Consider the following 57,671-nt stretch of genomic DNA (forward strand, 5'->3'; position numbering starts at 1 on the left):
TGATAAGGAAATAAAAAAGCCAGAAAATATCAAAAGATCTTGCTCAAGAGATAACTGTGTTGAGGATAGCGGTGCCGTGTTTTTGGTATCATATTCCATCAATAACTGTAGCGGGAAGTTTGGCCAGCACAATGGAACTTTATTGGGGGCTCTCGCTGTTAGGGATATTCGCCCTTTTTTCTAGCTGCGAAGCACACCCTTTTCATGCGTATGTCCTTAGCGTATACTCCAGCTCGAACTTGTCGGAGCGCTGTAGAGCTGAGACTGTCATTAGACAGAATCCGTACCACCTGATCAGGATAATGCCTGCGAAGGGAACAAGAATTACAGATACATATAAACCATTTTTCCTGCCCGCATAGGGCGAAAATCTTAACAGCGTATCTGCAACTCAAACTTTCCTCATTCAGTTTCTATACCTCCCGTTTATTCTTCACCCACATGGGAGGTGTGTAATGTCTCAATTCGAAAAACTATCTATTCCTGGTTCATCACCGTGTCATGTAGGCGATGAACAATGCTCTGCGTTTGTGGCGCAACGGGTCATTCACACTGAAGAGGGCGACCTTCCTGTCTACGATACGGCGGGCGAATTCTTGCGTAAATCCGTTGATATCGAAAAAGGTATCACATCACTTAGAGAGAGCTGGATTGATGCGAGAGGCGATACCGTTGCTGCGAAATTAATTACTTCCGACTCAAGTTTCGGCGAGCGACACCGGGAACGCGCCGTTGATCGTGGCGTAACACAACTCTACTATGCGCGCCGTGGCATTATTACGCGGGAGATGGAATATATTGCTTTGCGCGAAAATCTGGGTGACCCCAAGGGGCCGATTAACGCGGAGTTTGTGCGAAAGGAAGTTGCCGATGGGCGGGCAATTATCCCCGCTAATATCAACCATCCCGAAGCAGAGCCGATGATTATCGGCCGGAATTTTCGCGTTAAGGTAAACGCCAATATCGGTAACTCGGCGCTTAAGTCAGATATTAAAATCGAAGTAGAAAAATTGCTGTGGTCGCTTCGCTGGGGAGCAGATACCGTCATGGATCTCTCCACGGGAAAAGATATTCCGCTCACCAGGGAAACCATTTTACGTAATTCGCCGGTGCCCATTGGTACCGTACCCATTTACGAAGCGCTTGAAAAAGTCGGTGGCGATGTGGCTGATTTAGATTGGGGTGTTTTTCGTAAAACGCTGATTGATCAGGCGCGCCAGGGGGTGGACTATTTCACTATTCATGCGGGGTTGTTATTGGAGCATGTGCCGCTGACCGAGCACCGCGTTACCGGCATTGTTTCGCGCGGTGGATCTCTAATGGCTAAGTGGTGTCTGACCTACCATAGCCAGAATTTTCTCTATACGCACTTCAGAGAAATTTGTGAGATCTGTGCAGACTACGATGTGTCGTTATCACTTGGCGACGGGCTGCGCCCGGGAAGTATTGCCGATGCCAATGACGAAGCGCAGTTCGCAGAATTACGCACCCTGGGTGAACTCACAAAAATCGCCTGGGAATACGACGTACAAGTCATGATAGAAGGGCCGGGTCATGTGCCTCTGAATAAAATTCAGGAAAATATGGACGAGCAATTAAAACATTGCCACGAGGCGCCCTTCTACACGCTCGGCCCGTTGATTACCGATATTGCTCCCGGCTACGACCACTATGCCTCAGGTATTGGCGCGGCATTAATTGCGTCGCAGGGATGCGCAATGTTGTGCTATGTCACGCCTAAAGAGCATTTAGGTCTGCCGGAAAAAGAAGATGTTAAACAGGGCTTGATCGCCTATCGCATTGCTGCCCACGCAGCGGATATTGCAAAAGGATTGCCCAGCGCCCAGATTCGAGACGACGCGCTCAGCCGTGCACGGTTTGAGTTCCGCTGGCAGGACCAATTTAATCTGTCTATCGATCCGGAAACTGCGCAAGCCTATCACGACGAAACTTTACCGCAACCACAGGCAAAAAGTGCTCACTTTTGTTCCATGTGCGGGCCGAAATTCTGTTCAATGAAAATATCACAGGATATTCGCGATGCCGTTCAAAAACATGAAGGATTACGCAATAAAGCGGAGCAGTTTCTGTCTTCTGGTGGCGAGTTATACCAAGCTTTAGGAACCGAAAAAGATGTTGAGTCTGTATGACACCAATTTGGCGATAGACGGTGCCCCACTAATCTGGGCCGTTGGTGGTTCAGACAGCCGCGCGGGCGCGGGCATTCAGGCCGACCTCCTGACAGCGCAGGATCTCGGCGCCTGCTGCTGCACTATTGTTACTGCGGTAACTGCGCAATCGGCTCGACAGGTTGCGATGGTACAGGCGGTTGATCCGCGAGTAGTAGAGCAGCAATTGAATACCTTGCTCGAAGATGGACGTCCACAGCTGATTAAGGTGGGCCTTGTGGCAACGCAGGAACAAGTAGAGGTAATTGCCAAGTGGTTGCAGAAAAACCCGGTAGAGCTGGTGTTAGATCCGGTACAGATCGCGAGTAACCAGGATGGTCTTACCGTGGGTAAAGTAGATCTATCGCCACTATTTTCCTACTGCAAACTGATAACACCCAATAAACACGAAATAGACGCTTTGGGTGGTATTGAAAAGCTCTCCACCACGGGCGCGAGAGCGGTATTAGTGACGGGGAAAAAAATTGCCAAAGGACAGTTGGCCGACTGTCTCTATGAGTTTGGCAATAGCGGTTGCAAGTTATGGCGACATACGAGAATTGACTCGATAAATTCACATGGGACGGGTTGCACATTGGCGACGGCAATTACGGTTTTTTCTGCGCAGGGGTTTCACCTTGCCGACGCGATTACCCAAGCAATCGCCTATGTGCGAAATGGATTGCTGACAGATGAAATTGGAAGTACCAATCACTCGGTAAGCCACAAAGGATGGCCAGGGAATTCGGGTGTATGGCCGATGGCTGTAGAAACAAAAAAACGGGATGGGATTTTCGATAGTGAAGCGGTCAATAGGGATATTACATTTCCGTCGTTAAAACAGCCTTTGGGTTTTTATCCTGTTGTGGACTCTTTCGAGTGGGTAAAGAAATTGATCGATTGCGGCGTGCGAACAATCCAGCTAAGAATAAAAAATGCGGTATCGCAGAAGAATCTTCGGTGCGAGTTGGCGGAGGCAATCGCATACGCAGAAGAGGCAGAGGCGCAATTGTTTATTAATGACCACTGGCAGCTGGCCTGTGACCTCAAAGCTTATGGTGTTCATCTCGGTCAGGAAGATTTGGAAACGGCCAATTTGAAAACTATCGTAAACGCCGGTTTGCGCTTGGGAATAAGCACCCATGGTTTTTTTGAGCTAAGTGTCGCGCTTTCCTGTAAACCCAGTTATTACGCATTGGGGCATATTTTTGCAACCACAACCAAAGAAATGCCCAGTTCTCCTCAAGGGCTATCGCGTTTAAGTAAGTATGCGAGTTTGATGCGGGATTTTCCAATTGTTGCCATTGGTGGAATCAACCTGTTGAACGCCGAAAAAGTTATGTCCTGTGGTGTAAGTAGTATTGCCGTTGTTCGGTCTGTTACGGAAAGCGAAAATCTACCCGATACGATTCGTAAATATAGTGAAATATTTCATTCCATGAAATACACGGCCAATATTGACAAAGAGGCGCTCTATGCAGATATATGTGAATAATGAAGTGTTGCATACGGATTGTAAAAACCTTCAGGAGCTTATCGATCTGCAGGCCGTTGGTACACAGCGGATTGCCGCCGCGCTTAATGGCAGCATTATCGTTAGACGTGATTGGCCGGAAACTCAGCTGAATAACGACGATAACATTGAGTTCTTTCAGGCGGTTTCAGGAGGGTGATCATGAGCTTAACGATAGCAGACAAGCAATTTCAATCGCGGCTGTTTATGGGCAGCGGAAAATTTTCGACTGTTCAGCAAATGTGCGAAGCCGTCAAAGACAGCAACAGCCAAATGGTGACCGTAGCGCTAAAGCGTATTAACTGGCAGCAGGGCGCTGAAGACATTACTCAGCCGCTGCTGCAATCGGGCGTGAATCTACTGCCAAATACCAGCGGTGCTCGCAATGCAGAAGAAGCGATCTATTTAGCGAGACTGGGGCGGGAACTATTGGGAACGCACTGGGTAAAACTTGAAATACATCCAGACCAGCGATATTTGATGCCCGATCCGGTTGAAACGTTGGCGGCCGCAAAAGCTCTGGTTGCAGAAGGTTTTATCGTACTGCCCTATATTCACGCTGATCCTGTTATGTGTAAAAAGTTGGAGGCGGCAGGTTGCGCCGCCGTTATGCCACTGGCTGCTCCTATCGGCAGCAATCAGGGGCTGGTAGCGGAAAAATTTCTCAGTATTATTCTAGAGCAGAGTACGGTGCCCGTGGTGGTGGATGCCGGTTTGGGTGCGCCTTCTGATGCCGCAAAAGCTTTAGAAATGGGGGCTGACGCGGTACTGGTAAACACCGCCATTACAAGCGCAGAAGAGCCGGTGCAAATGGCCAGGGCATTTGCCATGGCAGTCGAAGGTGGCAGGCTGGCCTTTGAGAGTGGTTTGGGCCGGCGAAGCTTTACCGCCCACGCCACCAGCCCGCTATCGACATTTGCGGAAGCACTGCTGTGAGTGTAAGTGTAAGTGAAGCGTTTACTGAAAAGCTGCGGTGGAAATCTAACAATATTGATAGTTCACAGGTCGAGGCTGTTTTGCATCAGCAACATCTGGATATTCACGATCTTCCTATTCTTCTTTCTGCGACAGCAGCGAAATATTTGCCGCAAATGGCCGAGCGTAGCCACCGGCAAACCCTTCAGCGCTTTGGCGCCAACCTGCAGTTATTTTTACCGTTGTACCTGAGTAATTTGTGCACCAATATCTGTACGTATTGCGGCTTTTCTGCCGATGCGCCTATCAAGAGAACTTGGCTTAGGCCGCATCAACTTGAAGACGAAGTGGAATCGTTAAAACAAAAAAATGTAGAGCACCTGTTGCTGGTGACCGGAGAGGCCGAGCATAAAATTGGGCTCGAATATTTCTGTAAAACACTGCAAGAGCTTCGTCCACACTTCGCTAACCTGCTATTGGAATCGCAACCCTTTTCTGAGCAGGAGTATCGGGAGCTGGCACAGGCAGGCCTGGATGGTGTTGTGGTCTATCAGGAGACTTACAATAAAAACGTCTACAGCTCTGTTCACAAGAGAGGAAAGAAGCAAGATTTTTCTTGGCGCTTAAATACGCCAGAGCGGATTGCCAAGGCGGGTATCGATAAAATTGGAATGGGCATTCTGCTTGGTCTAGCCGACTGGCGGGAAGATGCCCTAGCGCTGGCAGAACATCTTCACTCGATGCAAAAAAAATACTGGCAACAGCGCTACAGTATTAGTTTTCCGAGGCTGCGCCCCTGTGCTTCTGCGTTTGATATTCCCTGCCCAGTCACGGATAGGGAATTTATTCAGCTGGTTGTGGCGTTTCGCTTATGCTTTCCCGATGTCGAGTTAGTGCTTTCCACGCGGGAATCTGCAACCATGCGCAATGCACTTCTGCCTCTGGGAATAACCCATTTAAGTGCAGAGGCCAGTACACAGCCCGGCGGTTATTCGGAAAACAGTGCCAAAGCGCTAAAGCAATTCGATATTAGCGACGAGCGCAGTTTAGCTGAAATTCAGTCCGTAATTGAAGGTCTGGGCTACATGCCGGTATTGGCGGATCAAATTCCAGTTCGATCGTTATAGTCGATCAATTAGTCGCGCAGCAGACGCCATAGCGTTGTTTGATCAGGGAAGCCGGTTGATTCAAACTGAATACTTTTTTGATATTCCGAGAGTGCTGCAATCGTCGCTGCGGAAAAATTACTATCGACGATGCCTTTATAGAAACCGTTCTGTTTTAGCTTATTTTGAATTCGGTTGATAGTCACTTTGTAAAGGTGCGTTTTGCGCTTGCCGATGGTAATAATCTCCTGGTCCGACATGGCCTTGATTCTATCTTTATGTAGCTGTGTCAGTACCGAATTAAAGACGGTGAAAATGCGATCACTTGGGTTGTTTTCACAGTGGTTCGCTAGTACTTTTGTTAGTAGCTCGGTGTTTTCGAAGGACGTTATATCGTAAGTATCGGGGGAAAACTGATTGTAGGCAGATACGTAACCTTCCAGCCAGCCGCCGATTAAAAAGTACACCTCCGATTTACTATCCCGCTCTTTACTGTAAAGGGAACAGGTTAGAAGCCCCGCACCTTTAAGAGAAAAATTATTGTTCTTGTCGGCAGAAAATGTTGAGGGGCTGCACAATAATACCATTAGCCCGAAAAATATTAATTTCTTCATAAAAACTCTCTGGCATTAATAATAGTAAGCATAAGCAGCGACCTGAGTGTTGCGCGATTCAGGTCGCTGACAATTGGGGACTAGATCAAGAAAGTACTACGAATACTTTCTGCGAAATAACGTAAGCCCAAATATACCGCTAATGAAAAGTAGCAAGCTTCCGGTTTCTGGTACATCTGCTTCGCTAAGGTCAACAACAAAGGCGTCGCCAATCATTCGTTCAAACCCACCAAGTGAAAAGCTTTTTGCATAGAGATCCGGCGAGTCAAACATATCCAGTGAGTCAGACAGTACATTGCCTATACCAAAACTATTACTGCCCAATACGCCGAAGTCATAAAATATTTGCAGAAGATCAATAGAAAAATCGAAGTCGAAATCCAGTAGCGTTTCGTTGCTGAGCTGCGATATCAGATAGAATGTTGGGGTGACGGTGGTAATGCCTGCAGTAAAAGCAATATCGGGTAAATCATCCCAGGCAGCAGATAGCGATGATATCCATTGACCGCCTACCTGAACCAGTTCATCGAACACCAGTTCAACATACAGGGTTGGCGTTAATTCAAAATCCTGCTGTAAATCGATCGTTGGGCCCATTTCGACATTGATAATATCGTAGCCAATTTCGCCCAGTACCGGAATGTTTTGGGTGTTGCCAAAAAGGCCTGGCACGCCTGCCGCAGTGGCAATGACGTTATCGACATCGACGATTAAATCGACTAAATCATCCTGGCCGCTTGCCTGCAGTGTCTGGCTTGCTGTATTTGCGCCACCACTGGCATTGGGTTGTGGTAAATGCAGCGTAATTTCAGCTAAACCTGCTACGTCTAACGCTAAAGGAAATCCATCGGCAGGAGAGGGTAGACCAAAGGACGAAGGGGGAAGACCAAAGACTTCAACACCACCTGAGCCATCTTCGTTAAACGACAGAATGCTGGCTCTTTCATTGATATTAAAGGAGCTGCCGCCGGTGGTACATCCTGGGCCAATAATACAGCCGGTAGCACTGACACTGCCGGACAACTGCATTACGGCGTCCGCAGAAAGGGACATGGTTGAAAAACTGGTGTCGAGTGTATTGGTGCCAGCGAGAGTGCTGTTGGGGTTGAAATTAAAATATTCGCCAACGGTAGCATTGGTTTTATCGGGAATATCCAATTCCGCGCGATAGGAAACGGTGGCATCGACTGAGCCGCTGTCGATAGATAGACCTAATTCAATTCCAACCTTGCCGCTGGTGTTACCTGAAACAGTTGCACCGGTTCGTGTATCGATATAGGCCGCCGGTATCGGATTGGGTAAATTCTCTGAAGGCCTATCGCCGCAGAAAATATTGATCGTCTCTTTGCAGACGAACCAAAGCCCATACAAAGGGTTTGGGATAGTTCCACCCGTGCCAGGTACCCTTTCGTTGGCACTTCCGGCAATTCCGCCAACCGAAACACTTTTGTTGGACCATTCTGCCCCGAGAAAAGCCGTTTCATTAAGGGAATAGGAATCACCCGAATCCCAAATACTTTGGCCGCTGGTATTAAATGATAAATCGTAGGATGTGGGGACTGCATGGGCGCAGAGAGGTAAGAGTAAAAAAACGGTAAGATAGGTACTAAATCTATTCATGGGAGTCGTCCTTGGTTCTAGATTCTGTTTGCACCGACAAGCCAAAAAATATTGTTAGCTTTTAGTGGAATAAAAAAACAAGCGTTAAAAACAGCTAGACGTTAGTCGCGTAATTCAGTCGCTTGAATTTGAGCGTTTCCTAATGCAATTAAAGTGCTCAAAAAATAAACAGCCGATAAAACAGCACCTTATTTTTCCCTACATTTTTTGCAAGTATAAAAAATGTAAATCCAGTCGACATTGTTTGACGCACATTTCATTTTCAAAATATTAAAATTTTAAAAAGTAACGGAAAACTATTAGAGATGTCGCTGATCTAGTTGATTGGAGTGACAGTCGCATCGCCTAGAAAAATAAGCGGTGCCGTTATTATGCTAAAAAATTATTTTCATTTTAAAACGGAATAGAAAATATGGGACGAGAGAGTTTTGGTGGAAAAATTTTTTCGGAGGTAATGTTTTTTGTGACAGAAGGTTGTGTAGATAATGAGGTTTGATAAGAGGATTGTTGCGAAAGAACGAGTTTATCTGCTTCTTGATATTTCAGTTGGTTTCGCTTAGGTGTTAATGTTTGTCGGCACACTGGGTACAGTATTGCGTCGCGAGACTAATCTCCAAACGCTTTATATTTATCTTTTCTCCACAATCCAAACAACAGCCGTAATCATCGTTTTCAATCCGTACCAGGGCAGACTGTAGCTGTTTAATTTTTAAATCTCTGCGTCGATTTTGTTCAACCTGCATGGCTTGTTGTTGCAGGGCATCCATTCTGGATAGGCGACCGATTTTTGATTGGTCCAGCTCGACGGTTTCTGCGCCTTCGTGGGAAATAGTGTTAAGTGTTTTCAGTTCGTTGAGTTCGTTTTCAATAAGCGAGGTAAAGTGCTTGAGATTGATGGCATGGGGCATGGCTTTTATTTTTTTGTTTGAAGAATGTACCAGCCTACAGGATGTTTTGGCTAGATACAAAAACGCCCGCATATAGCGGGCGTTTTATTCAAGGTCTATCGTTTATTTTGCAGCGTTTTTCGCGCGCTTGCGCTCATTTTCTGCAAGCAGTTTTTTACGTAAACGAATGGAGTGGGGTGTTACTTCTACCAGCTCGTCGTCTTCGATAAACTCCAGCGCCTGCTCCAGGGTGTGCTTAATGGGCGGCGTAAGGATCAATGCCTCATCCGTACCGGCAGCGCGAATATTGTTAAGCTGCTTGGCTTTGGTGGGGTTGACGACCAGATCGTTATCGCGGGAGTGGATACCCACGATCTGCCCTTCGTAAACTTCCGCACCATGGCCCAGAAACAATCGGCCGCGATCCTGCAGGTTGAAGAGGCCGTAAGCCAGAGTCTTGCCTTTCACCATGCTAACCAGTACGCCGTTCTGGCGGCTGGTAACTTCGCCGGCTTTAACTGGGCCATAGTGATCGAAGATGCTGGTCATAATGCCGGAGCCAGAGGTGAGGGTAAGGAACAGGCCTCGGAAACCGATCAGTCCACGCGAGGGAATTAAGAATTCCAGTTTTACGCGGCCCTTGCCGTCGGGCTGCATATTGGTCAGTTCGCCCTTACGCAGGCCCAGTTCTTCCATAATGGAACCCTGGTGCTGATCTTCAACATCGATAACCACTTGCTCGAAAGGCTCGTGAATTTCGCCGTTTACTTCTTTCTGGATGACTTCTGGGCGGGATACGCCCAGTTCGAAACCTTCTCGGCGCATATTTTCGATAAGAACACTCAGGTGTAACTCGCCGCGACCGGAAACTTTGAACTTGTCTGGAGTGTCGCCCTGAACAACCCGCAGGGCTACGTTGTGAATCAGCTCCTGTTCCAGGCGTTCTTTGATATTGCGCGAGGTAACATACTTACCGTCCTGACCGGCGAAAGGCGAGTCATTTACCTGAAAGGTCATGCTCACGGTAGGTTCGTCTACGCTCAGAGGAGGCATGGGGTCAGGGGCGGTGGGGTCGCACAGGGTATCGGAGATACTGAGCTTATCGACACCCGTGATACAAACGATATCACCTGCTGTCGCTTCGTCGGTATCGACACGCTCAAGGCCGTGGTAGCCCATTACTTGCAATACTTTAGCCTTGCGGGACTTGCCGTCTTTGTCGAGCACCACAACCTGCTGGTTGGGTTTGAGGCTGCCGCGACTAATGCGGCCAATACCAATAACGCCCACGTAGCTGTTGTAGTCCAGCGCAGAAATCTGCATTTGGAAGGGCTTGTCGATCTCCACCTTGGGGGGCGCTACCTGATCCACGATCAATTGTAGCAGCGGTGTCATGTCGTCAGCCATATTGTCCAGATCAAGGCCAGCGTAGCCGTTGAGGGCGGAGGCGTAGATCATGGGGAAGTCCAGCTGCTCTTCGTCGCCGTCGAGTCGGTCGAACAGGTCGAATACCTGATCGTGCACCCAGTCGGGGCGCGCGCCGGGACGGTCAACTTTGTTGATAACAACAATAGGTTTCAGTCCCTTTTCGAAGGCCTTACTGGTCACAAAACGGGTTTGTGGCATAGGGCCGTCAACGGCATCTACCAGTAGTAGTACCGAGTCAACCATCGATAGAACGCGCTCTACCTCACCGCCGAAGTCGGCGTGCCCTGGGGTGTCTACGATATTAATACGGTAGCCGTTCCAGTTGATGGCGGTATTCTTCGCCAGAATGGTAATACCTCGCTCACGCTCCTGGTCATTGGAGTCCATGATGCGCTCAGCGCCTTCGTCTTTGCGGTCCAGGGTGCCGGACTGCTTTAGCAGTTTGTCCACGAGGGTGGTTTTGCCATGGTCTACGTGGGCAATAATGGCGATATTGCGCAGATTATCTATCACAGGGGGGGCCTCTAAAAATCAACGGAAGGCAGCCTCTTTTGGAGGCGACTGGTTAAAAGGCGCGCATTATAGCGGTGAAGAGTAACCTTAGATAGTGCTTTTACTGCCTAATCAGCCATATTGGCTACCGAGTTGCGCCAGGGGCTGGTGACATCATCAGGTCGGATTGGGCTACAATGTTTTATCCGTTTGGAGAATTACCAATATACAGGCCATAAATAACAAATAGATGTACAGCGGTAATGGGCGGGCATTGTGAATAGAGGCTCGTCAACGCCTGCTGACATCGATCCGGTCGTGAATTTTTCTGTTAAGGAGCACATTATGGGTAAGCGCCATGAAAATGTCTTATCGCTTATCGGCAATACGCCGGTTATCCGCATCAACAAGTTAGCGCCAGCTAATGTCAATATCTATGTAAAAGCCGAAAATTTTAACCCTATGAGTTCGGTTAAAGATCGTCTGGCGCTGGGTATTATTGAAGCCGCTGAGAAATCCGGTGATTTGAAACCGGGCCAAACGATTGTGGAAGCGACTAGTGGCAATACGGGTATAGGCCTGGCGATGGTCTGTGCGCAAAAAGGATACCCGCTGGTGATTATCATGGCGGAAACTTTTAGTGTTGAGCGACGCAAGCTAATGCGCTTTCTTGGTGCCAAAGTGATATTGACCCCTGCTGCGGATAAGGGAACAGGCATGGTCAACAAGGCCAAGGAGCTGGCAGAGAAAAATGGCTGGTTCCTGGCGCGACAATTTGAAAACGAAGCCAACCCCAACATGCACTCAAATACAACGGCGCGCGAAATACTGGCGGCGTTTGACGATACGTCCCTGGATTATTGGGTGTCCGGCACCGGAACCGGCGGTACCTTAAAAGGTGTCGCCCGTGTTCTGCGCAAGGAAAGCCCCAGCACAAAAATTGTAGTAACAGAACCGGCCAATGCGGCGCAGATTGCCAGTGGCATTAAGCAGGAACGCCACCCGGACGGTTCGCCCGCAGCATCGCATCCAGGTTTTGCGCCACACCCCATTCAGGGCTGGTCGCCAGATTTTATTCCGAAGTTGGTGGAAGATGCCGTTAGTGAAAACTACTTCGATGTAAACATTCCGGTAACCGGCGAGCAGGCGATGACGTGCTCCAAGCAGCTGGCTCGGCAGGAGGGAATATTTGTCGGGATTTCTGCTGGTGCTACCCTGGCCGCCGCGTTGGAAGTTGCGAAGGATGCGCCAGATGGCAGCAATATCCTCTGTATGTTGCCCGATACTGGCGAGCGCTACTTGTCTACGCCTTTATTTGCCGATATTGATGTGGATATGAATGCAGATGAAGTGGAAATATCCCAGTCGACAGCAGGCTTTCAGTTGAAATAGTCATATGGCCGCACATCGAGTGCGGCCATTTTTTTAGCTCAATATCGGATCTCGATTTTAACGCTAGTGAATGAAAGCTCTTAACATAATAATTATATGCCTGTCGCTTTCGCTTGTTCATTCGGCCATTGCCGCGAGTGTTAATGTTAAAAAATTAGTCGCTCAAGAATGGATCGTTATAGAAAACGATCGCTTTTCTATAATCTCCAATGCTACAGAAAAACAAGCTTCTGCGATGCTGCAAGAGCTGGAAAACTTCCACTACCTTGTATCTAATGTTTTCGGCTTCGGTGAAATTGAACTGGCGGAAAAAATCCCCATCGTTTTAGTCAACAATGAAAGCGTATTTCGCGCACTGGGAATGCCGCGGGATTACGTGGGAATTTTTTTAAGCAGTAAAAGGGGCGGCGCGATTTTTGCGCGTGCCGATAAATTCCGTTCGGCAGATAAGGGTCAGAACTGGGGACGCTTGGTGGTGCTGCACGAACTGGCTCACCTGCTGATGAGCCATTCTCATCGAAAGCTCATTTCGTCGCCCTGGTTTAATGAAGGCATTGCCGAATATCTGGGCTCTTACACGCTAAATAACAATCAAATTATTTTGGGCAACCTGTCAACCTTGCGCAGTGGTTTTTTCAGCCCTGCGGCACGTAGTGGCAGGCGCTATGATAGTGTCGATACCGAATCGCTCTTTAAGGTTACACAGGAAGACCTCAAAGTTGGTCTACGGAGCAGTAGGGAGCACAATATGTTTGTCGATAAATTCTATGCGCGATCGGCAGCTGTTGTGCATTATTTTGATGCGAATGAACAGCGTCGGAATCTTATGTACCAATATCTGGCGTTGATTCAGAAAGGCGCGGAAGTGGACAATGCCTTTGAACAGGTTTTTGATATGGATTTTGACGATCTGGATAGAAAAGTAAATGCGTATGTCCGAGGGCGAGCCATGACCCCAAGAGTATTTTCCCTTGATCGCTCAGATTTGGAATTCGCTCCGGCCGATAATACCTTAGTCGACATCACACCTTTACAGATCATGCAAAAACTATATGGCAAGATCTCTCTATTTTCGGATGAATTTTTGGGCAAGGGAACGCGCGCGAAGATGAACGAAGAATTTGAAACGGTGTTCCCGGAATTTTTCCAGTAAAAAGAAGCTCTGATCAAATCACAAATATGTTCTACGCGATACCAGGACATATTTGGATTTGATCAGAGCTTCTCTAAAGCTGCCGTACGAAAAAATCGATCTTGGGGATTATAGAGGCTTTTATCCGTGGCTTTCTGTTGCTTATTGAGTCGACGTTTTAGTGGTTAACGTCCTATTCCGTTTCAATATTCGTCTTCATCGTCATAGTTATCGGTGTAACTCTCGATCGGTGCTATGTCGTCGTAGTTTTCATCTTCATCTTCATCAAGTTCGTCTTCGCTTACGGCTTCTGGTTCTGGCTCATATTGGTTGTTATCCGCTCCAGATACTTCGGTGTCGAAATAGTGCTCGATAGTAAATTCACACTGTATGTCGCTTACACCCTCTACTGAATAATAGGAATAATTAGCTACCGCTGCAGGGTGCTCCCATACATCCAGTTTAAAAAGTATTTTATTGCTGCACGATGCGCAGGGCGTATTAAAGTGCGAGATATAGCGTATGTATTCATCATCTTCTGATTCTGGGCTCGTATCTTCGTTAAACGAAAAAATATTACCCTCGACGGTATATGATTGACTACAGCTGTTGCAGATATAGTTTACATATCCGTTAATCGTGACATTCATGTACTGATTCTCTATGGTCGTATAGTGTAGTTTGGTTTTCGATAAAACCTAAGGCGCAAGTAGGCGCTCGCGTGCTCTAGGGAAAGCCATCTTAAGCATAGCCAGTACAGCGACCGACGCCCAAAGGTTTACCCTTTTAAGCAGGAAGACTAGCTCAATCTGATTGGCCTGACCGGCAGAGCAATTAGGGGATGGTAAGCGAGGCTATATCGAAAACAATCTTCCTGGCATTCTGGTTTGGCTCGAGATTTCAGCCTGGCAATCTATTAGCTCTCCACCGGTTTTGAAACCCCGTTTTACCGATAGCTTTCAACCGCTTGCAAGGAAACCTCTGATTCATTCCAGGCCGAGCCCAAAACGTTCATGGTAACGCTAGTGGTGTAGCCCTTAGCAATTCCCCTGGCCTTCGGTATCGGCTGAGCAGTGTGTTGCGACCGCGACAGCACCATTTTACACTCAATATGGGTACGAAAGTGGCTTGCCTTCACGATGCGAAGCCTGCCCGCAAAACTAATGCCAGCACAGCTCCCCCAGCTATACGGGTGGGTCAGCACCCTACACGGCTGGGTCAGTAGCTTACACGGGTGAGTCATCTGCCTACAGGAAGGGTCATCCATCGGCCCACGCTGGAGCTAAAATAAAATATAACAGCATGAGGCCAGCATTCGCATCGCAAATGAATGAACGGGGTAGAGCGCTTAAGGGTGCGTGAGCAAAAGCGTCTCTTTGGAGTGCCTGGGTTTTTCTATGCATGACTTTTCGCAAGTTAATTTTTCTTCGCCAGCATTATAGATAGTGTTCACCGCTACATAGGCGCCGGAAATAATCGCGCTTGCCGGGTATAAACGATGTGTTTGGCCGGGTGATTATGGTGTGCTATTGCCCATATAGTTCCAGAGGAAGGCCGTCTGGATCACTGAAGAAAGTATATGTTTTACCGGTATACTCATCGACGCGTATGGGCTCAAAAGAGACTCCATTTGATGTTAAATGTTCCACCGCGTCTTCAACGGAGTTTACGACAAAGGCCAAATGGCGAAGGCCTAGTGCTTCTGGGTAGCTTGGTCTTGATGGGCTGTTTGGAAAAGAAAACAGTTCAATTTGGGTTCCATCGGGTAGTTTCAGGTCTAGTTTATAGGAGTCCCGCTCAGCTCTGTAGTTTTCAGCCACAATTTCCAAGCCCAGAACGGCGGTATAAAAGTTCTTTGAAACTTTGTAGTCAGAGCAAATTATTGCCGCGTGATGAATTCCATTTAACATTCGGTAACCTGATGATAGGTGAGCTTTGTTAGCTAGCTTGAGCGCTAAAAAGATCGATCTAAAAATTGTAGGAAATATTTCCAGTTTGGCCCTGGAGTATGTCCGCCGTTGTGCTGTCGCCAGGCGATATCGCCCTCGAGTAAGCCTTTACCCACTTTCGGATAATCGGTTCCACTCAGTGGCTTTTTCCCCAGTAGCTGGTAGAGGGGGCGGGTTAATTCTGCGGCCAGGTACATGCCTTTTGGATCTACCCACTGATCTCCCTCTGTACCGGAGCTGATAAATACGGGCCTGGGCGCGCACAGGGCGATTAAGTGGTGCGCATCCACGGGTAGGTCAGTTACCGTTAGCGGCCCTGCGTAGCGAATAAAATTTCCCGCTACCCAATGGTATTCACCGCTGCCTGCAATATTGCCGATTTGCTCACCAAAATTGCGTCGCCATAACTTTGCGCCGCCTTCGCCGGAGGAGCTTATAAACGCTGCGGCAAAGCGTTGGTCGTAGGCCATTGTGACCAGGGCTGTTTTACCAAAGCGAGAGTGGCCGGCAATTGCGACTTTGTTTGCATCGATCGATTTTCGCGTCTCGATATAATTCAGCGCTTCGCCAGCCGCCCAGCTCCAGGCCTTAATGGTTCCCCAGTCGCCGCGCTTACGGGCTTGCCCTTTGTTTTTAAGTCCGATAATACCCTGTCTTAAGCCTGCACCGTTGTCGGCCTGCACACTGGTGGAGATAAGCTCTGCGTAAGCCCAACCTTTGCGAATTATTTGCTCTTGCCAAGTGGGGTCGCCGCCGCGAAATTCCTTTAGTTGTTGCTCGCTAAAGTTTTTCGTAAACCTGGCCATTAGCGCTGGGTCGAAGCTGTGTTGCAGGATCAGTGGTACTGCTTGTTTTGTTTGTTTTGGCCGTGTAATGCTGAGCTTGATGGCGACCTCTAAGGCGGGGTAATCACTGTTGTCTACACGGCCGCTAATGTTTTCTGTGATGGTCTTGATACCGGCAATTTCGGATTCCTCGGTATGGGTTATTTGCCATTCAACAGAGGGGAGTTGCTTCGGTGTGAGACCATAGATTTCTTTGTCGAATAATTCGAGCAGCTCGGGACGTCGTTGTTGCCACCATTGCTGTGCGCTTGCAACCGGATCGCCGTTGGCCATGCTCAGTAGCGGCGGCAGCGAGAGCATATTGCCATTGGCTTTGCTCTCGTCGTAATTCGCCGCGTGAGGTGAGCTGGGGTTGCCGTCGGCACCGCGGCGGATGCTGGTTATGCCCAGTTGCTTGAGCATTTGCTGGTGGTCTTGCTCTGCGCTAATAGCGGGTTTTTCCGCTGCCAGTGTTAGCTGGCTGGCGAGCGCGATAAAGGCGGTAATAACAAGCAGTGGGGTTTTCATGGTGCGGCCTTTTTTATGGAGTGGGCAGATCGAAGCCTTATGCCGCGTCGCCGTGATTATTCCTGGTATTCAAATTCCTGTATGACCTCAATAAAGGCCTCGCCAAACTGCTCCAGTTTACGATCACCTATACCGGAAAGACATAGCATTTCGTAATCGTTTAATGGCCGTTTTTCCAGCATTTCTTTTAGTGTGGCATCGTGAAAAATTACGTAGGGAGGCACGCCGTGTTCTTCCGCCAGCTCTTTTCGACATTGGCGTAAGGCATTCCACAGCCCCATATCTTCCTCTGCGATATCCAGTACGCGTTTGCGCGCGGGTGCGGCCTTCTGTGTGGCTTTTTCGCGGCGTAGAAAAATAGTGTCTTGGCCGCGTAGGATCGGGCGGCAGGCTTCGGTTAGTTGCAGGGTGCCATAGCCTTCGCTGTCGACACCCAGCAACCCGAGAGCAATAAGCTGGCGAAAAATAGTGCGCCACTCGCTGATGGATAGCTTGCTGCCGATGCCGTAGGTGCTTAGCTGGTTGTGACGGAACTGTCGGATTTTTTCGGTATCGGCTCCGCGTAAAATATCGATTAGCTGCCCGGCTCCAAAGCGTTGGCCGCTGCGATACACGCAGCTTAGGGCCATTTGTACGGCTTCGCTGGCATTCCAGGTGTCGGGTGCGTCGATACAGTTATCGCAGTTGCCGCAGGGTTCTGCCAGTTCATCACCAAAATAACGCAATAACACCTGGCGGCGGCAGGTTGTGATTTCACACAGGCCGAGCATGGCGTTTAAGCGCTGTTGCTCGTGGCGCTTAAACGTTTCGTTGCCTTCCGAGCCGGCCATCATTTGTCGTAGTTTGACGATATCTTCCAGGCCGTAAAGTAGAAGCGCTGTTGCCGGTTCTCGATCGCGCCCGGCGCGGCCTGTTTCCTGGTAGTAGGCTTCCACGCTTTTCGGTAAATCCAGGTGCACTACGAAGCGTACATCGGGTTTGTCGATGCCCATTCCGAAGGCGATGGTGGCAACGATAATAATGTTGTCTTCGCGTAAAAAACGGGTTTGATTGTGCTGGCGATTGGAACCGCTCATTCCCGCGTGGTAGGGCAGGGCGTTAAAACCCTGTTGTGTCAGCCATTCGGCAGTGTCGTCTACTTTTTTTCGAGACAGGCAATAGACAATGCCGACGTTGCCCTGTTGCTCGCTGCGCAAAAACTGTAGCAGTTGTGTTCGCGGTTTGTTTTTTTGTTGTATGCGATATTGAATATTGGGGCGGTCAAAGCCGCTGATAAATTGTTGTGCTTCACTCAGCTGAAGGCGTTCGATAATGTCGGCGCGTGTGCGTTCGTCGGCGGTTGCCGTTAGGGCGGCGCGGGGAATCTGTGGGAAAAGTTCGTGCAGAATATTCAGTTTTAAATAGTCTGCGCGAAAATCGTGGCCCCATTGGGCGACGCAGTGGGCTTCGTCGATGGCGAACAGTGCGATGGGAGATTGCTGCAATAGCGCTATTGTGCGCTCCTGAATTAAACGCTCTGGGGCGATATAGACCAGGTCGATTTCACCATTGCGAATGGCATTTTCTGTTTCTCGGGTGGTTTCCCAATCCTGCGTGGAATTTAAATAACCCGCGTTTACCCCCAGCTCGCGCAGGGCGCTTACCTGGTCTTCCATCAGTGCAATTAACGGTGAGATAACGACACCGACACCGGGGCGGGCCAACGCGGGAATTTGATAGCAGAGAGATTTACCGCCGCCGGTCGGCATAATGACCAGTGCGTCACCATCGTTGCATAAGCAGTCGATAATGCTTTCCTGTGGCTCGCGAAAACTGTCGTAGCCAAAGGTATGTTGCAGTATTTGCAGCGGAGTCTCTTGCATTGTTAAAGGTAGCCGCCCCTAGGGTACTGCGTGACCTTTGGAGGCTTCCCAAATGCGGTACCACTGCTCGCGGTTGAGCTCAATACTTTGCGCTTGCAGGGCAATTTTATAGCGCTCGATTTTGCTGGTGCCAAGTAACGGGAGTGTGGGGCAGGGTAGCCCAAGTACCCAGGCGTAAATCACCGGTTCCAGCTCGTTCAAGCCGAGTTCGTCTGCCACGATCTGCAAGGCTTGCTGGATACGCTTGCCCTTTTCGTCTTCGGGCTGCATTAGTTGGCCACCGGCCAAGCAGCTCCACAGCATGGGAGTGATCTGATTCAGCGATGCCTGCTCGAAAAACCCTTCATCCAGCGCATCTAGATTGTACGGGGAAAACTCTACTTGATTGGTAACCAAGCCCTCTGGCGTAAAACTTTTAACGTGGGCATTGAGCAGTTCGAATTGGTGGAGGGAAAAATTGGAAACGCCAAAATACTTTACCTTGCCCGCTTGCTTAAGGGTTTGAAAGGCATCGGCGACTTCTTCTGCGTTCATCAGGTAATCGGGGCGGTGGATAAGCAGTACGTCGAGGTAGTCGGTGCCCAGATGCTGCAAGGAGGTCTCTGTGGAGGCAATAATGTGTTTTTTGCTGCTGTCGTAATGGTTGACGGCCTTGGCACCCATAGGGCCGAAGCCCGCAGGACGAATGCCGCATTTACTGACGATTTCCATCGACTGACGCAGTTCTGGCTTGATCTTAAGTGCGCGCCCAAAAGGCTCCTCGCTGCGGTATACCATTGCATGATCAACGGTTGTGATGCCCATCTCCAGATGCTGTTCGATAAAACTGACTAATTCCTGATCGCTAATACCCCAGTATTTTAATCGCCAGTACCCGGCAATAAAGCGGGAAACTTCGGGACCTTGGGTCGACATGCGCGTGCGGGAAAGAGTCATAGTCGTATCTCGTATGAAAATGGGCCGCCATTGTAACAGCTACGGCGTGATGTTCCTGGCCGATCTCGCGCTTGGGGTGTAAGTCGTAGGGGAGGGGGTAATGTGCCGAATGTTCGCATAGCGGCGCTTCAATAGAAGAAATGCCAGCAAGGCGCTGGCATTTCGGGCTGCGTAAAGTATTTGTGGACTATTTTTACGCTTTTCTGCGGCGGCTCAGGCCCAGAGATGCCAGACCAAGGCCAAGCAGAGCGAGTGTAGAAGGCTCTGGAACATCAACGGGAATATCGACATTTTCTAAACTATCGCCCATAACATAGCTATAGGTGAACGTGATGACTTCATTTGCGAGCAGATCGCCGATATCAAACGCGAGGCCGATGGTGTGATCACCATTGCCTTCGTCGGTACCGTTCAAGTAAAACTGAGGGTCAATGCTCCAATCGTCGGATACGCCAGTGTTATGAGCAACCGCGGAATCTGAGTACAGGCCGATGGTTAAACCGGTTCCCGTTCCTTCCGAGTGTACCCAGTCTTCTGCAGCCAGGCCATTGCTTGCGTCACCGGGACCATGAACCATGAGTAATTCGATCGGGATCGGGGTCTAAAACGCGCAGAAAGCTTACAGCGGTCAAATCTGCCAACGCGGTTAGCGTTGTTGTCATCGTGATGCGCTCATCTCCATCGTTGTAGTAAGTGTCTGTTTCCAACGCGAAGAGGGCGTTGAATGCACCCTGCCAATTAACAGATTGGTCGTAAGCGCTAATACCGGAAGTGTCGGTTATTGAGGTCATGCCGATGCTGGAAAGGTCATCGTTGTTGTTACCTAGGATGCCCGTTTCATTTGATGATACATAAAAACCTTCAAATGGGGTTCCTGGCGTTAGGTAATCATCAATAGGCCAGGATCCTGTACCGCTTGCATCGTGCACGATGCCTGGAGAAGTTGTACCACCGTAACCGAGGGTGCCGTTGTCACTCACTGCGGTGTATACATAGTCTCCTTCCATTACGACTGGAGTGGCATGCGCCGTTGCGGTAAAGGTCGCTACGACTAAAGCCGCGGCTATTTTGCATTTCAACATGTTGTATTCCTTATACTGTTTGTTGTAGCTAAAAAAGAGGTGGTGAGTTGAAGGCAAGTAGTAAACCATTTCCCTGAACTGCTTGATACATAAGGCTTGGCGGCCGGTAGTTGTCAATTTTTACGACGTTATGGACCTTGTTTTTGTGCCGTGGGTTTGGGAGAGGTAATTCTAATGTTAAAGCAAAATGAGGAGGTCTTTCATTACCCTAATAAAGCCCAAGCAACGTCGAGTGGTCTCTGACAATATCTCGTGAGTCGCCCTCGCCTTGTCAGCGTGAATGTCTAACGTTCAGAGACGGTTGGCCTCGCTAGTTTGTTGACGTGGCGACAGCGGGTAGCGTTTAACGCAAGCGAATGTATGCTATGGCGAAGAAGAAAAATACACTTTTCAGGTTTTTACCGTTATTTAAGTTGCGAAAAACGTTGGCAAAAATATTGCTCGTAAATGAATGTCGTAAATCGAGACGACATCTTTATTGTTTTGTGGTCCATATTTTTGATTTTTAGCGCATACTGCTCAACACTCAGTAGTGTGATTAATTGGTGCTAGAGTTTAGCCATTCTTTTCGATCAAGGAGCTTTTGGTATGAGTTTGAACAAGCGTTATTTAAAGTCTAAGCCCGTGTGTAAAGTAAAATTTATCGCGCCAGATCCACTTGTCGTAGACGCCAAAAAGGTCTATCTGGCAGGGGAATTTAACGGTTGGGACTATTCAACCACGCCTCTACGTAAACAAAAAGATGGTTCCTATGCGACGACTTTAGATTTGGAGACAGGGCAGGAATACGAGTATCGCTACGTCCTTGATGGCGAGCAATGGGAAAATGATTACGATGCGGATAAATACGTGCCCAACAGCTGTGGTGCGGATAATTCGGTTGTTGTGGTTTAAAGCCTATTGTTTGCATTAACGCCCTGAATTAAGTCGCGCGTTTCAAATTAGCACTCGATAAGTGCAATCAAATTATAAATTGAATTTTCTCAACGCGTGTCATGAGCTGTTGAAGTAACCTGCCTGCTTTGAGGGGGAGGTTACTTAAGAAAACCCTGATTAAGTTTAATGTTATTTTGGCCTCTGGGCCTTCCTTGTCTCCGCACTGTCTCTTTTTGAACAATTGGGCGAGGAAGCCCCGAAGGGCGAGCCCAAAACACCCTTTTTTACGTTGCACGTCTTTGCTAAGGGCTAAGGTGTGCGCCTTGCCAATAAACGTTTTGGTTCAGGCAGAGCAGACCTGGATTTGATTGGGTTTGCCTGATCGCTAGTGATGATGCCCGCCCTCACCATGGGCATGTTTGTGGGTTATTTCTTCGTCTGTTGCCGGGCGGATACTGATAATTTCGACATCGAAAGCTAAGGTTTTACCGGCAAATGGATGGTTTGTATCGATCGTTACCATCTTTAAGCCGGTTTTAATTACGCTCGCATTAATAACACCTTTTTCGGTATTAACCTTCACGATCATACCTGGTAGCAGGCGTTTGTACTTTCCCGCTAAATGCTTAATGGGTACCTTTTGCGAGGCGTTTTCGCGGCGCGGGCCGTAGGCCTGCTCGGGCGGCAGGGTGATGGACTTCTTCTCGCCGACTGCGAGCCCGGCCATGCCTTCTTCCAGCCCTGCGAGTATATTGCCATGCCCGTGGAGATAGGCCATGGGGACAGAATCGCGGTTGTTTTCCAGCTCTTCTCCACCGGCTTCGCTGAGGCTGTAGTGAAAGCTGACAACCGTATTTTCGGTAACGTGCATATGAATAACTCTCGATCAAAAAAGGCGATTATACCGTTAATAAATATTACTGCGGGGCTGAGTTTTCGAATGTTGATATATACAAGCGCTCAACCTTGTCTCTAGCCCATTGCGTTTTACGTAAAAACTTTAGAGACGACTTAATAGAGGGCTCACTCTTGAAACAATTGATATTGATTCGCTCAGCCAGACCTTCCCAGCCATAGCGATCCACCAATAGGGTTAAAACCTTCTCAAGTGTAACGCCGTGCAAGGGATTGTTTTTCTGCTTATCGCTCATAGAATTTAGGTCTCACGCGTACTTTAATTTTTAGCTTGCACAACAACACCCCGATAACTGGAGCGTGTTGGCCTGATGTTTATTGCGGCACAATCTTTAATGTAGTGTCCATAAATTCAATAGTGTCACCGGCAACAATTTTCTTTCGTTTTTGGGTTTCTACAACACCATTCACCAACACTTGCCCATCGTGAATTACGGTTTTTGCCTCGCCGCCGCTGGAAGCAAGCCCCTCAAATTTTAATATTTTGTAGAGTTCAACAAATTCTTTTGAAATTTTGACTTCTTTCATTGGTTGGTCATCTCGTTAACGTTAATAAACGTACAGTGCTGAAGAACTAGGGTTTTTTGCCGTAGGGTGGCTTGGTTACTGTAAAAAAACGCCTATAAAAAATGCGTAATTATGGCTTCGATGCTTTTTGAGTTACTTGCCCTCTGCCCTAGGGGCGGGCATAAAAACACCATTGATAATAGACCATCTAGCGATTGGATAAGTGATCCCGAAGTGGCAGAAAAGAAGCCAGGCGAGATTTTACACCAATGGCCACGGATATTAAGAAATTTAAAAATGCCGAAATTAGGCCTGTGCGTAGGTAGGCGTTTTTTCTGCTAGGGCTGTTTTGCCTCGCTATGTTGGTTTTTAACCCGTTGCTGCCGATACCCGGAGGGGGATATACCTGCTACCTTTTTAAAACGATTTGAAAAATTGAAAACGTCTTGATAGCCAACGGTATTGGCGATTTGTACCAGCGGCCAGTTGGTATCGGTGAGTAGTTGTCGGGCGCGCTCGATGCGCAGGCTGATTAGCCGTTGCATTGGGCTTTGTCCGTAAACCTGCTGGCAGAGCCGGTGCAGGTGCGGCGCAGAGTAGTGTATGCGGCTGGCCATATCGGCAACGGTCCAGTCTACGTGTAGCTGCTGTTGAAGCTCGTTAAACATACCTTCCAGGCGGCGGGTTTGGTCCATTTCGCTGCGGCTTTGACTGGGGCGTTTTCCCAGCGCCTGGTTTAAATACTGCTTTAGTTGTCGGATGGGAGATTTACGCATGCTGCTGCTGGGCTCGTAGTAGAGCTGGCAGAGCAGGTAGTAAATGGGGGCGGCGACAGCGCAATAGCGGATATCGCTCGGCTCGCGATTCAGGTGCTGCCATTGGTCGGCATCGTCCAGGCAAAACCAGGCGGTTGCCCAGCGATCGGAATCGAGAGAAAAGTGAAAGGGTTTGTTTTTGGGGAGAAGGGTAAGGGTGTTGGCTTCTATGGCTTGTTCGCCCGCAGGCGTAAGCAATTTACCTCTGCCTTCGGTGGTAAATAGTAAGGTGTGGTGCTCGGGTGCCTTGCGGGCAACCCAGTAGCGACCTCGCAGCTGGGATACCCCGGCAAATTCTACCGCCAGTGAGCGCAGCTCTGGGACATTATCGGTATTTAGAAAGCGTTCGTGGCACTCGGGGCCCAGTTCTAACAGGTCTTCCCACTCTTGCACGGTAACTCCCTAATGATAGTTTTGAACATGTTGTTGATAGGTTAAAACATAGCCAGGTAGACCATTGTTCATTATAGTGTCCGCCATCTGGCAGGTGCCAGGATAGTTTTACACATTTCACATTATTTCCTACGCCGGTAGTTGTCATGGCCGCAAAATCGTTTAAAAATTCTGTTCTTTCATTGCTGGGCTTCAAAAGCTCATCTGTTTTAAGCCCCAAATTCCTGTGGGGCGCTGTTGGTGCTATGGCGTTGCCCGTTGCCGCACAGATGATGCTGCAGTCCTTTCTGGGGATGGCCGATGTGCTGATGGTCGGCAGCCTCGGCCCCACGGCGTTGGCGGCGGTCGGCTTGGCTGCGAAGTTGCATTTTTTGTTGCTGGTGTTGATGGCGGGTATTGGTGCTGGCTGTAGTATTTTGGTGGCGCAATACACCGGAGCTAAAGATTTCCCCTCATGCCAGCGAACCGTTGCTCTTACCCTGATGGTGGGCACGGGGGTGATGATTCCGTTTACGCTGGCTTTTGGGTTTTTGAGTGAGGTTTGGGTTCCTCTGATTAATCCAGACCCGGAAGTAACCGCCCTAACAGCGCGTTACTTGATGATTACGGCCCCGGTGTTGCTTCTGGCGCAGATGATTGTGATCTATGAGGCGGGGTTGCGAGCATTGGGTAATACCGGTGTGCCGCTGGTGATGGGTGCGCTGGCTGCTGGCTTGAATGTGCTGTTGAACTATCTGTTGATTTTCGGCCACTGGGGCCTTCCTGCCATGGGCGTGGAGGGCGCTGCCTGGGGTACATTAATTTCCCGTACGATTCAGTTGCTGGCAACGCTGGTTTGGCTGTACAGCTCTCGACACGGCTTTGCGCTGAGAAAGCAGCATTTTGTTGCCGCTTTTGATACGAGGGAGCTGAATAAATTCGTCGCTTTTTCTACCCCGCTGGTGATCAATCATATTATCTGGGGCGTGGGCAACGCCACCTATCATGTGCTGACGGGCTATGCGGGTACCGATGCGCTGGCGGTTATGGGTATTATTGTTCCGATCGAAAGCCTGTTTTTTTCGCTATTTGTGGGTTTGTCCAATGCCTCTACGGTGCTGATAGGTCGAGCGCTGGGTGGTTCGAGAAATGATGAAGCCTGGGCCTTGCACCGTTTTTTCGACAAGTTGACGATGGTTCTTGTGGTGACGCTCAGCGCAGTGCTGTGGTTTTCTCGCCCCTGGGTGGTGAGTATTTTTGGCGAGCTGGATGCTCGCACGGCGGCGCTGCTTTTCGATACCCTGGCGATTTTTTGTCTGCTGATTTGGGTGAAAGTATTAAATATGATCCGCATTCTCGGTGTATTGCGTGCGGGGGGGGATAATCGCTTTGTGCTTCTGACCGATTCGATTGTTATGTGGGTAATCGGCGTTCCGATATATTTTCTTGCCATTTTCTGGGTGGGCGTACCGTTTCTAACGATTTATGCACTCACTTATGTGGAAGACATTGCCAAGTTTGTTCCTGTGCGCATACGTGTTGGCCTTCGATACTGGATGAAGAACCTGACGGTGACTTAAGGTTATTTTAGGTTGCTCTTAAAGCGTGTAATCACGGCCTGGTTTTGCTCCCGTGAGATCAAGGGGTTATCTAATATGAATATTCTGGACGATGCTTGATTGAGAGCGTTGTCGCTGTATTTAAAGTGGCGGTCGAACAATGTATTCAAGCTGCCATCGGCCAATATTCGCTCTGAGCCTGCAGTGAGCCGTTTAGCGAGCAGTGGCTGGTTTTTAGATACGCTTGGATAGAGTGGGATAGGATAAAAAATATAGAGGTCTGGAACAATGACCAGGTTTGGGTATTTTCCCAGTTGCTCTTCCATAGCTTTCTCAATTTCCAGCACGCTTAGCGGAAAGCAATCGTAACGATCGTGCTCGAGCATATCGAACAAGCTGCTGTAGTCCACCGATTCAATTACCGTGGTATTGTGGTGGCTGTAAACTTTACTGTCACTCCAGCCGCGCTGTTGTCCTATGCGCAGTTTTTTAAAGTCGTCTATATGGCGTACTTTACCAAAGCGCGGTAAAAACTCCTTTAAGGTTATGCATTTTCTCAGCCCCAGACGCTCTTTCAGGTAGGGGTAGTCCAGAAGAAAAACATTCTCTTGATTTACAAAGCTTCCTACCCACCCGGTAGAGAAATGCGCGTGAATGTTGGTGCCTCGCTCTGTCTCCAGTTTTGATCTTTGTGCACTCATAATGCGGCGATTGAAGTTGATGCTATAAGGTGGGTAATCGCTTAGCGTTTTATCCAAAACAGAAATAATTAAATCCGATTGATACTCTCTCAGCGCCGGGCTCATGCCACCAATCCAGAATTTGATATCGGTTCGATCTGAAAGGTTTGAGCTTTGTGCGAAAAGGCTTGAGCTTAGCGTAATGGTCATGAACACTAGCCATCGTAACGCTAAAGCTGCTCTATAGTGTTGTTTAGCGTGAGTGGGGCTGTTTTTGAGCATGAATGACCTGTGTTGAAAACGGTACCAATGCTGTTTCAGAGCAATGTTATTGTAAGTTTGGCACGTAAATGAATCTAGGCATGTATACATTATGAGTTTAGACGGTCTCCATCAAAAACTTCGAATTCTTGTCGTTTCTTTGCTGTTATTGTTATGTACGTCCAACAGTTATGGCCTGGTCGTTTTGCAGTACCACCACATATCGACGCTTAGCCCAGCGGCTACCAGTATCTCTCCAGCCCTGTTTGAATCGCATCTGCGTTTTCTGGAGGAGCAAGGTTTCACGGTGCTTCCCATCGAGCGACTGTCTAGTATGCAACAAAAGACTGGTAAAGGCTGGTCTAACTTACCGGATAAAAGCATCATCATTACCTTTGATGATGGCTATCGCTCCATCTATCAGCATGCCTGGCCGCTGCTAAAGCGCAGAGGCTGGCCATTTACGGTGTTTATTAACAGCAAGCCTCACGATGAAAGCAATCCGCTTTACATGTCGTGGGAGCAGTTGCGGGAATTGGCTAAGGCGGGGGCAACGGTTGCCAACCACAGTGACAGCCACCCACATTTTATTCGTCAGCGCGAAGGTGAGTCGTCAAAACAGTGGCAGCAGCGGCGCCTGCAGGAAATAACTTTTGCCGAACAGCGTATTAAAAAGGAAATAGGCAAGAGCGTGAAAATGTTTGCCCATCCCTTTGGTGAGTACGATTCTGCCATGTTGGAAATGCTTGCTGCAGAGGGGTATCTGGGCTTTGGCCAGCAGTCCGGGCCGATGGCGGTCTCCAGCCATCCACAGGCTATTCCACGCTTTCCTTTTGGTGGTGCTTATGGCAATGCTGAAGACTTTGCTACAAAGGTTTACAGCTTGCCGTTTCCTCAGGTTAAGGCGCTAGCAAAGGATTCGTTTGGGCGTAGCCTGCCTCAACCGGAGCTGCCCAGTGGTGAGGTGCGTCCAGAGTTAACGCTCAATTCGCCTTTCTTCCGGTTTGCCGGGGTGGTTCAGTGCTTTGCTTCGGGGCAGGGGAGCATTCCTGTGGAGAAGAGGGGCTCCAGCATTATTACGCGGGCCGAACGACCATTAGCGGTTGGACGAAGCCGTTACAACTGTACTGCCCATGCGGGCCAAAGCCGCTACTACTGGTATTCGCAGCTGTTTATTCGCCGTAACACGGATGGCAGCTGGTACGCCGAATAAGGGCCTCAGTCGCCGTTCTTTAACGCTTTTGCTGCGTGTTTGGCAAAGTAGGTCAGTATGCCATCTGCGCCAGCGCGTTTTATGCACAGCAGAGATTCCATAATCACGGCTTCGGACAGCACGCCGGCCTGAATGGCCAGTTTGTGCATGCTGTACTCGCCGCTTACCTGATAAGCAAAGGTGGGTACGTGAAACTCATCTTTTACCCTGCGAACAATATCCAGGTAGGGCATACCCGGCTTTACCATCACCATATCTGCGCCCTCGGCTAAATCGAGGGCGATTTCTTGCAGTGCTTCATCGCTGTTGGCCGGATCCATTTGGTAGGTAAATTTATTGCCTTTGCCCAAGTTTGCTGCCGAGCCGACGGCTTCGCGAAAGGGGCCGTAGTAACCGGAGGCATATTTTGCGGAGTAGGCCATGATCTGAGTGTTGATGAAATTTTGCTTATCGAGGGCTGAGCGAATAGCGCCTACGCGACCATCCATCATATCGGACGGCGCAATGATATCGGCTCCGGCTTGGGCGCAAACCTGGGCTTGCCGCTGCAGTGCAATAATTGTTTCGTCGTTCAGTACGTAGCCTTCTTCGTTAATAATCCCGTCTTGGCCGTGGGTGGTATAGGGATCCAGCGCGCCATCACAGATAATCCCCATTTCGGGAAAGCGGCTTTTTATCTGGCGCACAGTTCGCGCAACCAGCCCGTTTTCATCGAAAGCGGCTTCGCCTTTGGGGGTTTTCAGCGAGCTGTCGATATTGGGGAAGAGGGCAATGGCAGGAACGCCAAGTTCGAGTAGTTCTTCTACCTCTCGTTCCAACTCATCGATGGACAAGCGAAACTGACCTGGCATAGAGGCTATTTCCTGGCGTTGCTTGTTGCCGTCGAGCACAAAAACCGGATAAATCAGATCATTAACACTAAGTTCGTTTTCGCGTACCAGTCGGCGGGAAAATTCGGAGTAGCGGTTTCGGCGCATGCGCGTATGGGGAAACTGTCGAGACATTATCGGTTCTCTATGCAGGGTGGACAGGGCAAGACTATAGATAAAGCCCGTGGCTTGAGCAAGGGATGGTATTTTATGATTTAGCGCAAGCTTATGCAGCAAAAGGTTGAATGGAAGCGCTGCAATAAACATTCATTCTTAGTGTTGAGGTTAATAAGGACTATAATTTAATCAGAAAGGCCGCACAGTTGCTGGTAAAAGTTTTATCACACACGGCGGCAACCGCTGAGGTAAATCAGCTCCAACATATAGCTTGCAGCTATGTGGTATTGCAAATAATCCACTCACAGGATTTAGCAAGTAAAAATGCCCTCGCCTAGTAATAGGTGGGGGTTTTTTATTTTCTAGGGCAATAGAATTTGCTTTGGCAATAAAAGTTTTGTGGAAATGTGGTGTAATGTGCCCATAAAAATTCAATTCCTCTAACGAGCTTTCATCGTGACGATTAATATTATGGCCCGCAAGCTTTTCTATAGACTTATCTCTGCATATCTTCTTATTCAATCGCCCCTGTTGTGGGCCGACTGGTTAGATCAATACCCGGATAGCGCTCAGTTATGGTACCAACCCGCCGCTGATAAGGTGGCCGCAAGGGCGGCAGATCACGAGAACTTGGGCAGGGCTAAAGCTAAAAATATTATTTTATTTGTCGGCGATGGTATGGGCGTTAGTACAATCACCGCCGCACGTATTTTCGCAGGGCAGCAAAAGGGCCTGCAGGGAGAGGAGTACGAGCTATCGTTTGATCGCTTTCCCTATACCGGCCTGTCGAGAACCTACAATACCAATATGCAAACGCCCGACTCTGCGGGCACCATGACAGCGCTGGTGACCGGTGTGAAAAGTAAAGCTGGTGTCTTAAGCGTTAATGACAAAACGCTTCGCCAGAATTGTGCAAGTCAAAAAGGCAATGAGTTGCTGTCGGCGCTGGCGCTTGCCGAGATAGCGGGCAAGTCAACGGGTATTGTTTCCACTGCCCGTGTTACCCACGCAACGCCGGCTGCAACTTATGCCCATTCGGTAGAGCGGAATTGGGAAAATGATAGTGAGATGCCGGCGGAGGCAAGTGCGCAGGGGTGTGAGGATATCGCCAGTCAGCTTATTGGTTTTGATTTAAGGTTAAATCAGTATGTGAGTGCTCACGCGCAAAATCGAAAAATTAAGAAAGGCACCTTAAAATCGATTGATGGGCCCGACGTTGTGCTGGGGGGAGGCTTGAGAAATTTTTTACCGGGCGATAAAACCGTATCGTTTGGGGATGTGCAAGTAAAAGGTAAGCGTAAAGATGGCCGCAATTTAATCGCGGAGTGGCAACAAAAATATCCCAATGGCAAGTTTGTTAGTTCCTCAGCAGGATTAAAACAGGCGGTAGCTGCCAGGCCGGAAAAACTTTTTGGTCTGTTTAGCGAATCACATATGGCTTACGATGCACGGCGCAAGCAAATGAGTGAGGATAGCGCCGTCCAGGCAAAACAGCCCTCTCTTGTCGAAATGACAGAGGCGGCAATAGAGATGCTTGCGCAAAATAATAAAGGGTTTTTTCTGATGGTGGAGGCGGGCCGAATTGATCATGCGCACCACGCCGGTAATGCCTTTAATGCCCTTTCGGATACGGTTGCACTTTCCGACGCCGTCGCTGCCGCAGTGCGTAAGACCAGTAAGCAGGATACGCTCATCATTGTTACCGCTGATCACAGCCATGTGTTTACGATAGCGGGTTACCCACAGCGCGGAAATCCCATTTTGGGAAAAGTGATTAGTCCTGACGATTCTGGTTTACCGCAAACTAAGTTTTCTCTGGATGCTAATGGCAACCCTTACACTACGCTTGGGTATATGAACGGTCGTGGCATGGCCTTTAACCCCGGCAATGCGGATGCCGATAAACGCTACAATCAGCCAATCAATACCGGTCGCCAGAATATTCTCTCCATTGCCACCGAGGATATGGGTTACCACCAGGAAGCGCTGGTGGGTATGGGGTCTGAAACTCACGGAGGAGAAGATGTGGCTATTTACGGTGTGGGGCCTGGCGCCTATTTATTATCGGGAAGCCATGAACAAAATGTCATTTTTCATGTAATGAATTATGCCGGGGCTCTTGTGTCGGGAGCGGAGCAAGCTTTGGAAAAATAAAGCTAATTAATTAGCGCTGCTATCGTTGCTGAAGAGAAGCACGTTGTCGAGTTGTAGTATTTCATCTGTCGGCAGGGGCTTGGAAAAATAAAAACCCTGTAGGTGATCACATTTTTGATCCCTTAAGAATTGCCACTGCTCTTTTGTTTCTACACCTTCAGCAACGACGGTCAGGCCCATATTGTGGGCCATTGAGATAATGGTACAGGCAATTTCGATATCGTTTTTATCTTCAGGGATATCTTTTATAAAAGATCGATCGATTTTTAAGGTGTTAATTGGAAACTGTTTCAAATAAGACAGTGAAGAGTAGCCCGTGCCGAAATCATCGATGGATAGCTTGCAGCCCAACTGGCGAATTGCACGCATAATACCGATGGCCTGATTAACATCATCCATTACCATGGATTCGGTCAGCTCAAATTCGACTGTGGCAGGATCGATATTGTACTGAATAAACATATTGCGAATAGACGAGAGTAACTGAGAGGAGAAGAACTGTCGGGCAGACAGGTTAACAGCAATGCTGTACATGCCGAGCGACTGTAATTTTTCGCGGTTATTACTGATAAAAGCACAGGTTTTTTCCAACACAATGCGGCCGAGATCGTAAATAAGGCCAGACTCTTCTGCCAGCGCCACGAAAATATCCGGGCGCATATAACCATCTTCTTTATCGAACCAGCGTACCAACGCTTCGCCTTTGTACATTTCCCGTGTTTGTGCGTCGTAAATGGGTTGCACGAAGACCTCGAGTTCTCCTGCATCCAGCGCTTTTCGCAACTTCTGCTCCATACGCATTTTGTCTTTTATTTGTTTGTCGAGGTCGCTTGAATAGTAGGAAACTCTATTGCCTCCGCGGGATTTGGCGTTGTAGAGGGCTATATCGGCATAGCGAATCAGTTCTTCGTAGGTAATTGCGTCATTCGGGTAGACAGCAACACCCACCGAACCGCCTACTTCAACCAACTGGCCATTGATCTCAATTTTTTCATTGAGCGCGTTCAGGACACTTTGCGCTTTGTGTTCGAGGTGGGAAGAATTTTCTACATTTTTAATTAACACCATAAATTCATCGCCGCCCATGCGAGAGACTACGTCAATGTTGGTCATCGCGGATTTCAATCGAGAGCCAATTAGCGTAAGCAGGCGATCGCCCGCATCGTGGCCGAAGGTGTCGTTAATTTTTTTGAAATCGTCCAGGTCTGTCATCATCACCGCAAGTTTTTTGTTGGATTTTTTCGCGGAGGCAATGGTCAGCTCGAGGTGTCCGCGGAAAAAACGACGGTTAGGTAAATCCGTAAGCGGATCGTAGAACGCGAGCTTTTCCAGCTCCATTTGTGCGGTTTTTAATTCGGTGACATCCAGCAGTGAGCCAACAAAGCCCCGGAACCCTTCATTGTCGTCCGCCATGGGCGCTATGTGTTCCATCAGGATGCGGCGCGACCCCAGGGGGGTGGTATAGCCGTATTCCACCACTTGCGGGGTCATCTGGCTGCGTGCGCGTTCCTGTACATTTTCGTATAGGTTGGCGTCTTTGGGGTCGATATTATGTAAAAAGGCATCGGCCTGGCTTTTGGTCAAGCCACTGATATCGCACCATCGGTCGTTTATATATTCCAGCTCCATTCGGTGATTCTTTAAGAAGATCCCTATGGGGGCATGTTCGGCAAGCACACGAAAGCGGGATTCGGATGCCATCAGCGCGGCATTGTCATTTTGCAGGTTATCGAGAATGGTATTGACGACCTCCACCAGATCGCCAATCTCATCGTTGCTTTGTTTCGTTGCGCGAATATTGGAATAGGGACTGGCGGCAATTTTCTGTGAGGTATTAAACAATTGGGTGAGCGGACCCAAGCGTCGTGTAACCAGACGGCCACCGATAAAGTAGGCAACAAAAAGTGCGACAGCCAAGGTGAAACCGAGAACAAGTGCAAAGCGTAAAAAGGCCAGATTGGCGGCTTGGTTATTGGCGTAAATTTCGACGATCCCGTAATGCTCTTCGGTGTGTAGGATCGGCACGCGTACGCGGATAATCTTGCCATCGTCGATCACGTTCATGGCGTCGATATAGTTTTGGCTTTGCGCGCAGCGGCTGGTAGATGGACGGTTGGTATAGTAGTGGTAGAGCTCGCCCTGACGGTCAAAAACGCAGATTAGGATGATGTCGGGATGAAAGTTGGCCGATTCAAGGTTCTTCTGAATGGCTTCCTTATCGGAAAACTCGGCAAAAAACATGGCTGTTGATGATCGGTTGGCAATGATTTGTCCGATCACGCTCAAATCGCCAATCATATTTTTCTTCGATTCTTTACTGGCTAGCCAGGATAGAACGGTGGCTACCAAGAAAATTGCCACAATCAGTGTGGAGCCAATGCTGTGCATGAGCCCGCGTTTGATGGTCGAACGTTTTTTTAGGGCAGTGTCGTCAGTGTCCATGGTGCCCCCTAATATTCTTGGCCAGTTCCATAAGGGGGATCTTGAAACGAATATTTTTCTTCTTGGCTTCCGCCAAGTCGAGGTTAAATCCTATGCGGCTTTTTTCTCTGATTAATTCTACCGAAGCGCCAGAACGGTTGTTTTTACAGTTATCGCATATAACGAGCAGCGGCATGTTGGTTAAGGCCGATTCCGATGCTCCTGCCCCTACTATTTGAACGTGGCATTGTTCGTTTCCACCGGAGGTCTCTGTTAAAAAGTGAAGTTTAGCGCCGTGTTGGGTAATTTTCTTGCCCTCAAGTTGACGCAGTCGATCAATAGAGGGGCTGACACCATCGGTACAGAAGTTGATGTTTTTCTCCAATTTTTGTGGCCAGTTAACCTGATGAAGTATTTTTAGGATGATTGCAGCGCGCAGAGTCGCTTCCTCTGCCGCGATGGCTTCTGCCGTTAGGGGGATTGTGGTGAGGCATTTAATTAAAAGGCATACGACGACAGCCAAACGGGTACGTTTGGTTTGCGAGATGCTGAATGAACCAACCTTGTTCTTCATACACGATTATCCGCACGACACTCAATTGCCGTTCGTCGTTTTTTATTTGGCCTGGTGCTTAATTTGAAACAGAGCCATTTCGTCCCTTAAACAGCAGACAACAGCCAAAGTATAACTGCATCCTCTGGTTCTACCACTTAGGTGCCGCCTGAATTCGCCACTTTTGTTGCCAAAGTAATAATTTTCGCGCCCGAATATCGTCTTTTTTTTCTGTTTCAATCAGGGCTATAGCCACCCCGCATCGAGGGTAAGGTTTGGACTGAGAAGTGATATGAAATCGAATACGCGCGTTAAAGAGAACGGCAGCCGGGGGGGAAAGTCGCTTGGACTTTGTTGGATGTTGCTGGCCACGATGCTTCTTCTGGCTCAGATTATTTTACCTTACTATTTTGCCAGGTTATTAGTGTTCGCTTTTTGATGTTGTTTAAAGGCGGCTAACCTGCGGTCCTTGAGGTTGTAGTTGTTCCAGCCAGTTGGTAATAGACTGCTCGATTCCGGTGCTGTCCAAACCAGCCATCGTGAGCAGTTCCGAACGTTTACCGTGATCGTAGTAGAGATCGGGTAGCGCTAGAGGTAGTAGTGGTTTGGTGATACCTGAGGTCGCGAGCAGTTCCATCACGCCAGCACCAGCACCACCGGCCAGGGCATTTTCTTCCAGTGTCACCAGATAATCGTGACGGGCGGCCTGCTCAAAGAGCAATTTGTCATCGAGAGGTTTAACCCAGCGCATATCGCAAACGGTGAGGTTCAGCTTTTCTGCAACGGTCATTGCCTCGGGTAAGAGTACGCCAAAATTAAGGATGCAGATATTCTTACCCTTACGCACCAGACGGCCTTCGCCGACAGGCATTTTCTGGTCTTGCTGCTGTATTTCGACTCCCGTGCCGCTGCCCCTTGGGTAGCGCACCGCTGCCGGTCCGGGGTAGTGATAGGCGCTGAACAGCAGCTGGCGACATTCGTTTTCGTCGCTGGGCGCTGCGAGAACTAATCGGGGGATACAGCGCAGGAAAGAAATATCGAAACTCCCCGCATGGGTTGGGCCGTCTTCGCCGACCAGTCCGGCGCGGTCGATGGCAAACGTAACATCTAGGTTCTGCAGGGCAATATCGTGTACGAGCTGGTCGTAGGCGCGTTGGAGGAATGTGGAGTAGATAGCGACAACGGGTTTGAGTTCCTCGCAGGCCAAGCCCCCTGCCAGAGTAACGGCATGTTGCTCGGCAATTGCGACATCGTGAAATTGATCGGGAAAGCGATTGGCAAACGCGACCATACCCGAGCCCTCGCACATGGCGGGTGTGATGCCGATAAGCGTTGGGTCTTCTGCGGCCATATCGCATAACCATTGACCAAATACATCCTGATATTTGGGTTTAGGTTTGACGCTTACCGAGGGTATGGGTTCGGGTTTGTTGGGTTCGATTTTATTCAGTGCGTGATAGCCGACAGGGTCTTCTTCTGCGGGGGTATAGCCCTTGCCCTTGCAGGTGATGATATGTAGCAGTTTAGGGCCTTTGATCTCGAGCATATTGCGGATATCGTGAACTAGGCGGTCGGTGTCATGACCGTCGATGGGGCCGACGTAATAAAACCCCAGCTCTTCAAATAGGGTGCCGGGGGATAACATGCCTTTCACATGTTCTTCGGTTTTTCGTGCCAGCTCCCAGGCTTGGGGGATTTTAGTAAGTACGCGCTTACTACCTTCGCGAAGTGCGGTATAGGTCTTGCTCGCCCAAACCTTGGAAAAATAATTTGCCAATCCTCCCACGTTTTTGGAGATGGACATGTTGTTGTCATTGAGAATTACCAGCATATCGGAGCCGGTATGGGCCGCATGATTGAGGGCTTCGAAGGCCATGCCCGCGGTCATCGCACCATCGCCGATGACCGCGACGGATTTGCGTTGGGCATCGGTCAGTTCACTGGCTAGCGCCATACCTAAGGCGGCGCCAATAGAGGTGCTGGAGTGACCCACGCCGAAGGTATCGTATTCGCTTTCGCTGCGTTTGGGGAAGCCGGAAAGGCCGTTCAATTGGCGAATGCTATGCAGGGCTTCGCGGCGCCCGGTAAGAATTTTGTGCGGGTAGGTTTGATGCCCAACATCCCATACCAAACGATCTTCGGGAGTGTTCATCACGTAGTGCAGAGCAATGGTCAGTTCGACGACTCCCAGACCCGCGCCGAAGTGACCACCGGTACGTCCAACGCTGTACAACAGAAACGCGCGCAACTCTTCAGCGAGCTGCGGTAATTGCTTCTCGTCCAGTTCGCGCAAGTCTGCCGGTTCGTCAATGGCATCGAGTAGCGGTGTCGCTGGTCGTTCTATGGGTATTTCGTCAAACATCTATTCTTATTGCTGCAGCCGTGAGGGGCATGGGGTCTGCTGTTTAGTAGCCGCTCACCTTTAGGCGAGCGGCACGAAGCAGGCCATTGTATTGCCTATGTTTTGGGTTGGCTAGCCCGTATTACGCATACCCGCTGCAATTCCGGTCATCGTGACTTTAAGTGCTTGCTCCAGTTCGGGGCTGATCTCGCCGGCTTTGCGTTCTCGTTTGATCAGTTCGGCCTGCAGATAGTTGAGCGGATCGAGATAGGGTTTGCGGATATCGATAGATTGTTGCAGCAATGGCGTGGTGTCCAACAGCTCGGTTTGCTGTTTGAGTTTGTTGATCTGTATGGCCAGAGCCTCCAGATCTTCACGCAGCTGCTGACCCAGGCTGTGTAGATCGGGATCTACCAACTGTTCTTCGTAGTGTGCGCAGATGGCGGTGTCTGCTTTGCCCAGCACCATTTCCAGAAGATCGATAAAGCTGGAGAAAAATAGCCAGTTGCTGTGCATGTCCTGCAGTACATCGGGCGATTTCTCCATGGCATATTCCAGTGCCTGGCGGGTGCCAAGCCAGCCAGGGAGGTTGAGACGCACCTGTGTCCAGGCAAAGACCCAAGGAATGGCGCGTAGGCTTTCTACTCCGCCGCCGGGTTTGCGCTTAGCTGGGCGGGAACCCAGGGCGAGCTTGTTTAGCTCTTGCTCGGGGGTCAGACTGCGGAAGTAAGGAACGAATTTTTCGTGGCCGCGTACAATGCCTCGATAGGCTTTGAGACTGGCACCGGCCATACCTTCCAGAAGCTCGCGCCACTCTGGCGTGGGAGCCGGAGCTGGGGTAACGGTGGCTTTTAGGGTTGCCAGAATATAATTGCTTAAGCTGGCAAAGGCGACGCGGGGCATACCGAATTTATAGCGAATCATTTCGCCCTGTTCGGTCACGCGTACACCACCGTTAACGGATCCGGGGGGTTGGGATGCCATCGCTTTTTCTACTGGGCCACCGCCACGACCAACGGTTCCGCCGCGGCCATGGAACAGGTTGAGCTGCACGCCGTGTTGCTCGGCCAGGTTTACAAGCTGCTCCTGGGTTTTGTATTGCGCCCATGTGGCGGCGAACTTTCCGGCGTCTTTGGCTGAGTCGGAGTAGCCGATCATCACGGTTTGCTTGCCATCAATATAGCGCTGGTACCAGTGCATCTGCCACAGGCTGTTCATTACGCCGGGTGCTCGATCCAGGTCGTCCAGAGTTTCGAACAGAGGGTCGATGGGCATTTTCCAGGTTACGCCACACTCTTTCAGAATAAGTGCGACCGCCAGTACATCCGACGGTTGTTTGGCCATGGAGATGACGTAATGGGCGAGAGTTTCTTGCGGTTGTGCTGCAACAACCTTACAGGTGGCAATTACCTCGGCAGAATCGTCACTAACAGGCCATTCGTGGGGTAGCAGCGGGCGTTTGCTGCTGAGTTGTTCCAGCAGAAATTGCTGACGCTTTTGTTCGTCCCATTCGCGGTAGCTGCCTAGCTCCAGATAAACTGTGAGTTCGTCGAGTAATTCCACATGGCGGTCGCCGTCCTGGCGGATGTCCAGCGGGGCGAGATTGATACCGAAGGTGTGAATGCGGCGAATCATATCCACAATACGGCCATCGGCGGTATGCATCAGCCCCTGTTCCACCAATGAGCGGTAGCAGATCATCAGTGGTAGCAGTAGTTCTTCACGGGAGCGAATAATATTGTCTGGCTCTGCGGTATGCGGGTTGCGCATACGCTCTTCGGTCCAGGTCATTGTCGATTGCAGGCGGCTGCGCAGGTTGTGCAGTAAGTCGCGGTAGGGCGTTTTACTCTTAAAGCCCAGCGCGGAATACAGCTCTTTGCTGCCGGTGTGCATACTGAGATCGCCGGCCAGCTGGTTGATATCCTGCAGGTATAGATCGGCCGCTTTCCAGCGGCCGAGCAGAATCACTTCCTCGGTTACTTTGCTGGTGACATTGGGGTTGCCATCGCGGTCGCCCCCCATCCAAGAGTAAAAGCGGAACGGCGAGATATTCATTGGCAGCGGCTGGCCCAGGCGCTTGCGGCTCAGCTCGTCGAGGTGGCGTATACAGTCGGGCACGGCGTGCCACAAGCTGTTTTCGATAACAGCAAATCCCCACTTGGCCTCGTCTACGGCGGTAGGGCGGGCGGTTCGAATTTCATTGGTGTGCCAGATTTCTTCAATCACTCGGTACAAGCGGTCCTTCAGACCGGTCGTTTCATGGTGCAGTAAATCGTTGCGTTTCAGATCGTTGAGCGAGTCAGCAATTTTTTCGTATTTGCGAATCAATGTCCGGCGTGTGACTTCTGTCGGGTGGGCGGTGAGTACCAGCTCGATCTTCAAGTCGCGAACTAAGGTGAAGAGTGCATCTTTGCCCTGATCCTGCGCTAAATCTTCGAGGGTTTGTTCCAGTGCGTGGGCGTTGACGGCCTCTGGCCCGTAAAAATAGTGCTGGTCGGCAATATTGGCGAGGTTCAAAAACTGGTTAAAGGCGCGCACGATAGGCAGGATATCGGCGTCTTCCAATTGACTGAGTGCATCAACCAAGGGTGCAAATTTTTGCGGGTCTGCTGGCGCGTCGGATGTGGCCAGTTTTTTCGACAGCGCGCGAATTTCTTCTACTTTGCGAAACAGTTTGGGGCTTTCGTGTTCGAGCAGGTTTTCACCTAGCAGTTCTCCAAGCAGTCTTACGTTGTCGCGAAGTGTTGCGGGTAGTTGTTGCATAACGTTTAAAAACCTTGTGAAAATTCGAGTTAATGCTGTGGCTGGAAAGCGTTGGCGCGCTATTGTATGGGGCGCTATTTATAAGGTAAACAGCAAAAAGTAATCCATTTAGTGTTGGCTATGGAAGAATTAGTTTTTTCGATCTATTGAAAAATGTGCTGGTCTTCCGGGAATTCTCCCTTGCGTACGTCCGCTACAAATTGTTGTAGCGCCGAGGGAATGTCACCTGCTTCGACCAGAAAGTTCTTCGAAAATTTCGGCGGTATTTCCGTAAGCCCCAGAATATCGTTAATGACCAAAACCTGGGCATCGGTATCGCGACCAGCACCAATACCGATCGTGGGTATGTCGATAATCTGGGTGATTTTGGCGGCGAGTTGGGCGGGCACACACTCCAGGACTAGCAGGTCTGCACCGGCATTGCTCAATATTTTTGCGTCTTCGGCAATTGTATCGGCTTGCTGCTGCCCGCGCCCCTGCACGCGGAAGCCGCCGAATTTATTGACTGACTGCGGGGTTAATCCTAGATGGGCGCACACGGGGATGCCGCGCTCGCTCAGCATGCGAATGGTTTCTTCCAGCCAGCGTCCACCTTCCAATTTTACCATATTGGCTCCGGCCTGCATGATACGGGTGGCGTTGTTCATGGCCTGTTCTGGTGCCGCATAGGTCATGAATGGCAGGTCGCCCAAAATCAGTGATTTTTTGTTGCCCCGCGCTACGGCCTCTACGTGGTAGATCATTTGCTCCATGGTGACAGGAATCGTGCTGTCGTAGCCGAGCACCGTCATGCCGAGGCTGTCTCCCACCAGTACTGCTTGTACACCACAACGCTCCGCCATGGCAGCCATGGGCGCATCGTAAAGCGCGACGGTAACAAATTTCTCGCCCAGTTCCTTCATGGATTGCAGGGTTCTGATCGTGACTGATTTATCGAGTTTGCCGGTGTAAGCCATAGGGTGTGCTTCGTGCTAGTGGAAGTCGAGTAGTTTACCGCAGTATGGTGGGTTGCGGGTTGTAGTAGTGTCGGCCGCGGGTGATGTCGAGCATATAGTTCACAAGTTCGCGATAGTCGTCGGGATTGTTCACCCAGTCGATTTCGGAGGCGTTCACGATTAGCAGTGGCGCTGAGTCGTAGTAATGGAAAAAGTGGGTGTAAGCGTCGTTCAGGCGCTGAAGGTAGTGGTGGTCGATGGTCTGTTCGGAGCGAATACCTCGGGAGTGGATACGATCCAGCAACACGTCGGTGGATGCCTGTAAGTAAATGACCAAATCGGGTGTTGGTGCGTCTATGGCCATATGGTCAAATACCTGCTGGTAGAGTTTCAGTTCGTCTTCGTTGAGCGTGACTTGCGCGAACAGCGGGTCCTTTTCAATTAAAAAATCGGCTACGCGCACCGGCTGGAACATATCGCCCTGGCGCAGTTCGTTGAGCTGTTGTATGCGCTGGAATAAAAAGAATAGCTGAGTTGGTAGTGCAGAGTTTTTTTCGTGGGCGTAGAAGCGATCGAGAAAAGGGTTGTCTTCGGCTCTTTCCAGCAGTGTGTCGTAGTTAAAGGTACTAGCCAGGTTTTTCGTCAGCGTGGTTTTACCTACGCCAATGGGGCCTTCCACGGCAATATAGCGTGGGATGCTTTTGTCGCTCAGATCTAGCTGCCAGAAATGGTCGTTAGCGTTGCTCAATGTCTTCTCCCGGTTGCAGTTTGCTGAGCCCCTTATTGCCTAAGGTTTGCAATAATGACGCAATTGAAGTGCCATTGGGTAGTACTAATTGCGGCGCGATATCCAGCAGGGGCTGTAGCACAAAATTGCGTTTGGTCATCCAAGGGTGGGGGACGGTGAGCCTTTCTGTCGCAATGATATCGCACCCATAGAGAAGAATATCTAGGTCTAGAGTGCGTGGCCCCCAGTGTTGGATACGCTCCCGCTGTTGCTGCTGTTCTATGGCTTGCAGTTCATCCAGCAGGGCTTCGGGTGTTAGTGATGTGTCCAACTCGGCAGCGCCGTTGATATAGTCTGGTTGTGGAGGGCCAACCGCCTGGCTTCGATACCAGTGGGAGCAGCGGCGTAATTGAATATCGCGATGCTGGCGGAGGGTGTTGCAGGCCTGGGTGACCTGCCGCAGGGGGGTTTGCAGATTGCTGCCGAGGCTGATGAAAACTTGCATTCAGTCGGACCCGTTACTCTTGGGGGGCCTTGGTCTTAGGCGCTGTTTTGCGGCGAGGTGGGCGTCTGCGCTTCTGGGGTTGCTCACTTTCGAGGCCGTCCACCAGCGCCGCCTTACCGGCATCATCTGTTTGTTGGTACTGGGTCCACCAATTGCCTAGGCCTTGGGCGTCTTCACCCGCTTGTTCTCGCAGCAATAAAAAATCGTAGGCAGCGCGAAAGCGCGGGTGTTCCATCAGTACTGCCGCCCGCTTGCCGCTGCGACGTGGTAGGCGTAATTGAAGGGCCCAGATTTCGCGCATGGGGACCAGAAATCGCTTGGGGATTGCTGTATAGGAGAGCTGCTGGGTAATAATTCCCTGAGCAGCCTGCTGCATGGCTTCCTGGGTAGACAGCTTCTGATCGTTGACAAGGTGACGCATGCTGGCGCGCAGGGCGGGCCAGAGAAAGGCGGCGTAGATAAACGCTGGGGTTATTTTTTTACCCTGGCGAATGCGCTTGTCGGTGTTGGCTGTGGCGCTGGTGATCATGTTGCTGTCCACTTCGCTGCCTTTTTCCATACAGTAGTCGGTACTGGGAAACAGGTATTGCAGGCAGTGGTATTCGCGCAGCAGATTTAAGGTGGCCGTTGCCGAGCCCGCCATAAAGAGTTTGAGCACTTCTTCAAATAGTCGGGCTGACGGAATATGGCTGAGGTAATCGGCATGCTCGCGAATAGGGGCTTCGGAAGACTGCTCGATGGAGAATCCCAACTTGGCGGCAAAGCGAACGGCTCTTAGCAGGCGAACGGGGTCTTCTTTGTAGCGGGCGCCCGGGTTGCCAATAATACGTAGGGTGCGAGCGTTTAGGTCTTCCAGGCCGGTACTGAATTCAAGCAGTTCGCCATTTTCGGGGTTGTAGTAAAGGGCGTTGATTGTAAAGTCGCGACGTTCGGCGTCGGTGCGCAGATCGCCGTAGACATTGTCTCTCAGTAAAACTCCGTGCTCGGATTGCTGGGCCTCGTGCTTGCCGTCTGCTTCTTCATGGCTGTCACGAAAGGTTGTGACTTCAATAATTTCTCGGCCAAAGCGCACATGAACAATACGGAATCGCTTGCCTATAATTCGAGAGCTGCGAAACACCGCTCGGATCTGTTCGGGGGTAGCGCTGGTGGCGACATCAAAATCTTTGGGTTTAGCTCCCAGTAACAGATCCCGTACTCCGCCGCCCACGAGAAAGGCTTCGTAACCTGCGCGGTGGAGCTGCTCAATCACACGGACGCCGCCTCTACTGATATCGCTGTTGCGGATACCGTGGTGTTTGGCGCGAATAACCCTAGAGCCTAGAGGGCCTTCGGAGGCGTCGAATATTTGTAATAGCCGTTTTAACATGGTGGTGTGATAGTGGTTGGGTTCAGTAGGGCGTCTGGTGTTCAGTCGAGCGCAGTCTATCACAACTATGGAGTGGAGATCGGGATGCTTTCTGGGCGTGTTCGGGAGGTTTTGGCTCTGATGGGTGAGAGGTGAGAGGTTTAGTCATTTTCAAAGTCCGGAAACCAAAACGGGAAAGCCTTGGCTTTCCCGCTTAATCTGGATGTGCTTTTTATAGTTCTTGTTTCAATTGGACACATCCCTGTCCATTATATTTGCTCTTCAGCAACACCTCTCCAAAGGCTCACAAGTCAGTTTATACGCTTTCGTTCTTATTATTTCTTGTTGTTATTATCTGTTTTTACGTTTGTTTTTATTATTTATTGTTGTTATTCGCTATTTATCTTTTTCTTATTATTCTTTATTGTTGTTATTGTGACGCTAGTAAGAGCATTTGTCGTGCCACTTTTAATAATTCGTTATAAAACAATGATTTGTGAGTTTTTGGCGAGTATTTATGATGTTTCGTTATTTGCATTCGTTACTTTCTGTCTCGGGGTTGTTACGAGTCTTCTTCACCTGGTAACACCCGAGGTTTTGGTAACAGTTCTGTTTAGTTTAGTTACTGGCGGCCGTAGTGGGGGGTGACAGTTGAGAATTCGTTCACGCCCGACCGCTGCCGAGCAGCACCGGGTAGGGGGAAAAGCGAAGAGCGCTAAAAAAGTGGTGGAACTGCCTACTTTCCAGAAACGTTCTGCGTGGGTTTGCTGCGCGGTATTCCTAAGCGTTGACGTCTTTCCCACAGGCATTTACGGCTGACCCCTAGTTTGCGGGCCAGTTCAGTTTCGCTCATGGTGTCTTGATGTTCCAGCACGAAGCGCTGGAAATAGTCTTCCAGCGACAGGTCTTCGGTGGGTTCTGGAGCTGTGCGCACACTGCCTCCTTGACGACCTCTGCCTGGTGCATCTCCATGACGATCGTCATCGACTTTAACAAGGTCGAGGTCGATGGCTAGTTGGTTGTGGTCGATCTCGGTTTCGTTGTCGCAGAGGATAACAGCCCTCTGAATGGCATTTTCCAGCTCGCGAATGTTGCCTGGCCAAGTGTAGGTTGTAATGGCCTGAATTGCTTCGGGAGTAAGCGTAAGGGTCGGTTTCATCATTTCGGCGCAAAAGCGCTTAACAAAGGTTTCGGCCAGAGCGAGGATGTCTTTGCCCCGCTCTCGCAGGGGGGGGAGCTTTAGCTGTACCACATTGATACGGAAGTAGAGATCTTCGCGGAATTGGCTTTCGCGTGCGAGCTTGCCGAGATCCCTGTGGGTCGCGGCCACCAGGCGTACATCCACCTTGTGAGACTCTACCGAGCCAATGGGGCGAACTTCGCCTTCCTGAAGTACGCGCAGTAAGCGGGCCTGGGCTTCCAGTGGTAGCTCGCCGATTTCATCGAGAAACAGGGTGCCGCCATCGGCCGCTGCAACGAGACCTTCGCGGTTGGTTGCGGCGCCGGTAAATGCTCCTTTTTCGTGACCGAACAGCTCGGCTTCGATAAGCGTTTCAGGGATGGCGGCGCAGTTTACGGAGATCAGGGGTTTGTTTTTACGGGGGCTTTCGTTGTGGATGGCATTGGCGACAAGCTCTTTACCGGTGCCGGTTTCCCCTTGTACCAGTACAGTAGCAGAGGTGGGGGCAACCTTGTGGATTTTGGCGTAGAGCTCACGCATTACGATGCTGCTGCCAATCATGCCCGAGATGGCCGTGTGGTTTTCGGCGGTGCGGTTGGTCGCTGAGGCTTTTCGGGTATCGGATTTTCCGATAACGCGTTTTACGGCGGCGAGCATTTCATCGTGATCAAAAGGCTTTGCAATATAGTCCACCGCGCCCATACGCATGGAGTCCACCGCTGAGCGCAGGCTGGCGTAGCTGGTCATTATTAATACGGGAACATCGCCAGCCATTTGCACCAGGTCGGTTCCTGGGGCGCCGGGCAGGCGTAAGTCGCTGATAATTAGGTCAAAACTGTCGAGTTTGTGTTTGCCAGTTGCTTCCGAGACCGAGCCCGCTTCTTCCACGTCATACTTGTTGCGAGTGAGTAGCTTCCGCAATGCTGTGCGGATAATATCTTCGTCTTCAACAATCAGTATTTTACTCATAGGAATTCTACGGTACTCAATGATCTAAAACGTTTGCCGGGTAACCCGGGAACAGCCGTTGTTCAGGACTTGCTCAACGGTCGACTAGTGTTACCTGTCGTGGCGTCAGATTCAAGGGCTGTGGGGAGCTTTATCACAAATTTTGTGCCCTTTTGTAACACTTTATCAACGGGACTAATAATATCCAGTAAGCCTTTATGTTCTTCCACGATACTGTAGACCATGGCCAGTCCAAGCCCCGTGCCCTCTCCAGGTTCTTTGGTGGTAAAGAAAGGCTCGAAAACTTGGTCCAATAAGTCTGTTGGTATCCCGGGGCCGTCGTCGGTGACGGTGATTTCCGCCCATTTCTGCAGCTGTGTGCCTGCAACGCGAATATTGCCACCATTTTCACATGCGTCGCGGGCATTGGATAGCAGGTTTACGAAGATCTGTATCAAGCGCTGGCTGTCGCCCCATACCTGCAGAGACTCATCAACCTCGTTGTGGAATATAACCTGGCCTCTCTTTTCTCGCTGCAGGCGAATAAGGTCGATGGCCTCCTGCGCACACACGTACAGATCTACCTGCTGAAAGCCGGATTCTTGCTGTTCACCTGAGTGTGAAAAACTGACCAATGAGTGGACGATGCGGCTGACACGGTCTGTTTGCGAGAGGATGTGAGCGACAGATTCAAGCAGCTCTTCATTGTCGGTTTCGTATTTCATGTTTTGAGCAAGGCAGGCAATGCCGGTAACCGGGTTGCCGATCTCGTGGGCCACTCCGGCGGCCAGTCGCCCGACAGATGCCAGTCGTTCGCTGTGCATCAGTTCTTTTTCGAGGAGCTGCATTTCCGTTACGTCTTCAATCAATATGACTTGTCCTTCAGCTTGGTAACTGACAGAGGAGGGGATCGAGGCCTGATGCAGGCTGATCCAGTGGGTGCGACCCGCCAGATCAACTTCCTGCTTGTAAAAATGGGCTGAGCTGGAGTTTGCGAATCGGTCCAGAAGTTCGCCCCAGGGCTCCAGAATTTCTGCCAGGTGTGAGCCGGTCACCGTTTCACTGGGAATGCCGGTGAGGCGCTCCATGGCGCTGTTCCACATTAGGACTTCCATATCTTTGCCCACCGAGCACACCGCCATTGGCAGCTCTTCCAGGGTGCGGCGATGGTAGAGGCGCAGGTTGTTGAGTTCTCCCGCGAGCCCGGTGAGGTGGTCGCGGTATTCATTGATGCGGCTTTCCATCAGGTTGATGTCGGCCACGCCTTCAATTTCCGGCACTTTGTAGGGGATGCTTCGGTCCATAATTTCCGTGGCCATGCTGATACCCATCAGGCCGGAGAGGTTGGCTTCAACTTCATCTCGAATTCGGCGCAGTGCGTAGGGGCGTCGCTCGCTGGCGCTCAAGCCCAGTTGTTCCAACGCGCGATCAACTTCCACGCGGGCGGTGGATTCGCCGATGCGATCGGTGAGTCGTTCTACTAGCTCCTCGGGCGCACGAATATCCAGTGCCATGCGAATGGGGTGGCTAAGCTCGTCCTCGGCGCACAGCTCGGCGCTATATTTTTCATCGTTGGATTGGTGGGTTGCCAGTGAGACGGTGACAAATATCAGGGTATTCAGGCCCAGTGACCAGAGGGTGAGTTGCCCCCAGTGGTCGATGCCAATGTTGAAGCTAATCTGGGCGAAGGACATAAGGACTTCCCGCTGATCTTGCAACATGGGAATTAGCAATCCGATTATCCAGATCACAATGCCGGTGAGAAGCCCGGCAACCAGACCATTGCGGTTGCCCCTCGACCAGTGGGCGACGGCAATAACGCCTGGTAAAAACTGCAGAGTGGCGATAAACGACGTGAGGGCGAGATCGGTCAGGTTGAAGCGGTTGGCGAGAATTTGGTAGAAACCGTAGCCGCATAGGATAACAACAGCGATAAGAACGCGGCGCATCCAGATCAATTGGCCGTAAATCTCCTGATGCGTGCGCAGAGGGGTAGCGGGCAGTATCCAGTGGTTGAGGATCATGGTGGCTATCGCTAGAGATATGGCGACGATGGCGCCCGTTGCGGCCGAGAGGCCAGCAACAAACGAAATAACAGTGAAGGTCGGGCTGCCGGAGGCGATGGGTATCGCCAGGGGGAAATATTCTGTTGGGAACCCGTCGCCCAGCTTTAATCCTGCCCACAGTATGGGGAAAATAGGTAGTGCCATAATCAGCAGGAATAGAGGGAATGCCCAGCTGAGGGTGTTGGTGACATTTTTGACCGGGTTTTCCACTACAGTCATATGGAAAATGTGCGGCATGGAAACCGCCGTGGCGATAAAAACCAGTAATAGCGTGTGTGCAGACTGGTTGCTGGTAGGGGTGTTTAGGTCTCGTAGGTGCTCGGGGTTGTTCATCAACCATTCGTCTAAACCGTCAAAACCGGAAAATACCTTGTAAATGGCGAACAGGCCTATGGCGCATAGGCCAAATACCTTCACCAGGGATTCAAAGGCCATGGAGGTTATCAGCCCTTTGTGGTGTTCTCGATTCGATCCGAACACCATGGCAAATCCCGCTACAAATACGCAGTAAACCAGCGCCATTAACTGTCGCGAATCAAAGTGCTGGCTGGACATGGCTATACTGCTGCCGTTGTTGTGGGTAAGAATATGGATGGTGTCGGCTACGGCCTGAATTTGAAGGGCAATCAAGGGAGCCATAGCAAGCGCCATACACAGGGTTGCTAGGCCGCCAACTCCGTGGCTGTGGTAGCGGAAGGTCAGTAGGTCGGCGGTGGAGTTGATCTGAAATCGCCTTGCTAGCTCCATAAAGGGTTTAAGGGCAACGGGTGCAAATAGAAAGAGCGCGCCGGTGCCAATGTAATAGACCAGGGCGCCATAACCGAAATTCCGTGCCAGGTCGATCACGCCATAGAATGCCCAGGCGCTGGCAAAGATTCCCAGGGAGAAGATATAAGTTACGGGGTGGCGAACAATACGCTGGCTGATTAACCCCTTTTCGGTGCAATAAGCGATGGCAAAGAGAACGCTAAGGTAGCTTAGGCAAATTAATCCGACTTGAAAAAAACTGAAGGTCATGGAGTGTCAACTTTGTCTTGTTGTGGCTTTCTGTCCTGGATGAAGTAGGCGATAACTATGATTAATAGCCAGATCAGGTAGGGGCGATACCAGCCACCATCCGGGTGAATAACCCAGCTCAATAGGGTGGGTGAAAAAATATAGACCATTAGCAGTAGCAGTAGCAGGGGGCGTTGTCGTTTCATTCTTAATCCTCGCTGGCGGGGAATTGTAACTCAATAATTATCCCCGCTAGGGCGTTATTGTGGGCTCGCCATCACTGGGTGCCTGGAAATCTTGTTCAGTTGCCACTGATTTTGCGCCCAGTGAAGCGTTTCGGTGAGGCTCGCTCGAGCCAACTGTTGTTCGTCCTTATGGTTGGCGAGGCCAAGTAACCGGCAGGCGGTGGCGAGATTCTGCGAGGCCTGTACTGGATCTACAGGGTGGGCGTGATTCTGCTTGCTTAATTTGTTGCCGCTGGTATCGGTAATAATGGGGATATGACCGTATTGGGGCGGCGTTGCGTCGAGAATATAAAATAGCAGTCGTTGTTTTACCGTGGTGTTGAGTAGATCTGCGCCGCGCACAATATGGGTAACCCCTTGAGCTATATCGTCTGCTACGACGGCGAGCTGATAGGCAAACAGGCCGTCTTTTCGGTGAATAACAAAGTCATCATTCTCGTGAAGTGGGTCGTTGTGCTGACCTAGAACATTATCGATAAAGCTATCCAGGGTTTCTCGCTGGTATTCTTTGAGGTGGTGCAGGGCGCGCTGGAGGTTGATACGCATGGCCGCGGGCTGCTCCCGACTAGGTGCATGTTGCAAACAGTGGCCATCGTAGTAGCCGCCAAGTACCTTTAATCGCGCGCGAGTACAGTTGCAGGGGTAGCAGAGTCCGCGTTTAGCGAGTGTGTCCAGGATGTCGTGGTAGGCTTGGCTGCGCTGGCTTTGGTAAAGAACCGGTTTATCCGAGTGCAGGCCGTGTGCTTCAAGGCAGTCGAGAATAAGTTTATCCGCACCCGGTTGTTCGCGCGGGGGGTCGATATCCTCCATACGCACCAGCCATGTGCCGTTGTTGGCGCGAGCGTCGAGATAGCTTGCCAGGGCGCAGACCAGAGACCCTTGGTGTAAAGGGCCGGATGGCGAGGGCGCAAACCGGCCAACATAGTTGTTGGCCTGAGGAGCGTTGGGTGTAAGCAAAGCGGTGTTGCTGAGCCTTGTGTCAAAGGGTTACAGGGTTGTTTGCTTTTCTTTAATTTCGTCGATGGTTTTACAGTCGACACACTGTGTTGCCGTTGGTCGTGCTTCTAGGCGGCGAACGCCAATATCCACACCGCAGGCTTCGCAGTAACCGTAGTCGTCTGTTTCCAGTAGCTCGAGGGTGCTGTCGATTTTCTTGATCAGCTTGCGTTCCCTGTCGCGTGTACGTAGCTCCAGGCTGAACTCTTCTTCCTGGCTGGCTCGGTCTGCGGGATCTGGAAAGTTGGCAGCTTCGTCTTTCATGTGACTAACGGTGCGATCCACTTCTTCCATCAGCTCGTGTTTCCAAGCGAGTAACAATTCGCGGAAATGGGCTTTCTGGTTGTCGTTCATGTACTCTTCGTCTTTCTTCTCCTGGTAAGCAGGGATATCGCGAAAGGCAAAGTTTGTTTTAGCTTGAGATTCCGGCATAGCTTATTTGCGCCTCATTGCTGAATAATCGCAGTCAAATGGGGGTTGGTTCTTTTTTTTCAAGGCCACGTAACAGGGTTTTCCCATATTTGGGCTGCCCAGGATTTCGATCACCAGACTGATAAGCGCCGAAATCAAGCGGAGAAAATTACCAGATTCGGTTTTTAGGCGCTAGCTTTTTCGTCTCGCTGGACGCTAATTGAAGGTGTTGGGGGGGTGAGGGGCTGCTAAACTGCCGCCCCTTTGTCGTTCAAACCTTTGCCTCGCAGGTACTTTCATGCACTTCGAACCGCCTTTAATCAAAGCCAGGCTACTAAAGCGTTACAAGCGATTTCTCGCCGATGTGGTATTGGATAACGGTGAGGAACTGACCGTTCACTGTCCTAACACGGGCAGTATGAAGAATTGTATTGTTGAAAATTCAACCTGTTATCTGTCGGATTCCAATAACCCAAAACGCAAATATCGTTATACCTGGGAGTTGGCGACAACACCCGATGGCAATCTGGCGCGGATCAATAGCGCCACGGCCAATGCTTTGGTGGCAGAGGCAATAGAGGGGGGCGTGATTGCGGAGCTGAGCGGCTACCCAAGCCTTCAGCGCGAGCAAAAATACGGGCAGGAGGGCAGTCGGATAGACCTGTTGTTATTGTCTGAGGCGCAGCGTTGCTATGTGGAAGTGAAAAGTGTCACTCTTGCGGTAGATGATCGTCAGGGGCTTTTTCCCGATGCCGTCAGTAGTCGAGCGAGCAAGCATTTACGTGAGCTGATGGCTATGCGCCGTCAGGGGTATCGAGCGGTGCTGTTTTACTGCGTGCAACATACGGGGATTGACCGGGTTTCGCCAGCCGATGAAATAGACCCTGAATATGGGCGTTTGCTTCGAGATGCCGTGAGCGCGGGAGTGGAGGTGTTGGCCTATCGCGCGGATATCTCTCCCGAAAGTATCCAATTACAGTGTTCGCTGCCAGTGGTTCTTGAGTTGAATACTTAATCTGCCGAATAGACGCTGGTCTGGTCGCAGTGTATTGCTATGGGTTTTAGGGCGTCCCCGCTGCAGGGGCCGGATATGCACTCGCCGGTTTCAATCAGAAACAGTGCGCCATGAGTTGAGCATTCAATCAGTTCGCCTTCGGTATCCAGGAACTGGTTTGGTTGCCAGTCAAGGGGAATGCCTAAGTGTGGGCATGAATTTCTATAGGCGTAAATTTCACCGTCTTTACGAATGGCGAACCCCGATGTCTCACCGGCCCCGAATACCATGGCTTCTCCTTCGTGCAGCTCTGCCAAGTCAAACAGCTTAGTTGCCACAAAGAATACCTGTTGGCTCAGGTGCTGGTAGCACTTTCGGATTGACGCGCCTCTTCGACCAGCTGTGCTTTAAGGTCGGGAGACAAATCATTCCAATGGACATCCATTAGTGCGCCCTGCAATGCATAAAGCATGACTTTAGATACATGGATACCGCGTGCTTTAATACGGCAGTAAGCCTCGACGGCACCCATTTGGGATAAGTCATCGTAGTTGTTAATGCCAATAGCTTGAAGGATATTTACCGAGGCCATTCCCAGGTTTTTAAGCCCGAGTAACTCTCCTTGCATGCCTTGGTTACCGTTGATGGAAGTCATCAGGTCCGATCTCCCAGAGTATTATTATTAGAATGTGTGGGGTTTTGGCGAAAAAAAAGATCCGTATATAAGCGGCAGGTACATTTACTTATTATTGTGCTAGCGGTACCTTCTGCCACCGTAAGTGCCTCCTTCTAGCAGTAAAAACTTGCTTGAATACCGGTAAAACATAGGGCCGGTTGGTAAGAGGTTTAGTTGCCAATTGCGACCAATAATACAGACTTATGACATTATGGCAATTGGTTTGAGGGGAAATAATGAGCAAAATGAAAGGATTTTGCATGGTTTCGGCCAGTTTTGAGCAGGTGATTGGGCGTGATAGCAGCTATATCGATTTTGAATCTCTAGAGCGGCCGGTTCACCGCGAGCTGGTTCCCGAGTTTCTGTCGCTAAAATCAGCCGCGCGAGGAGCGGGCTTTGATCTGCGTATCGCAAGCGGCTTTCGTGATTTTGAGCGGCAGCTAACAATCTGGAATCAAAAGGCAGAAGGGAAGCGACCCTTGCTGGATGCGCAGGGGAGGGAGCTTGAATATACTGCTCTGCCGCCGGATCAGGTGTTAAGTAGCATATTGCGTTGGTCGGCATTGCCGGGAGCGTCGCGTCACCATTGGGGCAGTGATATTGATATTTACGACGCAGCAGCAGTTGATGACGGTTACGTTGTGCAGCTAACAGGCGCAGAATGTGAAAGCGGCGGTCCTTTCGCGCCCTTCCACTGTTGGTTAACCGAGTATTTGGCTGGACAATCAGCATTTTTCCGTCCATATGATAGTGACATGGGCGGTGTTTCACCTGAACCATGGCATTTAAGCTATCGCCCGTTGGCGCAAAAATACGGTTTGGCTATGGATGCACGTGCGCTATACGCCGTGCTGGAAAGTGTGAATTTGGGTTTGCGCGACCTTGTGCTAGCCCGGTTTGATGAAATATTTCAACGCTATGTTCTGAATTTGGGGAGCCTTAAGAGATAAGCTATGTTAGTGATTTTTGATTGTGATGGTGTGTTAGTTGATAGTGAGAGCTTGGCTTCAGTTGTGTTTTCTGAGATGTTGGCAACGAAGGGTATAGTGTTCTCACCGACAGATTGTTACCGCCAGTTCCATGGCCACTCCATGGCCTACTGTTATGCTTGGCTGGAAGAAAACTTTAATGTCCTTTTGCCTGAGGATTTTGGCGAACAGCTGGCGTTAGCAACACAGAAGCGTTTTGCTATGGATCTTAAATCTGTGCAGGGGGTAGGCGATGTGCTGGTATGGCTGCAGGAGCGTAATATTGCTTTCTGCGTTGCCTCCAACGGAGCGCATAAGAAAATAAACCACTCGCTGTCTGTTACCGGGCTCGACCATTTTTTTAGCGACTTTCCGGCGAACACCGTTCGCCGCTTTAGCGTTGAGGATGTCGAACACGGTAAGCCTGCGCCCGATTTGTTTCTGCACGCGGCCGATGCTGTCGGCGTACCACCGTCTTTTTGCGTGGTTGTTGAAGATTCTGCCTCTGGCTTTGCGGCGGCGGAGGCTGCAGGCATGAGGTTGATAAAGTATCTCCCGGATGCGTCTCCTCAGGCGCAAGAAGAGGATTCACGGATTTGTCTGTCGATGCTGGAAGTGTTGGATACGTTACAGAAGGGAATCTAGAGGCGGTTAACAGACTCTAATTTGAGCGGGACTTACCCCGTTGCTTGGTGGTGGTCATATTGTGCTCTTTTAACCACTTGAGCACCGATTGTCGGCTCGCGAGCATGGCACGATAGGTGTTGAGTACTGTTTCGTTGGGGGCTTTCATGGCCTCCATGCGTTGTATGCGATCCCTGAGAAATGCAATGTCATCGCTGATTTTGGTTGTTACCGCATTAACATGAATACGTTGCTGTCCAACGGCAAGTAGTTTGTCAGGAGTATTGGAATCTACCGCGTCGGATGCGGTATTGTTTTGGGGGGCGTTGGTTTTCATAGTGCTCACATCTCTACAAGCGAGGGAAATAACGCTTCCTCGATGTTCATCCTTGAATTCGATTGCTAAGATTAAGAGTATGGATAGATTTACGAGATTCGCTAGCGGCCATCCACGCCAATATGTGTGAGATATTACCCATAGTGTAGGGAAATGAAGTTTTTGGTGGTGGCAGTAGCGACTATTTATATTTTATTGCTCTTATAGAGTAATCTTTCGGCTAGAGAGTGTTCTATGTCCTCTGAAGTAGAAAAGTACGATCTGGTTTTTCGTGGAGACTTGGCAAAGGGTGTTGAGCAGGCTGTTGCCAAGCGAAACCTTGCTCAGCTTTTTAAGATTGATGCGGTTAAAGTAGATGCCCTGTTCAGTGGCAAAGCGGTTGTGCTTAAGCGAAATTTGTCGCTGGACGCGGCAAGCAAGTATCGGGTCGCGATTAAAAAGGCCGGTGCTCTGGTTGAGCTAAGCCAGCAGCAGGCGAGAAAAGTTAAGCCGCAAGGGCGAGCGACTTTTGCTGTGCCGGAATCTCCGGCCGGCTCGGCTGAGATGGGTGCTATTCCCGGAACGGAGTCTGTGGCGGCCGATGCTGATGCAGTGGCGGCCAAAGCAGACGCTCAGGGTTTTGAGTTGGCTCCCCCAGGTGTCTATCTACTGGCGGTGGGCGAGCAAAAAATCGTTGAAGCGGTTGATATTGATATTTCAGGGCTTTCGCTGAGAGAAAACGACGGTAACCTGCTGAGCGACGACGAGTACGTTCGTGATGTTGCTGCGGATTTCGATTTGCCGGAAATCGATTTGGCTGAGGCGGGTGCAGACGTTTTGAGACCGGAAGAAAGGAAAATTGTTGAGGCAGTTGCGGTCGATCTCAGCGGGATGTCGCTTGCCAGCCCTGGCGAAAAACTTGCTCCCGAAAAACCAGCCCCACCGCCGCCGCCGGATATCAGCGGAATCACACTTAAAGAATAAATGCTTCCGCCGGCTGGTGATTCATAGCAATTAGAATCGTGGCGCTTTTGGAAGCTTTTTGTAGCTTTCGATAGATGTAAGAATTTCTTGCTTGGCGGCATCTGCGTCGGCCCATCCATCCAGCTTCACCCACTTGCCGTCTTCCAGGTCTTTGTAATGTTCAAAGAAGTGTGCGATACGGTCCACCTTGATTTTCGGTAATTGCTCGATACTGGAAATATCATCGTAATATCGGGTAACCGAACTTATGGGTACCGCGAGGATTTTGGCATCTTCACCGGATTCATCGGTCATTTTCAGCATACCCAGCGGGCGGCAGGTAACCACGGAGCCGGGTAACAAGGGGCGGTTCATAAAGACCAGCACGTCGCAAGGATCTCCGTCATCACTTAAGGTGTGAGGGATATAGCCGTAGTTCACGGGGTAATGCATAGCTGTCCCCAGAATTCGATCCACAAACATAGCGCCGGATGCTTTGTCTACTTCGTATTTAACAGGGTCTCCGCCCATGGGTATTTCGATTACAACGTTGACTTCTTCCGGTGCTCTATCGCCTGTTGGGACTAAGTGAAGGCTCATACTGACTCTTCCTATATGTAATTCGTGTGTATTCTTTAGCAGTTGTACTGCCGTTTTTAGCCATTATTCGTTTCGGTTGGAAACATAGCTTTTCAGTTGGGGCGCGATTGTAACACAAGGATCTGGCCGAACAATCCTTGATCAGGCGCAAATAATAGGGATAAAGTTGCTGAGCTGTGTCTTGGGTTTACGCCCTCGGTTGGCTGCTGTGGATGAAAGATCAATTCGGTCGTTGTTGCCCATCGAACACGCGCGATTTTGGGTCTATATTTAAGAGTGCTGAACCCTTTGCTCTGGTGCGGCAGGTTTGCTTTGAATCACGATGATTCTGGTACTGTTGGTCCGGACTATACTGCCGTAGGGTGCGTTGGAGCTAAGCCTGTAGTGAATTCTTTGTTGAATAGTGTGACGGGAACGGCGGCTAAGGCTTCTTTATAGTTAATGTCTGGGTAGTATATCCAGATCAGTTAACACTGAAGATTAAAGCAAAAAAATAAGGATTATTTTGAACAAAGGAAAAGAACTTCCGGCTCCCCTTTATTTGCTGCCCAGCATTCCAGCATCCGTCGTAGCCGTTGTCGTTGGGCTAAGTCTTTTGCCGTTTGCCCTCATTCTCCTCGGCTTTGATTTTGGGGTAAATACTCCGGTGCATGTCGTTGAGCAGTTGGCATTGCTGCCGGAGGAAGATCTGCTCAATAATTTGAAATTAATGATGGTTGGCCCGCAGTTGCATACGCTACTGGAATGGAGTGCCATCATGACGGCGGTGCTTACCGCACTATTGGCGTTCAGTCATTTTTCTATGACAGCGAACATTACAACGCCTGTGATAGGTATTTCATTGCTGTGCGCCGGGGCAATGGATGCCTTTCACTCGCTGGTAGCGTCAAGAATGTTGGATACTGTTGCCGATACAGCGGCATTAATTCCCTTCAGTTGGGTCGTGGCTCGCAGCTTTAACGCGTTGCTTGTATTGTTGGGCGTTGGGACCTTACTTCTGCTTAGTAGCAAAACGCGCAATACGAATCCAATACGTTTTTTATTGGCGGTAACAGCTGTATTTGTCTTGCTGGGTTACTTGATTACTCAGTGGTGTATTAGTGCCAGTAATATTCCCGTCACTATTTTCCCACACGATTTAATCAAGCGTCCGTTCGATGTTATTCCGCTGGTGGCGTATATCTTTGCCGGTGCATTTGTTTTTCCAGCGTTTAAGGAAAAATACCCCAGTGTGTTCAGCGATTCTCTTGTGATCAGCACCATTCCAGCTATCGCTGTGGAATTGCACATGGTATTCGGCTCTGCAGCGCTGTATGACAGCCATTACTATGCGGCCCACGGATTAAAAGTACTGGCTTATTTGGTCCCATTTTTCGGGCTGCTATTTGATTATTACGCCACTTACCAAAAGGATAAGTTGAAAACAGCGCAATTACACCAAACGTATCGCGAACTAGAAGAGCGTACTCTGCAGCTGTCGAGTAGCAATAAACGGCTAGAGAAAGCCAATCACTACAAATCGGAATTTATGGCGAGCATGTCCCATGAGTTGCGCACACCGCTTAATTCCGTTATCGGATTTACCCGTATTTTATTAAAAGATGTTGGAGAGGGGGAGCTTCGCCGAGAGAATCTGGCACTGGAATCAATCTATCGTAACAGTACGCACTTACTGGGGCTGATAAACGATATTCTCGACCTGTCTAAAATTGATGCCGGGCGAATGGTTCTGAGCGAAGAAAGTATTGTTGTTGGCGAACTCGTCAACGATATTAAAATGGAGCTTACGCCACTGGCAGAAAGGAAAAAACTTGCGTTCACTGTCGAAAATTACGCACGTAATATTTCTGTTGTGAGTGATAAAGCTAAGCTTCGGCAAATGCTTCTGAATCTAGGGTCCAACGCGCTTAAATATACCACCCAGGGCTCGGTTGTGATTCGTATCGAGACGGAAAAATACGGCCCACTGGGAGACTCGTTAACCATAGCATTTAAGGATACGGGGATCGGAATTGCTGACGAGGACAAAAAAAAGTTGTTCACAGAGTTCGGTCGGGCAGAGGAGGTACGCCTGCGTTCAATTGAAGGGTCTGGCCTTGGCTTGATGATAACAGCTAGGTTGGCGTCCTTGCTTGGAGGTTATGTCGACTTCGATAGTGTGTATGGAGTGGGTAGTGAGTTTCGCTTACATTTGGCGTTGCCTCAGTCGGTTGATACGGCTGGAGGACGCGATACTAAATGGGGACAAAAAGGCCTCGCTATTGTATTGCTCGGGGTCGATGCCGAATTAACTGAGGCGATTGAGGTCGCGTTTAAGCGTGAGTTGGTTTCTGTCTTCTTGGAAGAGAATCCCGATGCATTTATAGGTCTTTGTGAAAAGGTTTTGCCTGATGTCATTTGCTTTAATGCTGATATCGTTATGACTTTCGGTCACGATGTGTTGCCGCAGCTTTGTGAGCACAGCGTGTTGCTCGGTATCCCCAAAATTGCACTGAGCATTAACGAAGACAATAAGAATCGTCTGCTAGGATCCGGAGCGGATCTACTGATGTTGAATTCTGATAATCCTAAGAAGATGGTGTCGGAGTTTGTGAAGTTAAGTAGTCTGGATATTTCCAACGTATTGTTGGTGGGGGTCGAGGGCGAGCAGGGTAAAACACTAGAGAAAAATTTTCAGGATTATGGAATACATGTGTGCGTTTCTCATCACGCGGATGATGCGATCGCACAGGCCAGAGAACTTAAGCCGGATTTCCTTTTGGTTAACTTGGGTGATGAAAAGTTGGATTCAACACGGTTGATGGTCCTACTTAATAGCGATGAACAGTGCAGAAAAATCTACCAGATTATTTATAACGGCATTGGCCGGCATAGACCGGTTGTGTTTAGTAATGAGGTGCAGGAAGAGTTAGCTCTTGGGGCGCCTACTTTTACCGATATTCTTTCTGCAGCGGCAACTTTGCGGCGCCGAAGTCGCGCCAGCTTAATGCGTATCGAGGCGCTACACCGGAGTTTAATGAAGAGTAAAGAGTATAGTGGTTCAGCACAGGTGCGGGGTGTTCCGCTGACGCAGCAGCGAGAGGGGAATATCCCGCTCATACTGGTTGTTGAGGACTCCAAAGATAACTCAGAGTTAATGGATTGGATACTGGTTGATGCTAAGTTGAGTCATGATACTGCGCGGAATGGCCGTGAAGCTCTAAACTTAGTGCTCGAAAAAACCTACGGTTTGTTGCTGCTCGATATCAATCTGCCGGATATTAATGGCCGCGAAGTGGCCCGCAGGTTGCGGGCCACCAGTAGCTATAG

General features: G+C 49.9%; 50 protein-coding genes and 1 riboswitch (1 of these 51 running past the window's edge). Of the genes, 16 read left to right on the forward strand and 34 right to left on the reverse strand.

The window, feature by feature from the left end; all coding sequences use genetic code 11:
• The first annotated feature begins 233 nt into the window (after positions 1-233).
• A riboswitch (TPP riboswitch) is annotated at positions 234-334 on the forward strand.
• Positions 335-455: 121 nt separating this feature from the next.
• From thiC to thiH, 5 genes are read left to right on the forward strand one after another with little or no spacing between them, the layout of a single operon-like run.
• A complete protein-coding gene (gene thiC, locus H5715_RS17985) occupies positions 456-2,150 on the forward strand; it encodes a phosphomethylpyrimidine synthase ThiC (RefSeq protein WP_075184906.1) in 1,695 nt (564 codons plus the stop codon).
• Positions 2,134-3,663, forward strand: a complete 1,530-nt coding sequence (thiE, locus tag H5715_RS17990) for a thiamine phosphate synthase (protein WP_075184907.1) — start codon at positions 2,134-2,136, stop codon at positions 3,661-3,663. The genes thiC and thiE overlap by 17 nt, the downstream gene beginning before the upstream one ends.
• Positions 3,644-3,841 (forward strand): sulfur carrier protein ThiS, encoded by a 198-nt coding sequence (gene thiS / locus H5715_RS17995; RefSeq protein ID WP_075184908.1) that lies wholly within the window; start codon positions 3,644-3,646, stop codon positions 3,839-3,841. The genes thiE and thiS overlap by 20 nt, the downstream gene beginning before the upstream one ends.
• 2 nt (positions 3,842-3,843) lie before the next feature.
• Positions 3,844-4,617: a thiazole synthase gene (locus tag H5715_RS18000; RefSeq protein WP_185906568.1), complete on the forward strand. Its 774-nt coding sequence runs from the start codon at positions 3,844-3,846 to the stop codon at positions 4,615-4,617.
• A complete protein-coding gene (gene thiH / locus H5715_RS18005; RefSeq protein ID WP_075184909.1) occupies positions 4,614-5,723 on the forward strand; it encodes a 2-iminoacetate synthase ThiH in 1,110 nt (369 codons plus the stop codon). Before H5715_RS18000 ends, thiH begins: the two co-directional genes overlap by 4 nt.
• Before the next feature lie 8 nt (positions 5,724-5,731).
• On the opposite strand, the gene H5715_RS18010 is transcribed toward thiH, so the two are convergent.
• The 4 genes from H5715_RS18010 to typA all read right to left on the reverse strand — a co-directional run bounded on the left by H5715_RS18010 (position 5,732) and on the right by typA (position 10,764).
• The gene (locus H5715_RS18010; RefSeq protein WP_075184910.1) at positions 5,732-6,316 is read right to left on the reverse strand and encodes a peptidoglycan-binding domain-containing protein; all 585 of its coding nucleotides are present in this window, start codon (positions 6,314-6,316) and stop codon (positions 5,732-5,734) included.
• Between the two features lie 96 nt (positions 6,317-6,412).
• Positions 6,413-7,936 (reverse strand): hypothetical protein, encoded by a 1,524-nt coding sequence (locus tag H5715_RS18015; protein WP_075184911.1) that lies wholly within the window; start codon positions 7,934-7,936, stop codon positions 6,413-6,415.
• A 563-nt stretch (positions 7,937-8,499) separates the two neighbouring features.
• Positions 8,500-8,844, reverse strand: coding sequence for a TraR/DksA family transcriptional regulator (locus H5715_RS18020; RefSeq protein WP_075184994.1), 345 nt, complete (start codon positions 8,842-8,844; stop codon positions 8,500-8,502).
• Between the two features lie 102 nt (positions 8,845-8,946).
• Positions 8,947-10,764 carry a translational GTPase TypA gene (gene typA / locus H5715_RS18025; RefSeq protein ID WP_075184912.1) on the reverse strand — a complete coding sequence of 606 codons (1,818 nt, stop codon included), beginning with the start codon at positions 10,762-10,764 and terminating at the stop codon, positions 8,947-8,949.
• 324 nt (positions 10,765-11,088) lie between these two features.
• On the opposite strand from typA, the gene cysK reads away from it, so the two are divergent.
• A complete protein-coding gene (cysK, locus tag H5715_RS18030; RefSeq protein WP_075184913.1) occupies positions 11,089-12,135 on the forward strand; it encodes a cysteine synthase A in 1,047 nt (348 codons plus the stop codon).
• 70 nt (positions 12,136-12,205) lie between these two features.
• Entirely contained in the window at positions 12,206-13,288 is a 1,083-nt protein-coding gene (locus tag H5715_RS18035) for a gluzincin family metallopeptidase (protein WP_075184914.1), read from the forward strand.
• A gap of 182 nt (positions 13,289-13,470) precedes the next feature.
• Here H5715_RS18035 and H5715_RS18040 read toward each other — a convergent pair whose 3' ends face one another.
• From H5715_RS18040 to H5715_RS18070, 7 genes are all read right to left on the reverse strand, one after another.
• Positions 13,471-13,917 (reverse strand): hypothetical protein, encoded by a 447-nt coding sequence (locus H5715_RS18040; RefSeq protein WP_075184915.1) that lies wholly within the window; start codon positions 13,915-13,917, stop codon positions 13,471-13,473.
• A gap of 876 nt (positions 13,918-14,793) precedes the next feature.
• The gene (gloA2, locus tag H5715_RS18045; RefSeq protein ID WP_075184916.1) at positions 14,794-15,177 is read right to left on the reverse strand and encodes an SMU1112c/YaeR family gloxylase I-like metalloprotein; all 384 of its coding nucleotides are present in this window, start codon (positions 15,175-15,177) and stop codon (positions 14,794-14,796) included.
• Between the two features lie 44 nt (positions 15,178-15,221).
• Positions 15,222-16,568 carry an alpha/beta hydrolase family protein gene (locus H5715_RS18050; protein WP_075184917.1) on the reverse strand — a complete coding sequence of 449 codons (1,347 nt, stop codon included), beginning with the start codon at positions 16,566-16,568 and terminating at the stop codon, positions 15,222-15,224.
• A gap of 56 nt (positions 16,569-16,624) precedes the next feature.
• Positions 16,625-18,430, reverse strand: coding sequence for a DNA helicase RecQ (recQ, locus tag H5715_RS18055; RefSeq protein WP_075184918.1), 1,806 nt, complete (start codon positions 18,428-18,430; stop codon positions 16,625-16,627).
• 18 nt (positions 18,431-18,448) lie between these two features.
• On the reverse strand, positions 18,449-19,366 hold the full coding sequence (locus H5715_RS18060) for an aldo/keto reductase (protein ID WP_075184919.1): 918 nt from the start codon (positions 19,364-19,366) through the stop codon (positions 18,449-18,451).
• Between the two features lie 193 nt (positions 19,367-19,559).
• Positions 19,560-19,943 (reverse strand): PEP-CTERM sorting domain-containing protein, encoded by a 384-nt coding sequence (locus tag H5715_RS20110; RefSeq protein ID WP_075184920.1) that lies wholly within the window; start codon positions 19,941-19,943, stop codon positions 19,560-19,562.
• Complete coding sequence (locus H5715_RS18070) at positions 19,924-20,448, reverse strand: hypothetical protein (RefSeq protein ID WP_139309741.1); 525 nt, start codon at positions 20,446-20,448, stop codon at positions 19,924-19,926. The genes H5715_RS20110 and H5715_RS18070 overlap by 20 nt, the downstream gene beginning before the upstream one ends.
• 588 nt (positions 20,449-21,036) lie before the next feature.
• On the opposite strand from H5715_RS18070, the gene H5715_RS18075 reads away from it, so the two are divergent.
• Positions 21,037-21,342, forward strand: a complete 306-nt coding sequence (locus H5715_RS18075; protein ID WP_075184922.1) for an isoamylase early set domain-containing protein — start codon at positions 21,037-21,039, stop codon at positions 21,340-21,342.
• A 367-nt stretch (positions 21,343-21,709) separates the two neighbouring features.
• On the opposite strand, the gene H5715_RS18080 is transcribed toward H5715_RS18075, so the two are convergent.
• The 4 genes from H5715_RS18080 to H5715_RS18095 all read right to left on the reverse strand — a co-directional run bounded on the left by H5715_RS18080 (position 21,710) and on the right by H5715_RS18095 (position 23,954).
• A complete protein-coding gene (locus H5715_RS18080) occupies positions 21,710-22,195 on the reverse strand; it encodes an FKBP-type peptidyl-prolyl cis-trans isomerase (RefSeq protein ID WP_075184924.1) in 486 nt (161 codons plus the stop codon).
• A gap of 46 nt (positions 22,196-22,241) precedes the next feature.
• Complete coding sequence (locus tag H5715_RS18085; protein WP_075184925.1) at positions 22,242-22,475, reverse strand: VF530 family protein; 234 nt, start codon at positions 22,473-22,475, stop codon at positions 22,242-22,244.
• Positions 22,476-22,554: 79 nt separating this feature from the next.
• Positions 22,555-22,767, reverse strand: a complete 213-nt coding sequence (locus tag H5715_RS18090) for an RNA-binding S4 domain-containing protein (RefSeq protein ID WP_075184926.1) — start codon at positions 22,765-22,767, stop codon at positions 22,555-22,557.
• A 317-nt stretch (positions 22,768-23,084) separates the two neighbouring features.
• The gene (locus H5715_RS18095) at positions 23,085-23,954 is read right to left on the reverse strand and encodes an AraC family transcriptional regulator (RefSeq protein ID WP_075184927.1); all 870 of its coding nucleotides are present in this window, start codon (positions 23,952-23,954) and stop codon (positions 23,085-23,087) included.
• A gap of 146 nt (positions 23,955-24,100) precedes the next feature.
• Between H5715_RS18095 and H5715_RS18100 the strand changes: the two genes are divergently transcribed.
• On the forward strand, positions 24,101-25,513 hold the full coding sequence (locus H5715_RS18100) for an MATE family efflux transporter (protein ID WP_075184928.1): 1,413 nt from the start codon (positions 24,101-24,103) through the stop codon (positions 25,511-25,513).
• A gap of 2 nt (positions 25,514-25,515) precedes the next feature.
• Here H5715_RS18100 and H5715_RS18105 read toward each other — a convergent pair whose 3' ends face one another.
• Complete coding sequence (locus H5715_RS18105) at positions 25,516-26,382, reverse strand: substrate-binding periplasmic protein (protein WP_075184929.1); 867 nt, start codon at positions 26,380-26,382, stop codon at positions 25,516-25,518.
• A 163-nt stretch (positions 26,383-26,545) separates the two neighbouring features.
• Between H5715_RS18105 and H5715_RS18110 the strand changes: the two genes are divergently transcribed.
• Positions 26,546-27,646 carry a polysaccharide deacetylase family protein gene (locus H5715_RS18110; RefSeq protein WP_075184930.1) on the forward strand — a complete coding sequence of 367 codons (1,101 nt, stop codon included), beginning with the start codon at positions 26,546-26,548 and terminating at the stop codon, positions 27,644-27,646.
• A gap of 5 nt (positions 27,647-27,651) precedes the next feature.
• Here the strand turns inward: H5715_RS18110 and hemB are convergent, their stop codons facing one another.
• The gene (gene hemB / locus H5715_RS18115) at positions 27,652-28,650 is read right to left on the reverse strand and encodes a porphobilinogen synthase (protein WP_075184995.1); all 999 of its coding nucleotides are present in this window, start codon (positions 28,648-28,650) and stop codon (positions 27,652-27,654) included.
• A gap of 453 nt (positions 28,651-29,103) precedes the next feature.
• Between hemB and H5715_RS18120 the strand changes: the two genes are divergently transcribed.
• Positions 29,104-30,786 carry an alkaline phosphatase gene (locus H5715_RS18120; protein WP_075184996.1) on the forward strand — a complete coding sequence of 561 codons (1,683 nt, stop codon included), beginning with the start codon at positions 29,104-29,106 and terminating at the stop codon, positions 30,784-30,786.
• A gap of 6 nt (positions 30,787-30,792) precedes the next feature.
• Here the strand turns inward: H5715_RS18120 and H5715_RS18125 are convergent, their stop codons facing one another.
• The 13 genes from H5715_RS18125 to dksA all read right to left on the reverse strand — a co-directional run bounded on the left by H5715_RS18125 (position 30,793) and on the right by dksA (position 49,242).
• Positions 30,793-33,228, reverse strand: a complete 2,436-nt coding sequence (locus H5715_RS18125) for a bifunctional diguanylate cyclase/phosphodiesterase (RefSeq protein ID WP_075184931.1) — start codon at positions 33,226-33,228, stop codon at positions 30,793-30,795.
• Complete coding sequence (locus H5715_RS18130) at positions 33,218-33,781, reverse strand: YfiR family protein (RefSeq protein ID WP_075184932.1); 564 nt, start codon at positions 33,779-33,781, stop codon at positions 33,218-33,220. Before H5715_RS18130 ends, H5715_RS18125 begins: the two co-directional genes overlap by 11 nt.
• Positions 33,782-34,205: 424 nt before the next feature.
• Positions 34,206-36,122: a 1-deoxy-D-xylulose-5-phosphate synthase gene (gene dxs, locus H5715_RS18135; protein ID WP_075184933.1), complete on the reverse strand. Its 1,917-nt coding sequence runs from the start codon at positions 36,120-36,122 to the stop codon at positions 34,206-34,208.
• A gap of 111 nt (positions 36,123-36,233) precedes the next feature.
• Positions 36,234-38,864, reverse strand: coding sequence for a phosphoenolpyruvate carboxylase (ppc, locus tag H5715_RS18140; RefSeq protein WP_075184934.1), 2,631 nt, complete (start codon positions 38,862-38,864; stop codon positions 36,234-36,236).
• 143 nt (positions 38,865-39,007) lie between these two features.
• Positions 39,008-39,820 (reverse strand): 3-methyl-2-oxobutanoate hydroxymethyltransferase, encoded by an 813-nt coding sequence (gene panB, locus H5715_RS18145; RefSeq protein ID WP_075184935.1) that lies wholly within the window; start codon positions 39,818-39,820, stop codon positions 39,008-39,010.
• A 34-nt stretch (positions 39,821-39,854) separates the two neighbouring features.
• Positions 39,855-40,547, reverse strand: a complete 693-nt coding sequence (locus tag H5715_RS18150; protein WP_075184936.1) for a deoxynucleoside kinase — start codon at positions 40,545-40,547, stop codon at positions 39,855-39,857.
• On the reverse strand, positions 40,534-41,031 hold the full coding sequence (gene folK / locus H5715_RS18155) for a 2-amino-4-hydroxy-6-hydroxymethyldihydropteridine diphosphokinase (protein WP_075184937.1): 498 nt from the start codon (positions 41,029-41,031) through the stop codon (positions 40,534-40,536). Before folK ends, H5715_RS18150 begins: the two co-directional genes overlap by 14 nt.
• A gap of 13 nt (positions 41,032-41,044) precedes the next feature.
• The gene (pcnB, locus tag H5715_RS18160; protein ID WP_075184938.1) at positions 41,045-42,400 is read right to left on the reverse strand and encodes a polynucleotide adenylyltransferase PcnB; all 1,356 of its coding nucleotides are present in this window, start codon (positions 42,398-42,400) and stop codon (positions 41,045-41,047) included.
• Between the two features lie 715 nt (positions 42,401-43,115).
• Complete coding sequence (locus tag H5715_RS18165; protein WP_075184939.1) at positions 43,116-44,528, reverse strand: sigma-54-dependent transcriptional regulator; 1,413 nt, start codon at positions 44,526-44,528, stop codon at positions 43,116-43,118.
• Positions 44,529-44,590: 62 nt separating this feature from the next.
• Positions 44,591-47,590 carry an ATP-binding protein gene (locus tag H5715_RS18170; protein WP_075184940.1) on the reverse strand — a complete coding sequence of 1,000 codons (3,000 nt, stop codon included), beginning with the start codon at positions 47,588-47,590 and terminating at the stop codon, positions 44,591-44,593.
• Positions 47,587-47,775 carry a hypothetical protein gene (locus tag H5715_RS18175; RefSeq protein WP_075184941.1) on the reverse strand — a complete coding sequence of 63 codons (189 nt, stop codon included), beginning with the start codon at positions 47,773-47,775 and terminating at the stop codon, positions 47,587-47,589. Before H5715_RS18175 ends, H5715_RS18170 begins: the two co-directional genes overlap by 4 nt.
• A 54-nt stretch (positions 47,776-47,829) precedes the next feature.
• On the reverse strand, positions 47,830-48,771 hold the full coding sequence (gene gluQRS, locus H5715_RS18180; protein WP_075184942.1) for a tRNA glutamyl-Q(34) synthetase GluQRS: 942 nt from the start codon (positions 48,769-48,771) through the stop codon (positions 47,830-47,832).
• A 30-nt stretch (positions 48,772-48,801) separates the two neighbouring features.
• A complete protein-coding gene (gene dksA / locus H5715_RS18185; protein ID WP_075184943.1) occupies positions 48,802-49,242 on the reverse strand; it encodes an RNA polymerase-binding protein DksA in 441 nt (146 codons plus the stop codon).
• 277 nt (positions 49,243-49,519) lie between these two features.
• On the opposite strand from dksA, the gene sfsA reads away from it, so the two are divergent.
• Positions 49,520-50,236, forward strand: a complete 717-nt coding sequence (gene sfsA, locus H5715_RS18190; protein ID WP_075184944.1) for a DNA/RNA nuclease SfsA — start codon at positions 49,520-49,522, stop codon at positions 50,234-50,236.
• Here sfsA and H5715_RS18195 read toward each other — a convergent pair.
• Positions 50,233-50,553, reverse strand: coding sequence for a Rieske (2Fe-2S) protein (locus tag H5715_RS18195; RefSeq protein ID WP_075184945.1), 321 nt, complete (start codon positions 50,551-50,553; stop codon positions 50,233-50,235). The genes sfsA and H5715_RS18195 overlap by 4 nt on opposite strands.
• 17 nt (positions 50,554-50,570) lie before the next feature.
• Complete coding sequence (locus tag H5715_RS18200; RefSeq protein ID WP_075184946.1) at positions 50,571-50,870, reverse strand: TfoX/Sxy family protein; 300 nt, start codon at positions 50,868-50,870, stop codon at positions 50,571-50,573.
• A 257-nt stretch (positions 50,871-51,127) separates the two neighbouring features.
• On the opposite strand from H5715_RS18200, the gene H5715_RS18205 reads away from it, so the two are divergent.
• Together H5715_RS18205 and H5715_RS18210 are read left to right on the forward strand one after the other, a co-directional pair.
• Positions 51,128-51,841 (forward strand): M15 family metallopeptidase, encoded by a 714-nt coding sequence (locus H5715_RS18205; protein WP_246434609.1) that lies wholly within the window; start codon positions 51,128-51,130, stop codon positions 51,839-51,841.
• Positions 51,842-51,844: 3 nt separating this feature from the next.
• Entirely contained in the window at positions 51,845-52,504 is a 660-nt protein-coding gene (locus tag H5715_RS18210; RefSeq protein ID WP_075184947.1) for an HAD family hydrolase, read from the forward strand.
• 16 nt (positions 52,505-52,520) lie between these two features.
• Here the strand turns inward: H5715_RS18210 and H5715_RS18215 are convergent, their stop codons facing one another.
• Entirely contained in the window at positions 52,521-52,820 is a 300-nt protein-coding gene (locus H5715_RS18215) for a hypothetical protein (RefSeq protein WP_075184948.1), read from the reverse strand.
• 234 nt (positions 52,821-53,054) lie between these two features.
• Here H5715_RS18215 and H5715_RS18220 point away from each other — a divergent pair, with 234 nt between their 5' ends.
• Positions 53,055-53,783 carry a hypothetical protein gene (locus tag H5715_RS18220; RefSeq protein ID WP_075184949.1) on the forward strand — a complete coding sequence of 243 codons (729 nt, stop codon included), beginning with the start codon at positions 53,055-53,057 and terminating at the stop codon, positions 53,781-53,783.
• Positions 53,784-53,813: 30 nt separating this feature from the next.
• Here the strand turns inward: H5715_RS18220 and ppa are convergent, their stop codons facing one another.
• Complete coding sequence (gene ppa, locus H5715_RS18225) at positions 53,814-54,362, reverse strand: inorganic diphosphatase (protein WP_075184950.1); 549 nt, start codon at positions 54,360-54,362, stop codon at positions 53,814-53,816.
• Between the two features lie 505 nt (positions 54,363-54,867).
• On the opposite strand from ppa, the gene H5715_RS18230 reads away from it, so the two are divergent.
• Positions 54,868-57,671, forward strand: partial view of a response regulator gene (locus H5715_RS18230; RefSeq protein ID WP_075184951.1) — the 5' portion only. Its footprint extends 142 nt past the window's final position; the window shows 2,804 of its 2,946 coding nt (coding positions 1-2,804); it begins with the start codon at positions 54,868-54,870; its stop codon lies beyond the right edge, outside the window.

It is taken from the genome of Teredinibacter haidensis, from assembly GCF_014211975.1.
In the GTDB taxonomy this organism is placed as follows: domain Bacteria; phylum Pseudomonadota; class Gammaproteobacteria; order Pseudomonadales; family Cellvibrionaceae; genus Teredinibacter; species Teredinibacter haidensis.

Coding starts and splice junctions, on each gene's coding strand:
- thiC (WP_075184906.1), top strand. CDS start 456: ATGTCTCAATTCGAAAAACTATCTATTCCTGGTTCATCACCGTGTCAT.
- thiE (WP_075184907.1), top strand. CDS start 2,134: ATGTTGAGTCTGTATGACACCAATTTGGCGATAGACGGTGCCCCACTA.
- thiS (WP_075184908.1), top strand. CDS start 3,644: ATGCAGATATATGTGAATAATGAAGTGTTGCATACGGATTGTAAAAAC.
- H5715_RS18000 (WP_185906568.1), top strand. CDS start 3,844: ATGAGCTTAACGATAGCAGACAAGCAATTTCAATCGCGGCTGTTTATG.
- H5715_RS18010 (WP_075184910.1), bottom strand. CDS start 6,316: ATGAAGAAATTAATATTTTTCGGGCTAATGGTATTATTGTGCAGCCCC.
- H5715_RS18015 (WP_075184911.1), bottom strand. CDS start 7,936: ATGAATAGATTTAGTACCTATCTTACCGTTTTTTTACTCTTACCTCTC.
- H5715_RS18020 (WP_075184994.1), bottom strand. CDS start 8,844: ATGCCCCATGCCATCAATCTCAAGCACTTTACCTCGCTTATTGAAAAC.
- cysK (WP_075184913.1), top strand. CDS start 11,089: ATGGGTAAGCGCCATGAAAATGTCTTATCGCTTATCGGCAATACGCCG.
- H5715_RS18035 (WP_075184914.1), top strand. CDS start 12,206: ATGAAAGCTCTTAACATAATAATTATATGCCTGTCGCTTTCGCTTGTT.
- H5715_RS18040 (WP_075184915.1), bottom strand. CDS start 13,917: ATGAATGTCACGATTAACGGATATGTAAACTATATCTGCAACAGCTGT.
- gloA2 (WP_075184916.1), bottom strand. CDS start 15,177: ATGTTAAATGGAATTCATCACGCGGCAATAATTTGCTCTGACTACAAA.
- H5715_RS18050 (WP_075184917.1), bottom strand. CDS start 16,568: ATGAAAACCCCACTGCTTGTTATTACCGCCTTTATCGCGCTCGCCAGC.
- recQ (WP_075184918.1), bottom strand. CDS start 18,430: ATGCAAGAGACTCCGCTGCAAATACTGCAACATACCTTTGGCTACGAC.
- H5715_RS18060 (WP_075184919.1), bottom strand. CDS start 19,366: ATGACTCTTTCCCGCACGCGCATGTCGACCCAAGGTCCCGAAGTTTCC.
- H5715_RS20110 (WP_075184920.1), bottom strand. CDS start 19,943: ATGGTTCATGGTCCCGGTGACGCAAGCAATGGCCTGGCTGCAGAAGAC.
- H5715_RS18070 (WP_139309741.1), bottom strand. CDS start 20,448: ATGTTGAAATGCAAAATAGCCGCGGCTTTAGTCGTAGCGACCTTTACC.
- H5715_RS18075 (WP_075184922.1), top strand. CDS start 21,037: ATGAGTTTGAACAAGCGTTATTTAAAGTCTAAGCCCGTGTGTAAAGTA.
- H5715_RS18080 (WP_075184924.1), bottom strand. CDS start 22,195: ATGCACGTTACCGAAAATACGGTTGTCAGCTTTCACTACAGCCTCAGC.
- H5715_RS18085 (WP_075184925.1), bottom strand. CDS start 22,475: ATGAGCGATAAGCAGAAAAACAATCCCTTGCACGGCGTTACACTTGAG.
- H5715_RS18090 (WP_075184926.1), bottom strand. CDS start 22,767: ATGAAAGAAGTCAAAATTTCAAAAGAATTTGTTGAACTCTACAAAATA.
- H5715_RS18100 (WP_075184928.1), top strand. CDS start 24,101: ATGGCCGCAAAATCGTTTAAAAATTCTGTTCTTTCATTGCTGGGCTTC.
- H5715_RS18105 (WP_075184929.1), bottom strand. CDS start 26,382: ATGACCATTACGCTAAGCTCAAGCCTTTTCGCACAAAGCTCAAACCTT.
- H5715_RS18110 (WP_075184930.1), top strand. CDS start 26,546: ATGAGTTTAGACGGTCTCCATCAAAAACTTCGAATTCTTGTCGTTTCT.
- hemB (WP_075184995.1), bottom strand. CDS start 28,650: ATGTCTCGACAGTTTCCCCATACGCGCATGCGCCGAAACCGCTACTCC.
- H5715_RS18120 (WP_075184996.1), top strand. CDS start 29,104: ATGGCCCGCAAGCTTTTCTATAGACTTATCTCTGCATATCTTCTTATT.
- H5715_RS18125 (WP_075184931.1), bottom strand. CDS start 33,228: ATGGACACTGACGACACTGCCCTAAAAAAACGTTCGACCATCAAACGC.
- H5715_RS18130 (WP_075184932.1), bottom strand. CDS start 33,781: ATGAAGAACAAGGTTGGTTCATTCAGCATCTCGCAAACCAAACGTACC.
- dxs (WP_075184933.1), bottom strand. CDS start 36,122: ATGTTTGACGAAATACCCATAGAACGACCAGCGACACCGCTACTCGAT.
- ppc (WP_075184934.1), bottom strand. CDS start 38,864: ATGCAACAACTACCCGCAACACTTCGCGACAACGTAAGACTGCTTGGA.
- panB (WP_075184935.1), bottom strand. CDS start 39,820: ATGGCTTACACCGGCAAACTCGATAAATCAGTCACGATCAGAACCCTG.
- folK (WP_075184937.1), bottom strand. CDS start 41,031: ATGCAAGTTTTCATCAGCCTCGGCAGCAATCTGCAAACCCCCCTGCGG.
- pcnB (WP_075184938.1), bottom strand. CDS start 42,400: ATGTTAAAACGGCTATTACAAATATTCGACGCCTCCGAAGGCCCTCTA.
- H5715_RS18165 (WP_075184939.1), bottom strand. CDS start 44,528: ATGAGTAAAATACTGATTGTTGAAGACGAAGATATTATCCGCACAGCA.
- H5715_RS18170 (WP_075184940.1), bottom strand. CDS start 47,590: ATGACCTTCAGTTTTTTTCAAGTCGGATTAATTTGCCTAAGCTACCTT.
- H5715_RS18175 (WP_075184941.1), bottom strand. CDS start 47,775: ATGAAACGACAACGCCCCCTGCTACTGCTACTGCTAATGGTCTATATT.
- dksA (WP_075184943.1), bottom strand. CDS start 49,242: ATGCCGGAATCTCAAGCTAAAACAAACTTTGCCTTTCGCGATATCCCT.
- sfsA (WP_075184944.1), top strand. CDS start 49,520: ATGCACTTCGAACCGCCTTTAATCAAAGCCAGGCTACTAAAGCGTTAC.
- H5715_RS18200 (WP_075184946.1), bottom strand. CDS start 50,870: ATGACTTCCATCAACGGTAACCAAGGCATGCAAGGAGAGTTACTCGGG.
- H5715_RS18205 (WP_246434609.1), top strand. CDS start 51,128: ATGAGCAAAATGAAAGGATTTTGCATGGTTTCGGCCAGTTTTGAGCAG.
- H5715_RS18210 (WP_075184947.1), top strand. CDS start 51,845: ATGTTAGTGATTTTTGATTGTGATGGTGTGTTAGTTGATAGTGAGAGC.
- H5715_RS18215 (WP_075184948.1), bottom strand. CDS start 52,820: ATGAAAACCAACGCCCCCCAAAACAATACCGCATCCGACGCGGTAGAT.
- H5715_RS18220 (WP_075184949.1), top strand. CDS start 53,055: ATGTCCTCTGAAGTAGAAAAGTACGATCTGGTTTTTCGTGGAGACTTG.
- ppa (WP_075184950.1), bottom strand. CDS start 54,362: ATGAGCCTTCACTTAGTCCCAACAGGCGATAGAGCACCGGAAGAAGTC.